The organism is Pseudomonas sp. A-RE-19 (assembly GCF_019956555.1).
Lineage (GTDB): Bacteria > Pseudomonadota > Gammaproteobacteria > Pseudomonadales > Pseudomonadaceae > Aquipseudomonas.
Window position 1 is genome coordinate 1 of sequence record NZ_JAHBDQ010000016.1, and the last position, 56237, is coordinate 56237.

Below are 56237 nucleotides of genomic sequence, written 5' to 3' on the forward strand. Positions count from 1 at the left end.
CACGCGGGATGATCACTTCGTGGCTGAAACCCTGAACCATGACCTGGTCTTCGTGACCTTCCTGGTAGGTGTTGCCAACGGAGTCGGCGGTGAAGGCGCCGGCAGTGATCAGGCCTTGTTTCTCGCCAGTAACGGACATGTACGCTGGTGTAGCCATGGAGGTGCTCCTTGCTAAAAGTTAGGGTGCCCGGGAGGCGGTATCGCCCGGTGGGTGCCTGACTGTTATCAAGGTTCGTGCCAGAAATGATTAAAGCTATATAAATCAGGTGTTTGAATGAATTTCTCCAACGTCGAAAGGACTTTCGGCAAGGATCACCTGAAAATGTGCGCAAGAAGTTGCGCACCACTGCGCAACTTCTTGCGCACTTGGCTGGAGGGCTTGATAAACCTGGCGTCCAGCATTGCTGGAGGGCTTTTCACCGACGCGGTTGCGCAACTTCTTGCGCATCAAGGCCATGAGCCATCACGCCGATAATAAGCGCAACGAACATCGTTGCCCGATGGTCAAATCCAAGCGCTGAGATCACTGAATAACCCCTAAATCGACTGGAGAACGACATGAAAATCCTGATGGTTCTGACGTCCCACGATCAATTGGGTAACACCGGTAAGAAAACCGGCTTCTGGCTCGAAGAATTCGCCGCCCCGTATTACGTCTTCAAGGACGCTGGCGCGCAGTTGACCCTGGCCTCGCCCAAGGGTGGCCAGCCACCGCTGGACCCTAAAAGCGATGAGCCGGACGCGCAAACCGCAGCCACCGATCGCTTTCGCAAGGATTCCGCTGCCCAGTCCGCCTTGGCATCTACCGTAGAGCTGAGCACCGTGAAGGCCGAGGATTACGACGCGGTTTTCTACCCGGGCGGGCATGGCCCGATGTGGGATCTGGCTGAAGACACCTTTTCAATTGCGCTGATCGGGGCGTTTTACAAGGCGGGCAAACCGGTTGCAGCGGTCTGTCATGCGCCGGGTGTGTTGCGCCACGTCAAGGGTGCGGACGGCCAGCCGTTGGTCAAAGGCAAGCGGGTGACGGGTTTCACCAATTCCGAAGAAGCCGCTGTGCAGTTGACGGACGTGGTGCCGTTTTTGGTGGAGGAGATGCTCAAGGCCAACGGTGGGATCTACTCCAAGGCCGATGACTGGGCGAGTTACGTGGTCGCGGATGGCCTGTTGCTGACCGGTCAGAACCCGGCCTCGTCGGAAGCGACCGCCAAGGTTTTATTGGCGAAGCTGCAATAAGATCTAAAGATCGCAGCCTGCGGCAGCTCCTACCTCGACCGCGTGCAACCGCGATGCAGCGGGTGGAGCCTATCCCCGTAGGAGCTGGCGCAGCCTGTGATCTTTTTTGCAGCCATAACGCTTATTCGGAAACGCTCAAACCCAGTGCTGCAAAACACTCATCAATCGACCGCCGCTGCGTCTCGGCATACAACCCCAACTCATCTATCGTTGAACGCCCCAAGGCCTTTTCGAACGCCTGTTGATTCGAATGCACGCCATAGTGGGTTTGCGCCGCATCCCCCAGGTTCGACTGAAAAATCCCCGCCGCACTGACCGGTAAAAAGTCTTCGTACACTAGCGGTTCAACCCGCACATAGCCGTCACGGAGTAAATCCTCGAGCGACTCGCCTTTTAGCTCATCAGTGGCCAGGCCTTTTTCCGTCACGAAGTAGCAAAAGTACGCCAGTTCCTGTTGGCGCATGTCCTCGACGGTGTCAGGGAATTCGCCGAAGTGCTGCGTCATCAAGGCGTTGTAGCGTGCGGCGTTGGCTTCGTTGGGGAAGTCCTTGAGTTCATCCCGGGCAGCGTTGAGCAGGCGGTCGTAAAGCGCCCGGCCTTTGGGGGTGAGCGCTGCGCCGCGTTGCTCGATTTCACCGAAACGGGCGCTATGGCTGCCTCGGGTCTGGGCTTGATCGGTGAAGGTGATGGGCTCGTCCAGCGCCTTGAAGCTGGTTTGACGCAGCAGGATCGGGCATTGGCGGCGGGGCGGGCCTTCGATCACCGCTTTGGGGGTGATGCCATGGACGGGCATTTGCGCTTGCACGATGTCGATGTCCAGGGTGCGCGGCGTCAGATGGTTAATGTGTGGGCCTTTGAACGCCACCACGTCGGCGATCAATCGATGCTGGGCGCTCAGTTGTTGGTATTGCGCGGCGGTGACGGTAGCGCTGTGGTGCCAGCGGAAGGTTTCCAGGGCCTGTACGACGAAATCCTGCGCCTCGTATTCAGTCAGTCCGCCCTGGGTTTCAGCGCGTTCAATGAGGGCCAGCGCCGCCGGGGTGAAGATCGAGCGTTGGTCCAGCACCGACTGGGCAAAGGCCCGCAGTTCGGCGTCTTCGATCAGCTCCAGGCGCAGCAGCGAGGTGAACACCCGGAACGGGCTGACCTGCAACGCCGCCTCATGCACGGCGCGGAACGCGGTGGAATGCACCGGCACGCCGGCCGGGGTCAGGTCGTAATAGCCCACCGGTTGCATGCCCATCACCGCGAACAGGCGGGCGAGGGTCGCCAGTTCGGCGGCGGTGCCGACGCGGATTGCGCCGTGCCGCTCCAGGTCCAGACGCTGGATTTCACCGGTACTGCGCAGCTGTCGGGCGATTTGCGGATCGCTGTCCAGCACGTGGCGGTTGGTCTGTTCCACCAGCTCCATCAGCGCGCCGTACAGCGGCACTTCTTCACGGTACATGTCGGACATCGCTTTGGAGAAGCGTTGGCGGATCAGGTCAGGGCTGACGAAGTTCGGATGGCTCATGAAAGAAGTTCCTGGCGCAGTGACGTAACGGATGCCGGAAAAGATCGCAGCCTTCGGCGGCGCCGACAAACGAAGTTTCTGACGAACTTCATTCTGCCAAGGACTGTTCTTGTCATTCGGGCTGTTCGGTCAACGCAGCACTTGGTCCACCAGTTCGATCCAGTGCCTGACTGGCGTTCGTTCTGCGCTGTTGAGGTGGCTCTGGCAGCCGATGTTGGCGGTGGCGATGACCTCGGGGTGGCCGCTTTCCAGGGCGTTGAGTTTGTTGTCGCGCAGTTGCCGGGCCAGTTCCGGTTGAGTGATCGAATAGGTGCCGGCCGAGCCGCAACACAAATGACTGTCGGGCACCGTCGTGAGATTGAAGCCCAACCGCGTCAGCACGGCTTCTACTGCGCCGCCGAGTTTCTGCGCGTGCTGCAACGTGCAGGGGCAGTGGAAGGCGATCCGCCGGTCGGTGGCGGCGCAAACCCGTTCCAAAGGTTCATCGGCCAACACTTGCACCAGGTCCAGGGCCAGTTCGCTGACCCGCTGGGCTTTGGCCGCATAGACCGGATCACGCTCCAGCAGATGCCCGTAATCCTTGATGAATGCGCCGCAGCCGCTGGCGGTTTGCACAATGGCTTCGGCGCCGTTTTCCAGGTGCGGCCACCAGGCGTCGATGTTGCGTCGGGCGCGGTCCAGCCCCATGGTCTGGGCATCGAGGTGATAGTCCAGCGCGCCACAGCAGCCGGCTTCCGGCGCCGAAATCACGCTGATCCCCAACCGATCGAGCACCCGCGCGGTCGCGGCATTGGTGTTGGGTGAGAGGCCGGGCTGCACGCAGCCTTCGAGCATCAGCACCCGGCGAGCATGCCGAGGAGCAGGGCGCTCGCCCGTGGCGGGGAGGTCATGGGGCAACTTCGCCCCAATGCCCTGTGGCAGCAACGGCCGAAAGGTTGCGCCGATCTGCAACAGGGTCTTGAACAGGTTCGGGTTCGGCGCCAGTGCCCGCAGCCCCTGACGCAACAGCCGTTGACCGGCCGGGCGCGGCACCGCTTGATCGATCACGGCCCGGCCAATGTCCAGCAGGTTGTGATAATCCACCCCGGACGGGCAGGTGGTTTCGCAGTTGCGGCAGGTCAGGCAGCGATCCAGGTGCAACTGGGCTTTGGCCGTGGCGGGGGCGCCTTCGAGCACTTGCTTGATCAGGTAGATGCGCCCGCGCGGCCCGTCCAGTTCGTCGCCCAGCAATTGGTAAGTCGGGCACGTGGCGTTGCAGAACCCGCAATGCACGCAGGTGCGCAGAATCTTGTCCGCTTCTTCGGCGCGGGGCAGTCGTTTGGACTGTTCACTGAGGTTGGTTTGCATTGAGAACGCCCCCTAAAACTCCGCGTACATCCGCCCAGGATTGAACAGCGCTTGTGGGTCCAGTTGCGCCTTGAGTTGCCGGTGATAGCGCAGCAGTGCCGGGGCCAGGGGCTGGAATGGCGTTTCGCTGACGCCATGGCTGAAACAGGTGGCGTGGCCACCGAGTTCATGGGCCAGCGACTGAATGTTGTCGGCAGCGGATTTCAACCAGCGTTGCGCGCCGCCCCAGTCGATCAATTGCTCGCCGGGCAAGTCCAGAGGCCCGAGGTTGTTGGGCAATGACAAGCGCCACAACGCCAAGCCCTCATTGAAAAAGTCTAGTCGTTGTTCGTTCAGGTCGGCCCAATAACCGGAATCCATCGGTTCGCCGCCGAGCCGTTGATGGGCGGCCGCCACCGAACCTTCGCCGCCTTCGAGTCGCAGATACAGACGTTGGCCGTCGTGGCTGGCGGCGCTGATGGGCAGCGGTTGCTGGCCCCATTGCGCCAGATGTTCCAAGGCGCGGGCACAGTCGATGTCCAGGCTGATGCTCAAGCATTGCCGGGGTTTGGGCAGCACCTTGAGCGAGACTTCGGTCAGCACCCCGAGGCAGCCGTAACTGCCCACCATCAGGCGCGAGAGGTCGTAACCGGCGACGTTTTTCATCACTTCGCCGCCGAAGCGCAGGTGGGTGCCGAGGCCGCTGATCACCCGCGTACCGAGGACAAAATCGCGCACTGAGCCGGACCACGGCCGCCGTGGCCCGGACAGTCCCGCCGCGATCATCCCGCCGACGGTGGCGCCCTCGCCGAACGACGGTGGCTCGCAGGGCAGCATTTGTCCGGCTGCGTCCAGTGCGGCAAACAATTCGCTCAGCGGCGTGCCGGCGCGAACGCTGATCACCAGCTCCGTCGGGTCGTAGCTGACGATGCCGCGATGGGCGCGGGTGTCGAGTATTTCTCCAGCCACTTCACGGCCGAGAAACACCTTGGTATTTCCCCCCTGAATGCGCAGCGGCGTGGCGTTCTCCCGCGCCTGCCTGACCTGTTCGAGCAGGGCTTCACTGGCATCGAAGTCGGGCATCAGAAACGCTCCAGCTCAGGGAACGGCAGTTGCCCGGCGTGGATGTGCATCGCCCCGAATTCCGCGCAGCGGTGCAGGGTCGGGATGTTTTTGCCGGGGTTGAGCAGGCCCTTCGGGTCGAACGCGGCTTTGACGGCGTGAAACAGGGTCAATTCGTCACTGTTGAACTGCGCGCACATCTGATTGATTTTCTCCCGGCCAACGCCGTGCTCGCCGGTGATGCTGCCGCCGACTTTCACGCACAGTTCGAGGATCTTGCCGCCGAGGGCTTCGGCCCGTTCCAGTTCGCCGGGCTGGTTGGCGTCGAACAGGATCAGCGGGTGCATATTGCCGTCGCCGGCATGGAACACGTTGGCCACTCGCAAGCCGTATTCTTGCGCCAGACTGGCGATGCCCTTGAGCACGCCGGGCAGCTCGCGGCGGGGGATGGTGCCGTCCATGCAGTAGTAATCCGGCGAGAGGCGGCCGATGGCCGGGAAAGCGTTCTTGCGCCCTGCCCAGAACCGTATGCGTTCGGCTTCATCCCGCGCCTGGCGCACCTCGCTGGCACCGGCCTGTTGCAGCACCTCGCGGACCCGCTCGCAGTCGTCATGGACATCGGCTTCGACACCGTCCAGTTCGCACAGCAGGATCGCCTCGGCGTCCACCGGGTAGCCGGCGTGAATGAAATCTTCGGCGGCACGGATCGCCAGGTTGTCCATCATCTCCAGGCCTCCGGGAATGATTCCGGCGGCAATGATCTCGGCCACCGCGCGACCGGCCTTTTCCACTGAGTCGAAACTGGCCAGCAGGACTTTGGCGTCCTGGGGTTTGGGCAGCAGTTTGACGGTGACTTCGGTGATGATCCCCAGCAAGCCTTCGGAACCGGTGAACAGGGCCAGCAGGTCGAAGCCCGGCGCGTCCAGCGAATCGGCGCCGAGGGTCAGGTGTTCGCCTTCAAGGGTCAATATTTCGAGTTTCAGCAGGTTGTGCACGGTCAGGCCGTATTTGAGGCAATGCACGCCACCGGCATTTTCCGCGACATTGCCGCCGATGGAGCAGGCGATTTGCGAGGACGGGTCCGGCGCGTAATACAAACCGAAGGGCGCCGCGGCCTGGGATATCGCCAGGTTACGCACCCCCGGCTGGACCCGTGCGGTGCGGGCGGCAGGGTCGATGTGCAGAATGTTGTTGAACCGCACCATCACCAGTAGCACGCCTTTGTCCAATGGCAGCGCACCGCCGGACAACCCGGTGCCGGCCCCGCGCGCCACCACCGGCACGTTGCGGGCGTGACAGAGCCTGAGCAGCGCCTGCACCTGTTCCAGCTGCCGGGGCAGGGCCACCAGCATCGGCGTGGTGCGATAAGCCGAGAGACCGTCGCATTCGTAGGGTTTGAGCTCTTCCTCGCGCCACAGAACGTCCAGGTCCGGCACCTCCTGCTGCAAGGCCTTGAGTAACGCCGCCTTGTCGACATCGGGCAGAACACCGTCGATGCGTTCGTCGTAAAGAATGTTCATCATTCACCACCACACGCCAATCCCTGCGGCGAGGGGCTCGCTTGTGTAGGAGCTGCCGCAGGCTGCGATCTTTTGATCTTGCCTTTACAAGCGAAAGTCAAAAGATCGCAGCCTGCGGCAGCTCCTACAGAAGGGAACCCCTGTGCCACAGGGGATATCATCAGTTTTTTCTTCCCAGAAACTCCCGGTACAGCCGCGCCGTGTTGGTCGGTTGCTCAACCATCGGCATATGACCGACGCCGTCCCAGATCTCCACCCGCAGATCGACGATGCCCTTGCTCCAGATCGGCACGCTGCTGACATCGATCAAGCGGTCTTTACGTCCCCAGAGAAGCAGCGCCGGGCATTTGATGTCGGGCAGTTTTGGCTCCATCGGCGGGCTGGCGTGGAAGTCCCTGAAGATTTCTTCCAGTTCATCGCGCTGCTGTTCATAGCGCTGGGCGACAGCGTCCAGCACGATCCCGGGCACCCAGGGTGGAGAGGCCATGGTCATGGCGTAAAAATGCTCGAACTCTTCACGGGAATGAATCAAAAACGGGTTATGCCCGCGAGCCAGGTGCCGCTCCATGTCGCTGGGCTCCGGTGCGGTGACACCGGCCGGGTCGAGCAGCGCCAGCGAGACAATGCGCTCGGGGTAAGTGGCCGCCAGCCACGCCGCGATGTAACCGCCCATGGAGTTGCCGATCACATGCACCTTCTCGACCCCACAGACATCGAGCAACTGGATCAGCCGTTTGGCCTGAACCGGAATGTCATAGCCACCGCCGGCCTTGAAGCCCGTTTCACCATGGCCGGCGAGGTCGGGGATGATCACCCGGTAATCGTCGACAAAATGCCGGGCAAAGCGCAGCCAGATGTTCTTGTCGGCGCTGTAGCCGTGCAGCATCAGCACACTGCTGGAAGCTTCGTAAGGCCCGCCTTGCCAGGTGGAGACGGTCATTTCGGTGATCGGCACGACAATCTTGTGCAACCGATACAGCCGCGCTTCCAGCGCCATGCTCAAGTCATAGAGGCAGTAACCGATGGCCGGGTAGCTCAACCAGCTCCAGGCCACGAAGACAGCGATAGTGACGACCAACAGAAGCATCAGGCTATTCCTTTGCAGTGATCAGGACAGAATGTGGCCGGCGGATTTGAGCGCCCGGGTCAATCGCTGACAAGTGAAGCTGAAGCCCGCAAACATGGCGATTACATGACCGCTCTTGCTCTTGTACTCACTGTGGCGGTCGCCGGATTTCCACACGGTGCGTTCCCTCTCGTGGTGGATCATTTCAGTGTAGGTACGTTCTGCGTCGGGGCACGCTTCGATGCTGCTCAAGCCGTGTTTTTTCAAGGCGCGGATGCCGTCGAGGATGTCATTCATCCGGGATTCGATGATGAACAGCGCTGAGGTATGGCCGATACCTGGGTTGGGGCCTGTGATCAACACCTGAAAGGTCTGCATGGGCCTCCTTTTTTATCGTTGTTTTTCGATCCCTCCCTTCATGTATAGACAAACATTGGGCACTCGCCTCATGGCGATGCCATGCTATTCAGACTGCCAGCCGGTGATGGCTATTTGACGTTACCCTGATAGACTCCAAGCATACTTTCACCCCATGTGTTGTCAGGCTCCGTTGTAGTACAGAGGCCTCTATGGAAAAAAAGGGAGGAAAGGGACTTTCATTGGCCAGGAGGCTTTATGTGTCGCGAATCCTCGGTCTGGCCCTTGGATTATTGTGCGTCGGTGCAGGGATGTATCCACTCAATCCGGCGCCCTGGGTCTGGGGATTGATGCTGCTCAATGGCGTCATCTGGCCGCACGTGGCCTATCAATGGGCGCGCCGGGCCAAGGTTCCTTTCCACGCTGAACACCGCAACATCCTGACGGACGCGTTTCTCGGCGGTTTCTGGGTGGCCGCCATGCAATTCAATCCGCTGCCCAGCGCGGCAACCCTGTCCATGATGGCGATGAACAATGTGGCCATCGGCGGCTTGCGTTTTCTGTTAGTGGGCACCGTCGCGCAAATACTCGGGATGGGCGTTGGACTGCTGGTGTTCATGCCGGCTTTTGTCCCGCAAACCAGTCCGATGCAGCTGTATGCCTGTTTGCCTTTGCTGTCGATTTATCCGATGGCGCTGGGCTGGATCTGCTTCCGTCAGGCCTATACCCTCGGCCAACACAAACGCGAGTTGTTGGCCCTGAGTCGCACCGACAGCCTGACTGGCCTGCTGAACCATGGCGCGTGGAAAGATCAGCTGGAAATCGAGTTTCAACGTTGCCAACGCCAGCAGCAGGGCGGGGCAATTGCGCTGATCGACATCGACCATTTCAAAACCATCAATGACACTTATGGCCACGTCGCCGGGGATATCGTCCTGCGTCAGCTGAGCAAAATGCTCAAGCAGAACCTGCGTGCAGCCGATGTCGCCGGGCGCTACGGCGGCGACGAATTTTGCGTGCTGCTACCGGACCTGCCACTGGACCGCGCCGCCGTGGCGATGGATGCGCTGCGTGATCGGTTCGCCACGTTGGGTTACGAGCAGAACCCGGCGCTGAAAGTCAGTTTGAGCATTGGCCTGGCGGCCTTCAACCCGGCCCATAACGACGCGACCCTGTGGCTCAACGACGCCGACCAGGCGCTCTACGAAGCCAAGACCACCGGCCGCAACCGTGTCATCTGTCACAGCGACGGCAAACCGCATAAAGCGTTGCTCAATTCGGTCTGACCGATCACCCCCAAATCCCTTGTGGGAGCGGGCTTGCTCGCGAAGACGGAGTGTCAGGCGACATCATCGTTGCCTGATACACCGCTTTCGCGAGCAAGCCCGCTCCCACAGGGGATGCAGGGTCATTCAGGTTTGTGTGTGTCGCATCCGGTGTAGAGCCTTGCGTCGTAGTCAGGTAGGGTATTTTTGACCCTCGACACGAAACAAGGATCGATTCATGACGTTCAAACGCTCTCGCTCCCTCCTGGCCACCAGCCTCGGCCTGACCCTCGCCCTCGGCGCCTTCACTCCCGCAGCCTTCGCCGAACCCCATAAACAAGTCCTCGCCGATGCCGAACAGTACAAGGGGGAAGCCCTGGAACTGCTGAAGCGCCTGGTGAACATCGACTCCGGCTCCGGTTATGAACCGGGCCTGACTCAGGTGAGTGACATTGCCATCGATGAGTTGAAAAAACTCGGTGCCACCATCGAACTCGTGCCCAACACTCCGGACAAAAGCAACCATGTGCTGGCCACGCTCAAAGGCACCGGCAAGGCGAAAATCCTGCTGATGGCGCACATGGACACCGTGTTCAAGGAAGGTTCGGCCGCCGCGCGCCCGTTCCAGATCAAGGACGGCCGCGCTTACGGGCCGGGCGTGATGGACGACAAGGGCGGTATCGTCGCCGGGATCTACGCGCTGAAGGTATTGAAGAACCTCGACTTCAAGGACTACGCGCAGATCACCTTCCTGCTCGACGCCAGCGAAGAAACCGGTTCGGACGTCGCCACCGACTTGATCAAGAAAACCGCCAAGGCCCACGACGTGACCCTCAACCTCGAACCCGGCCGCCCGGCCGATGGCCTGGTGGTATGGCGCAAAGGCAGCGCCACCGCCGTGGTCGAGGTCAAAGGCAAGGCCTCTCACGCTGGCGTCGCGCCGGAGCTGGGGCGTAACGCCGCCATGGAAGCTGCGCACCAGATTCTGCAACTCGGCAAACTGGGGGATGCGCAGAAGAAAACCACCATCAACTTCACCGTGCTCAATGCTGGCGATCGCACTAACGTGATCCCGGATCAGGCCACCGCCAAGGCTGACGTGCGGGCAGCGGTGCCGGAAGAGTTCGACCGGATCGAGAAGGATCTGGCGCGGGTGTCCAAGGACAAGTTGATTCCTGATACGGAAGTCACGACCACCCTTAAGCGCGGCTTGCCGCCGATGCCGCAAACGGCGGAGTCGGATCGCTTGATGGCCATGGCCCAGGGGATTTACGGCGAAATTGGCCGCAAGTTGACGGAAGAAGGCAGCGGCGGGGCGGCAGATGCCAGCCTCTCGGCCGGGGTTGGAACGCCGACGCTGGATGGGTTCGGGATTGTCGGGGGAAATATCCATACGCCCGAGGAATATGCCGAGGTCGAGAGCGTGGCGCCACGGATTTATCTGCTGTCGCGGATGATCATGGAGTTAGCCAAGAAATAAGCCACACAGCTCGAGCGCAGCTCTCTGTGGCGAGGGGGCTTGCCCCCGTTGGGGCGCGTAGCGGTCCCCTGCATACTTTCAGACCCCGTTTAGCGGTGTTGCAGCAGACGCTATCGCGAGCAGGCTCGCTCCCACATGTGATTGCTGGGTGCACAAATAATGTGTTCACAGAAAATCCAGTGTGGGAGCGAGCCTGCTCGCGATGGCGTCATGTCGGTTCACACCCTCATTTCAGCTGAACCCTCACTCCTTGACGCTCATGAACTCTTCCGCCCAACGAATGTATTCCTCAGGCTGCGTATAGGTGTGAGTCAGTTCAGTGGCGCTCAAGTCCGATGCCTGGGTGAAGATTTGGCGTTGTTCCCGCAGGCTGTCGTAAGTCGCCTTGATCGCTGCGAAGTAAGCGCCATGACCATCGATAGTGACGCGTACGCCCAGCTCGGCCAGGCGTTTATCGTCGCGCAGCAGCGGGTTGCCGTAGGTGACCAGCATCAGCGGCACGCTCAGGTGCTCGGCGATTTGTTCGAGGTGGTCGAAGTCCCGCACACCCACCATGCAAATCCCGTCCGCCCCGGCCTGTTGGTATTGCTTGGTGCGGCTGATGATTTCCTGAACCGGCAGGATCCCGGCATTGGTCCGCGCAATGATCGCCATTTCCGAGTCGACCCGGGCTTCCAGAGCCGCGCGGATCTTGCCGACGCCCTCGGCGACCGTGATCAGGTCGGTGGACTTGCGGCCGAATTGCGCGGGTAACAGGGTGTCTTCGATGGTCAGGGCGGCCACGCCAGCGCGTTCGAGCTCGACGATGGTGCGCATGACGTTGAGCGCATTGCCGTACCCATGGTCGGCGTCGGCGATGACCGGCAATTGGGCCACGCGGCCGATGCGGGTGGCCTGCTCGGCGAACTCGCTCAAGGTGATCAAGGCAAAGTCGGGGGCGCCCAGCACCTGCAGCGATGCAACCGAACCACCGAGAATCCCCACTTCAAAACCCAGGTCCGCGGCGATGCGTGCCGACATAGGGTCGAAGACCGATGCCGTGTGATAGCAGGTGTCGGAAGCGAACAGCTCGCGAAAGTTACGGCGCAAATCTTGATGAGATAGCCTGGACATAGGAGTTCCACCAATGGAATGGAAGGGCTTGAGCAAAAGTGTCAACGCCGAAAGAACAAAAGGCTATCACGGAGGCGGGTGAAGAATGATGACGAATTTGCCGGACAGGCGGACGCCAGATCAAAAGATCGCAGCCTGTGGCAGCGCCCGCTGAGTATTCAACGATCGATGCGGACAGATAAAGAAAGATGCAGGCGCTGCCGAAGGCTGCGATCTTTTCCGATCACGCCGCCATCGCCTGCTGCTGTTGGTTTGTCAGCGGCACGGCGCGCACCGAGTTACCGGGTTGCAGTTGAAGGCGTTTGGCGGTGAGGCGGTCGACGACCAGGCTGTTGCCGACCAGCCGCGCCTGGGCGGTGGTGATGCGGCAGCTTCCCAGGCGACGATTGTGGATCAGCCACACCGGGGCCTGATCGTCGGGCGTGCCGATGACCAGCACCAACGATTGGCTGTCGCGCACCGTACGTATTTTCGACACCGGGGCCTCGATCACCGGGCCTGCGTCAAAGATGTCGATATAACCTTTATGGGCAAAGCCCTCGGCGGTGAGGATTTTCAGCGCCGGTTCCGTGTTCGGATGAGGCTTGCCGATCACCGCTTGGGCCTGTTCGGTGAGCAGACAGGTATAGAGCGGCTGGCGTGGCATCAGTTCGGCGATAAACGCTTTGCTGCCCAACCCCGACAAGTGATCGGCGTGGCTGAAGTCCATCTTGAAAAAGTGCCGGCCCAGGCTGTCCCAAAATGGTGAGCAGCCCTGTTCATCGGCGCTGCCGCGCAGTTCGGCAATGAGTTTGTCACCGAACAAATGGGGAAATTCGGCGACGAACAACAGTCGCGCCAGCGAGAGCAATCGACCATTACTGCCGTGACGTTGATCGTGTCGCAGAAATAGCGAACAGATTTCCGATTGGCCGGTCATTTCGTTGTTCAGGAACAGCGTGGGGATCTGGCGCTGAATACCCAGGTCCGGTGAAGAGCTGACCGTGAGTCCGACCCGATAGTTGTACCAGGGCTCCCGCAGGCCGACAGCCCCCACAAGGGCACTGACGCCGATCACTTGTTGATCGTCGTCTTCGAGCACGAACAGGTAATCGGCGTCCGCGCGCTCGACCTGTTCGGCGAAAGTGCGCTGGGACCAGCGCACGCGGTGGGCCAGGCGTTCTTCGTTGGCCGGCAGGGTGGTGACCCTGGGGTCCGCCTGCTGCACAAGATCCAGCAAGGCGGGCAGGTCGGTAACTTGAACCGGGCGGACAATCATCAGGCAGCTCCTTCTTCGCGCCTGCTCGGGCGCTGTCGTTGGGCACGGGGCCGGTGGCGGCTCACAGGGCGATCAACCGGATCGCACTGGCGTCGGTCACGTCCAGGGCCGCGCACATCTCGGCGCTCAAGGCCACGGGTTGTCCGGCGCGATAGTCGAGTTCGGCGACGATGGCGCGGTAACCCTTCAACGAATCATTGCTCACCAGGTAACTGCCGCGGGCATCGATAGACGAGCCTGTTTGCGCCGTACCGGGCTGGCTCCGGGCGATGGAGCGAATGTTCGAGGTGCGTGCGTACAGCGTCGGGCCGCCGTCGAACAGGTCGATGTAGCTGTTGGTCTCGAAACCTTCGCGTTCAAGAATGTCGAAGGCCTCCTGGCCGTCAGGATGAATCCGGCCGATACATGCCTGTGCCGCCGGGGGCAGCATCGGCACGTAGATCGGGTATTGCGGCATCAGTTCGGCGAGAAACGTACGGCTCTGCAGACCGCAAAGCCGCTCGGCCTCGACGTAGGGCAGGTCGAAGAAATGCTTGCCCAGCGCATCCCAGAACGGTGACTGCCCCTGTTCGTCGCTGTAGCCGACGATCTCGGTGATCACCGCTTCGGCAAAGCGCGCCGTGTGTGCGGCGATGAACAGCAGCCGCGCCCGGGACAGCAACTCGGAAAGCGGTGAGCGTTCCAGCGCCGCATCGATATGGAAACCACGCAGCAACGTATGACCGCTGAGGTCATGGCACAACGACAATGCCGGCACCCCATGCTCGATGTTCAGCTCCCGCGATGCGCTGGTGAAATGGCGGTTGCGCAAGCTGTAGAACGGTTCGCTGAACCCGGCAGTGGCGAGAATTTCCGAGCAGCCTGCCAAGCGGCGCGTCGTCAGATCTTCCAGCACGAAGAAATAGTTCTCCGGGCCAGGGCCCTGGACGTCTTTTTCGAACGAGGCGCAGGAAGCGAGAATTTTCTCGCGCAGGCGTTCGGTGTCGTCCGGCAAGGAGGTGACCCCCACCAGGCTGTCGCGCGCCAGTTGCTGCAACTGGGGCAGGTCGGTTAACTCCACTGGGCGTAAGACCAGCATGGACATACTCCTGTATCAAAGGGTTCGGTGGTTTGCACCGAACCTGACTATCACCGTCGGTTCCCACGCGTTAAATCGGCAGTCGCCTGAATTCGTGTCAGACGCTGCTCTTTTTCTTGTCAGCCATTGCTCGGGTCGGGCAGAACCGTGCTGGCACCCAGTTTGTTGAGGAAGAACAGATAGACCAGGCCCAGGGCAATCCAGATCAGGCCGAGCTTCTGTGCATCGACGCCCATGTTGTACATGATGGCCGCGACGATGATGAAGCCGACCACCGGGCAGATCAGATGACGGATCACCTGGCCGGACTTCTGCCGACGCCAGTAGTAATTGATCACGGTCAGGTGCAGCAGCATGAAGCCGCTCAGGGCGCCGAAGTTCACCAGGGAGGTGAGGGTGTCCACCGAGTTGATGAACAGGTAGCAGATCACCAGCGACAGCGCCGCCACCAGATAGATGCTCACATACGGCGTGTTGTGTTTGGGGTGCACCCTGGACAGCACTTTCGGCAGTTTGCCGTCCCGGGCCATGCCGAACAGCAGGCGGGAAACCGCGGCTTGCGAGGTGATCGCGACGGCTACGCCCCAGGCCAGGGCGGTGGCCACGGCGGTCAGGGTTGCCAGCCAGCTGCCGGCGGCGATTTCGGCGATTTCATAGAACGCAGTGTCGGCGGACTTGAAGCCCAGGCCGGCGGCCAGGTCGGTGGCAATCCAGGTCTGCACGACGAAGATCACGCCCATCACCAGCAATGTGATCAGCGCAGCCTTGCCGACGCTACGGCCCGGGTCGCCCTTGATCTCTTCGGCGAGGGTGGAAATGGCATCGAAACCCAGGAACGACAAAACGGCTATCGACACCGCTTGCATCAGCAGGGCGAAGTTGAACGTCTCGGGGTTATACAGCGGCGCCAGCGTCAGCTCGCCGTTACCGCCGCCGCTGTGCAGGGCATTCCAGGCGTAGAACAGGAAGATCCCCAGCACCACCAGTTGCGCCAGTAGAAAGACGATGTTCATCCGCGCGGTGAAGGTGATGCCCCGCAGGTTAACGAAGGTGGCGCTGACCAGAAAGGCCAGGATGAAGCCGACTTTCGGGATGTCCGGGTACAAGTGATTCAGCGCCATCGCGGCATACACGTAAAGCAGCGGCGGAATCAGCAAATAATCGAGCAGCATCAGCCAACCGGCGATAAACCCGACATGCGGGTTGAGGCCGCGTTGCGCGTAGGAATACACCGAGCCCGCAATCGGAAAGGCCCGGGCCATGCTGCCGTAACTGAGGGCAGTGAACAGCATCGCCACCATGCCGATGATGTAGGCCAGCGGCACCATCCCCGGGGCTTCGGCATTGACATAACCATAAACGCCGAAGGGGGCGATGGGGATCATGAAGATCATCCCGTACACCACCAGATCCGTCAGCGACAGGCTACGTTTCAACTCTTGCTTGTAGCCGAATTCTTCAATTTCCATGAAGCCCTTCTCCTTGATATGAAAGCAGCTGCATGCTGCGAGTTTGAAGCTGTTCCTCTACAGCAGTGGCGCCAGACAGTCGGTCCAGCGACCGACGTCCTCGGGCGTGCGCAGCAGATCGTTGCGCACTTCGATCAACACCGATTCAAGCCCTCGGGCATCGCCGTGAACCGGCACGGTCATGTCCCCCAGCGGATCGACCTTGTACGGTTGATTACCGGCGACTTTCAACGGCTGCCGGCTCAGCCCGTCAATCACTCGCTGGGCGTACTCCCCGGCCTGCCCATACAACACGCCGACTTCCAGCGTTCGTGGCTGGCCGTAATATATCGGCGTGAAACTGTGAATCCCCACCACGCGAACCGGCCGACCTTGCGCCACGCGGGCGTCGATCAAGGTTTGCAGGCGTGCATGAAACGGTTTGAACAGGCAGTGCCGGCGATATTCGCGGGTGGCCTCGTCCAGATCCCGATTGCCCGGCACCTGATAAATCTCGCTCTGCAATGGAATGCTGTCCGGCGCATGGCGCGGGCGGTTGAGGTCGATCAACAGCCGTGAATAGTTGGCCGCCAACAGGGTCGCGCCCAGTGCCTCGGACAATCCCTCGGCCAGCGCCAGGGCGCCGATATCCCAGGCGATATGTTCGCGGGCGGCCTCGTGGCTCAAGCCCAGGTCATTCAACTCGGCCGGGATAAAACGACTGGCGTGTTCACACACCAGAATCAGCGGGTGCTCGGAGGCTTCCCGGCTCAGGGTGTATGCAGGCTGGGTGTAGAGGCCCAGTTCGGCGGATTCAGTACAGGCGCGCATAGTGCTCACAGAGTTCGGCGGGCGAGAGCTGTTCCGTCAGCGTCAGTTCCTCGGTTTTCAGGGCGAAGTAAGTGTCCAGCAAGGCGCTCGGCAGGGCTTCGATCAGCGCCTCGCTGTTGCGCAGGCATTCCAGGGCCTGGGACAGGGACGCCGGCAGGGCGACGATACCGCGGGCCTGGCGTTGCTCTTCGTTCAGGGAATCAGGGACTTCATCGGTGATCGCGTTGAGGGCCAGACGCTGCTCGATGCCCAGGCGCCCGGCGATCAGCAATGCGGCCATGGCCAGGTGCGGCGAGGCCGTGGCGTCCATGGCGCGAAATTCCAGGTTGTACTGCGTCGCCACGGCTTTGCCGCCCAGGCTCACGGTCGGGCAGATTCGCAGCGCCGCTTCGCGGTTGCGTTGGCCGAGGCAGGCGTAGGAAGCGCTCCAGTGATGGGGCTGCAAGCGCTGATAGGAAACTGGCGTCGGTGCGGTAAAGGCGCAGAGTGCAGGCAAATAGTGCAGAACGCCGGCGGCCCAATGCTGACCGAGGGTCGACAGGCCATTGCTGGTGCCGGCGTCGTACATCACCGGGTGGCCGGCCAGATCCTGCAGGCTCACGTGCAAGTGCACGCCATTGCACACGGCGTGCTCGGACGTTTTGGGCGCGAAACTCAGGTCCAGGCCCATTTGCCGGGCGATCTCACGGGTGATCTCGCGCACGTTCACTGCACGGTCGGCGGCGGCGACGCCGAGGGCCGGACGACAAGTGATTTCGTATTGGTGCTTGCCGTATTCCGGCAGGAACATCTCCGGTTCGACACCGCCGGCACGCAACGCGCTGAGCAGCCAGCCGCCGAACCCGGCGCCCTGGCGCTGAGCTTCCAGGGAAAACGCCAGATGGTCAGCCGCGCCGCTGTCGAGGTTGAATTCATGTTCGAACGCGGCGTTGATCTGCAGGCCCAATTCGCCGTGATAACGCTCCACCTCGTTGCGCAACAGCGTGCGCGGGCAGGCACCCCACGGGCGGCCATCGGTTTCGCGAATGTCACCGTGAATGAAGTCCAGCGCCGGGGCATTGGCATCCGGGCCGTTGTTGACGGTCACACGGCTGCTCAAGTCAGGGATCAGCCGTAAATCCCCATAAGCGCCCCAAGGGTTGGTGGAGGCGATGATGTCTTGCGGGGTCAGGGCGCTGTTGGCCGGCACCCAGCCGCAGCCCGCCACGTGATAGGCATCGAGTTCGTCCGTGGGAAAGGAACGGCCGCGGGTCACGCCAATCAGGTCGGTGGTGACGATCGTGGTCATCGGCAGTGGCAACAGGCGTGCACTCATGGCTGCATCTCCTGCAACCGGTTGAGCACGGTCTGGGTGTCGGTGATCCAGCAGTAGCCCTTGATGGCGTTCAGGCAGGCGTGATGCCGTTGTTCGGTGTAGGTGGCGCAGGCATCTTCGACCAGTGTCACCAGGTAACCGCGGTCGGCGGCATCGCGCACGGCCATGTCGACGCACTGGTCGGTGACAATGCCGGCGATGATCAGGTGCCGGGTTTCAAGGTTGCGCAACACGTAGTCGATGTTGGTGGAATTGAAGACCCCGGAAGAGGTCTTCGGCAGAACGATTTCGTTTTCGGCTGGCGTCAGATCTTCAATGATCCGCGCTTGCGGGCTGCCCTTGGGCAGGTGCATGTCCGAGAGTTTGTGGTCCAGCGAACGGTCGCGGCCATCGGCGGTGAGGCTTTCGATGAGCGTGTGCAGCACGTTTTGTCGTGCATGACGAAAGGCGCTGAGCAACCGACGTTGATTGGGCACCACTTGCGTGCGGGCACGGGTCAGAAAATAGTCGGCATCCGGCTCGTTCAGGTGCGGGTCGAACTGCGGCTCGAGCCAGGCACGCTGCATGTCCACCAGCAACAACGCGGTGTGGTCGGTGGTGAACGGCAAGTCCCGTGGCGAGTGATGGGGGAGCGTGAACATCCTTATTTTTCCTCCAGCAAGTGGGTGTCGAAGTCGGCCCGTAGGGCGTCGATGCCTTCCAGGCGATCGGCCAGATCGGGGCTGCGCAAGGACAGGCAGGCAACCAGTGCTTCAACCTGGGCCAGCGCCGGGACTATCGTGTCGAAGGCCGACACCGATTCCACCGGCGCGCTGATAATCAGGTCGGCCATTTCCCGCAGCGGTGAGGCGTAGATGTCGGTGAACAGCACGACCCGCGCATGTCGGCTCTTCGCGGCATTGGCGACTCGCAGGGCCTGGGACTGGTAGCGGCGATAGTCGAACATCAGCACCACGTCCTGACGCTGCACGTCGAACAACCGGTCCGGTAATTGCGCATTGTCTTCCAGGGCAAAACAGCCGGGCCGCAGCAGGCGCAGATGGTTGAGCAAATAGTTGGCGAGGAAACTGCTGAAGCGCCCGCCAAAGCAATGGATCTGATGACGGGTGTCGAGCAGCCATTCGATCAGAATGCGTACATCTTCGGGCTGGGTCAGGGCCTGGGTGTCTAGCAATGCCCGATGGCTGTTCGCCAGATAGTGGCTCCAGGGGTCATCTTTCTTGAGATGAGCGCGGGGTTGCAACAGGGTACTGGGGGAACGCAGGCGGTCGTCCATGTCGCGGAGCAAGGCTTCCTGAAACTCGGCATAACCGCTGAAACCAAGCTTCTTTACCAGCCGCACGATGGTCGGATCGCTGACACCGGCATGTTCGGCCAGACGTGACATGGGGCCCAGTCCATTGCGTGGGTACTGGTCCAGCAAGGCGCGTATGACTTTGCGTTCCGACGGCGTGAAGTCCAGGCCGGGATCGGTGATCAGGTCTCTGAGAGAGGGCATCCGGGCTCCTGCTGGATGGTTGTGTCGGTTTCATTTCATTAATTGTTAAAATAGTATTTATGTAACGTGTGCTACATGTCTAGTGAATTTTATCGCGGATTTGAAAAGCCCCAAAGTGGGGCGAAAACCCCGTGCGCTGGGGGCTACGCGGATGTCGATAGACCTTGTAGGACATCGTCCATAGTGGTGTCAGAGATCGCTACTTCTGGGGGATAAAATGGAACCGCAAACCCGATCGACTGCTTGAAACCAAGCGCCCCGGGTCGCGCGTCTTGCGGCACAATGACGCGATTGTTCGCGGCATCGTGCCGTTTTCCATCTTATTGACAGAGTGATCTTCCGTGCAGGCGACCCGCTTGACCCTGATGTGCCACGCTCGAACCATCGCACAGAAATTGGCGCGTTTTCCTACGAACGAGCCGTTGGAAATGGATTGGCAATCGGCGAAAGGTTCACGTTGCCGCCAGTTCAAGGGAACACCCCGCTTGCTCTGTGGCCCGGAACTGCGAACCCGCCAAACCGCCGAGCTGTTTGGCCAGGACGCGGAGATTGTCGCGGCACTGGGGGATTGCGATTTCGGACGCTGGAAAGGCTCGTCGATCGACGACCTGCAAGCATCCGAACCCGAGACGCTCCAGGCCTGGCTCAATGACCCGACCTCGGCGCCCCACGGTGGAGAATCGGTGGCGCAACTCGGTGAGCGGGTGGCTGCGTGGCTGAATAGCCTTGAGACGACGCCGGGGCATATCGTGGCCATCACCCATCCCTTTGTCATTCGCGCCGCACTGATGCAGGTGTTGCAGGGCGAGTCGTTCAATCAGATCGACGTCGAGCCGTTGTCGGCCATCGAGTTGCGGTTCAACGGTCGCTGGCGGCTACGCTTGATGAGTGTTGATCTTGAGGGGATGCATTAATGAAAAAACTTCTGGTCATCGGTGTCGGCGCGGGCAACCCCGACTACATCACCTTGCAAGCAGTGAAAGCATTGAACCGGGTCGATGTGTTTTTCCTCATGGACAAGGGCCAGAACAAAGACAAGCTGATCGACCTGCGCCGTGAGCTCTGTGAGCGCTACATCACTGATCACGACTACCGCTTCGTCGAAGCCCAGAGCCCGGAGCGGGAGCGCGGGAATGTGGATTACAAGGCCAGCGTCGAAGACCTGAACCATGCCAAGCAGCAGACCTTCGAGCGCTTGATCAACGAGGAAATGACTGACGACCAGTGCGGCGGTTTTCTGGTGTGGGGCGATCCGGCGTTGTACGACAGCACCATTCGGATCCTCCAAGCGATTCTGGCGTCAGGCCGGTGTGTATTCGAGTTCGAGGTGATCCCCGGGATCACCAGCGTGCAAGCGTTGGCGGCGCAACACAAGGTGCCGCTGAATCGCATCGGTCGCTCGATCGAAATCACCACCGGCCGGCGGTTGGCGGCGGGGCAGGTGAGTGACGCCGACAGCCTGGTGGTGATGCTGGATGCGCAAGACGCCTACCATCACGTGGCCGATCAGGAGACAGAGATTTACTGGGGGGCTTATCTGGGGACGCCGGATGAAATCCTGATCAGTGGCAAGCTCAAGGATGTCGCGGATGAAATCGAGCGAGTGCGCAAGGCGGCGCGGCTGGCGCATGGGTGGATCATGGATACCTATCTGTTGCGCAAGTCTTGAGATATTGGGGGCTGGAGTGGCGCTATCGCGAGCAGGCTCGCTCCCACAGGGCATCTCTATTGATCACAACATTTGTGTACGACGCCTTCGCGGGCAAGCCTCGCTCCTACAATGGTCTTGTGGTCACCACAGATCAAATGTGGGAGCGAGCCTGCTCGCGATGAGGCCTCAATAACACCTCAAGAAATCACTTTTATCTCGCGCCCAAACCGCTCCCGATACACCGACGGCGGCACGCCGACTACACTGCGAAACGCCACCCGGAAACTCTCCACCGAACGATAACCACAGCGCTGGGCAATTTGCTCGGTGTTCTCGTTTGTGCTCTCCAGCAACTCGCGCGCACGGGCCAGACGCTCATGCTGCAGCCACGCTTTGGGCGGCAGGCCAGTGGCTTGCGTAAACCGGCGCAGAAACGTCCGTTCACTCATGGCCGCTTCACTCGCCAGCTCGCGAACCTCAAGCGGTTCGTGCAAGCGCTCGCGTGCCCATTGCATGACCCGCGACAGATCGCTGCGCGGCGTCGGGCTGACGGGTGTAGGAATAAATTGCGCCTGGCCGCCGGTGCGTTGCGGCGACATCACCAACCGTCGTGCCACTGAGTTGGCCACCTGAGTACCGAAATCCCGCGCGACCAGGTGCAGGCAGGCATCGATGCCGGCGGCGCTGCCAGCCGAAGTGATCAGCTGGCCCGAGTCGACATAGAGCACGTCGGGGTCCACCCGAATGTTCGGAAAACGCTCGGCCAGTTCAGTGGTGTAGCGCCAGTGCGTCGTGGCGCCATGCCCGTCGAGCAAACCGGTGGCCGCCAGCACGAATACCCCGGAACAGATCGACAATAACCGCGCCCCCCGGGCATGGGCCTGGCGCAGGGCGGCGAGCAAGGGTTCAGGCACGGTCGCGCTGCGGTCGCGCCAGCCGGGGATGATGATGGTCCGGGCCTCTTCAAGCAGTTCCATCCCGCCGTCGGCCAGCACCTGAATGCCGCCCATGGCGCGCATCGGCCCTTGGTCGACGGCAACGATGCGATGCGCATACCAAGGGAAATCGAACTCCGGTCGCGCCAGGCCAAAGATCTCCACGGCGATGCCGAATTCGAAAGTGCAGAGGCCGTCGTAGGCCAGAATCGCGACCAATCCAGGGGTGGGCTGCATTTGGCGGAAAGTTCCCGGTGAGTGTCTTGTGCGCCACTGTAGCGACATGCGCGAGGCAGATAAAGTCTTCTCACACCCACCGAGACTTTGGAGTACAACCCATGCCCAGCCTGGTTCGCGAAATTCCCGCCGCCCCGTGCGCCATTGCCCTGATGCATTTCAGCAACCGTCTGACCTTTGAGACTGACTGTTCCGACGTCCACGGCAGCCAACAGGCCGGCGAGGTGGATTTTGTCCTGGTGGACGTGCGCGGACCGTTGGCGTTCGAACGCGGACATGTGCCGGGTGCGATCAACATTCCGGGCCGACTGATCACGGCCGACGGCTTGGCGGCTTATTCGAAATCCACGTTGTTCGTGGTCTATTGCGCAGGGCCCCACTGCAACGGCGCCAACAAGGCCGCGGTGAAACTGGCGGCGCTGGGTTACCCGGTCAAGGAGATGATCGGCGGGGTGACGGGGTGGCTGGATGAAGGGTTTGAATTGAGTGTTGCGATGCACCAGCCGGTCAGTACCGTGATCGGCTGCGAATGTTGATGTAGCTGAAAAGATCGCAGGCTTCGCCAGCGCCTGCATTGACCGTGTACACCAGTGAAATTACGGCTGTACATCCCCTGTAGGAGCTGCCGAAGGCTGCGATCTTTTGATCTTGATTCAAACCGCTGCCCGCGCCACCCACCACTGATCGAGTGTCGTCTGCAACCAACCAAACACAGCCGCATAAGCAGCATTGTCCTGTGGCCCCCGAGGCAACGGCGATTCCTCGGCAAAGTGCTCGTTGAGAATCGCCACCGATTCAGCATTCCACTCCGGATGGAACTGCAACCCCACCCGCGTCGCCCCGACGCGATACATCTGCTGCTCGCAAACGTCACTGCTGGCCAGCAACTGGGCAGAGGGCGGCAGATCGATCGCATCTTCATGCCACTCCAGCATCCTCAGCGCCTGGCCATCGGTAAAACTCACAGTGGTCCAGCCAGTTTCGGGGTGACCCATCCGCCGCACACTGCCACCCAGGCTCAGCGCCAGCAATTGCGCACCCAGACAAATCGCAAACACTGCCGCGCCCTGATCCAGACTGCCCGCCAGCCACTGACGCTCCACTTCCAGCCACGCCGGCCCGGCGTTGGATTCATAAGGCCCGCCCAACAGGATCACCGGTGCCGCGCTCATGGTCGGTAACTGGCCGAGGTCGGCACGAAACACGTTCAGCGTAATGCCACGGGACCGGGCCCACTCGGCAATGGCACCGGGCCCTTCGGCAGGATGGTGCTGGATCAGGTTCAACGAAGGCATCACGCTGCTCTTTTGGGAGAGGGTTGGAGGGGTGAATGTGCCGCAAAAAAGGGTTCATCGCCAGTGCGACTTTTCAGTGGGACAAGTACCCGAAATCATGCAGGTTTTGTCTGAAGAAATGGATTGTCCTACAGCCCTTGCACCACCGTGGCGCACGCTTCAAGTGCCTTGAATCCCTTGGCGGATTTTCTATAAATATTTGTCGCTTAAACACAATTTGCCCTCCTGTAGCCGCTCTAGACTGCCGGCCACTTCGGTCTTCACCCACCGAAAGTTGCCAATCGAAGCTGCCAATAAAAGCCTCCGCACACAGGAGTTATAAATGAAGAAGCGAGTGATGTTCGGTGCCCTGGCACTGTCGATGTTGTCCCTGACCGCCATGGCCGAAGACACCAAGCCGATTCGCCTCGGTATCGAAGCCGGTTACCCGCCATTTTCGATGAAAACCCCTGACGGCAAACTCACCGGTTTCGACGTGGATATCGGCGATGCGCTGTGTGAACAAATGAAAGTGAAGTGCACCTGGGTCGAGCAAGAGTTCGACGGCCTGATCCCGGCGCTGAAGGTCAAGAAGATCGACGCAATCCTGTCGTCCATGACCATCACGGATGACCGCAAGAAGAACGTTGATTTCACCATCAAGTACTACCACACCCCGGCGCGCTTCGTGATGAAGGAAGGCACCGACGTCAAGGACCCACTGACCGAACTCAAAGGCAAGAAAGTCGGTGTGCTGCGCGCCAGTACCCACGACCGCTTCGCCACTGAAGTGCTGGTGCCGGCCGGCATCAACCTGGTGCGTTACGGTTCCCAGCAGGAAGCCAACCTGGACATGGTCGCCGGCCGCCTCGACGCAATGCTGGCCGACTCGGTCAACCTGGACGACGGCTTCCTGAAAACCGACGCCGGTAAAGGCTTCGCGTTTGTTGGCCCGACCTACGAAGACGCCAAGTACTTCGGCGGCGGTGCCGGCATCGCCGTGCGCAAGGGTGATAAAGCGTTGGCGGACAAATTCAACACCGCCATCACTGAAATCCGCGCCAACGGCAAGTACAAGCAAGTGCAGGACAAGTACTTCGACTTCGACGTTTACGGCCATTAATCACGCCGTTCAAAAAAGTGGCTACCGTTGACGCGGTGGCTGCTTTTTTATGACTTGAGAAACACATTCCCGTAGGAGCTGCCGCAGGCTGCGATCTTTTGATCTTGTATCTAAAAGCAAAATCAAAAGATCGCAGCCTTCGGCAGCTCCTACGGGGGACGGTGTATCGGCGGGAGACAGTGCATCGGCGGGAAGAGATGTTAGGCTCTGCCCCGAATCCTGTGCGCTGTGAAGGAAGGTTTATGTTGAAGTTACTCGCTCTGCTCACGCTCCTGGCGTCCACCGCCGTCCACGCTCAAACCCCGCTGCACACTGATCTGCCGCTCAAATACCTGGAGCAGGCCAACGCGGAGTCCCGCAACCAACCCCTGGTGATTTTCCTGCACGGTTACGGCAGTAACGAGCAGGACCTGTTCGACATCAAGGATGAATTGCCGCCGCAGTACAACTACCTGTCGGTGCGGGCGCCGATGACGATGGAAGAGGGCAGTTACCAGTGGTTTCGCCAGAAAGGCGAGGGCGCCTATAACGGCGAGACGGACGACCTGAAGGCCAGCGGCCAGGTGCTGCGGGATTTTGTCGCACAAGCGGCGAAGAAATATCACACCGAAGCGGACAAGGTATTCCTGGTGGGGTTCAGCCAGGGCGCGATCATGTCCTACGAGGTCGCGTTGCGTCATCCCCAGGCAGTGGGCGGGATTGCGGCGTTGAGCGGGCGAATCCTGCCGGTGCTCGAGTCCGAGCTCAAACCGGATGAAAAACGCCAGCAGCTGGCGATTTTCATCGGTCATGGCACCGCCGACAAACGCTTGCCCTACAACGACGGCACCGACGCCGACAGCCTGTTGCAGCGCCTGTCACTCAAGCCCGAGTTTCACGCCTATCCGGGTGTCGGCCATAGCATCAGCGCCACCGAGATGCAGGATTTGAGCGCCTGGTTGCAGCGCCTCAATCCCTGATTCGGCGGGGTTTATTTGCCGCTGACGATTTGTTTGACCAGCGCTTCGTGGCCGGTTTTGTCGTTGGGGCGGGAAATGATCTGAACGATGGCCATGCGTGTGCCGGAAGCGGCCATCAACGTGCTGTCCAGCGTCATGCCACCGCCCTGGGTGGCGGTGCTGTCGATCTGCCGAAGACCCAGGCCGGTGCCTTTCTGGGTCAGGCTTTTTTCGCTGGTTTTGTTGAAGTCCGGCAAAGCGTTGCGTTGCTCGGTGGCGAACGCGGACACGGTGGCGTCGAGAAACTCACCGTCGTTGTCCTTGACGTTGGCGCCGCCGGGGATGGTGTTTTCAGCGGCGATCACCACGGTTTTGCTGGTCTGGTTGGTGTACATCGTACCCGTCGCCCCGGCGGTACCGGTGGCCGCATCGCCAGCCGGCAGCGGATTGGCGATGAAGCCCTTGGGCAGGGTGAAGGTGAACTTGCCGCCGAGCATCGAGACCTTCTGGGTCGGCGTTTTATCGCTGGCAGTCGTCTTGGCGGCCTGCGCATTCATGGCGCCCAGGCTGGCAGCCGCCGCCAGCAGCAGAACAACGGCTTTTTTACTCAACAATGACATTCAAGCTCTCCGTGGAATGATCGCGCTTTGACGGCGATCATCCCACGGATCGCGATCTGTAGCAGCTGCCGTGGCAGTTCTAGGTTCTCGAACGCAATGCCAGCCGTTTAGTGATCACCAGCATCCCCAACGACACACCGACCCCCAAGACAAACCCCAGCCATCCCAACGTTGGTAACGCCAACGCCAGTACCAGACAAAACGCCGCAAACGAATACATCCCGGTCGCCGTCGCCCTGAGCAACGCCGCCGTAAAAGCCGGACCACGGGTCTGATGGGAGAAAACCGCCATCACACTGCCCAGCACCGGGAATACTGCGAGCAGGCCACTCCAGCGTTCGCCCACCGTGCTGGCCAGCAACGTGACGGCCAACGTGAGCAGGGCGCCGGCCAGCATGCGCAGCAGCAGTTTGTCGGACTTCGGCGCCGGGCCTGAGACGATGGGCTGCACCGGGGGAAACAGGTACGGCGCGGCCAGCAATGCGGTGGCGGCCGCGATGACCGAGAACACCAGCGACGGCGGGATCAGCGATAACACAGCCGCCGCCGAGGCCCAGACCAGCAGCGAAATCGTCAGCGTCCACGGCCAGCTCAAACGTTGTGCAACCTGGGCGTAGGTCACGCAGAAAGCAATCATCGCGAACATCGCCGACAGCGCCGCCGTTGCCGCCTGAGCGGCGAACATCACGCCTTGCTCGATGGCGAGAAAATACAGAATCGGCCCGACCACCACCGGCAACCCCGACAGCCAACCGGCCACGCCAGGGCCCCAGCGTTTACCGGCCAGGGAAATCAACAAGAGAAATCCCGGAATCACCAGCAGTTTGAGTAGCAGCACGCACGCGTCTCCATTCGGTGTGAGCCGGCCACGTTAGCATTGCGGACGATGGATTGCTCAAGCGGTCTCTGCGCAAGCACTGAGCGTCTACACCGGAATGCGCGAAACGTCTAAGCTGCGCGCTTCCACCTGTTGACGGATGCTTGCGTGAAATTCAGTTTGCCCAAAGTCGGCACCGCGCCGTTTTGCCCTACGGAAGTGGCCGGCACTGTTGCCGTTGACCCTAATGCATCCTTCTTCAAACGCGTCCTGCGCTTTGCCGGCCCCGGTTTGCTGGTGTCCATCGGCTACATGGACCCGGGCAACTGGGCCACGGCCATCGAAGCCGGTTCGCGGTTTGGCTACAGCCTGTTGTTCGTGGTGTTGCTGGCGAGCCTGGCAGGGATGGTGGTGCAGTGTTTGTGTTCGCGTCTGGGTATCGCCACCGGGCGTGATCTGGCGCAACTGTGCCGGCAGCGCTACAGCACGCGGACCGCACGGACCCAGTGGCTGCTGGCGGAAATTTCGATCATCGCCACCGACCTCGCCGAAGTGCTCGGCTGTGCGCTGGCGTTCCACCTGCTCTTGGGCTGTTCGCTGACGTTTGGCATCGCGCTTACGGCATTCGACACGCTGTTGGTGTTGGCGCTGCAAAACCGCGGCTTTCGCCGGCTGGAGGCGATCATGCTGGTGCTGGTGGGCACCATCGGTGCGTGTTTCTTTGTTGAACTGTGGTTGATCAAACCCTATTGGCCGGACGTCGCTCGCGGTTTCACACCGTCACTTTCAGCCATCGGCGATGCTGCGCCGTTGTACCTGGCCATTGGCATACTCGGGGCCACGGTGATGCCCCATAACTTGTACCTGCACACCTCGATCGTGCAGACCCGGATGATCGGCAAGGACCTGGCCAGCAAGCAGGACGCGGTGAAACTGGCACGCATCGACACCATCGGCTCTCTGGCCCTGGCGCTGCTGGTCAACGCGGCGATCCTGATTCTCGCGGCGGCGGCCTTTCACAAGACCGGACACACCGACGTGGTGGACATTCAGGATGCCTATCACTTGCTCGATCCGTTGGTGGGCGGCGCGTTGGCCAGTGTGCTGTTCGGCGTGGCGTTGCTGGCGTCAGGGCAGAGCTCGACCTTCACCGGCACCATTGCGGGCCAGGTGATCATGGAGGGCTATCTGAACCTGCGGCTGCCCTGCTGGCAACGGCGATTGATCACTCGGGGGCTGGCGCTGATCCCGGCGTTCATCGGTGTCTGGCTGATGGGCGACGGGGCGATCGGCAAACTGCTGGTGTTGAGCCAGGTGGTGCTCAGCCTGCAATTGCCGTTCGCGTTGTATCCGTTGATTCGCATGACCAACGATCAGACGCTCATGGGGCCGTTTGTGAATCGACGGCCGACGCGGGTGTTGGCGTGGGGGTTGTTTGTGGTGATCAGTGCGGCCAACAGCTGGTTGATCCTGCAGTTTGTGGCCTGACTCCGGAGGGATGTTGCCTGAGCGGACCTTATCGCGAGCAGGCTCGCTCCCACAGTTGATCTGCGGTGAACACCAGTGCCCCCGATCCAATGTGGGAGCGAGCCTGCTCGCGAAGAACGATGACGCGGTTTATCTGTTGCACCGAGTTATCGTTCTTCGCGGGCAGCCTCGCTCCTACAAGGATGTGATTAGCGTTCGATCGCCAGTGCTACGCCTTGGCCTCCGCCGATGCATAACGTCGCCAGACCTTTTTTGGCATCACGCTTGATCATCTCGTGCAGCAGGGTCACCAGCACCCGGCAACCCGAGGCACCGATCGGGTGGCCCAGGGCAATGGCGCCGCCGTTGACGTTGACCTTGTTCAGGTCCCATTCCAGATCCTTGGCCACCGCCAAGGATTGCGCGGCGAAGGCTTCGTTGGCTTCGATCAGGTCCAGTTGATCGATGGACCAACCGGCCTTGTCCAGGCAACGACGAGTGGCTGACACCGGGCCGATGCCCATGATCGCCGGGTCGACGCCCGCGTTGGCATACGCGGCGATTTTCGCCAATACCGGCAGGCCGAGGGCCTTGGCTTTTGCGGCACTCATCAGAATGACCGCAGCAGCGCCGTCGTTCAGTGAAGAAGCGTTGCCGGCAGTCACCGAACCGTCCTTCTTGAAGGCCGGTTTCAGTTTGCCCAGGGAGTCGGCGGTGGTACCGGCCCGAGGCTGTTCATCGGTGGCAAAGGACAACGGATCGCCCTTGCGCTGCGGGATCAGGATCGGCGTGATTTCATCGGCAAACCGCCCGGCTTCGATGGCGGCCACGGCTTTCTGCTGGGAAGCGGCCGCGAAGGCGTCCTGCTGCTCACGAGTGAGGTTGTACTTTTCGGCCAGATTCTCGGCGGTGATGCCCATGTGGTAATCGTTGAACGCATCCCACAAGCCGTCGCTGATCATTGTGTCGACGATCTGTGCGTGACCCATGCGCAATCCCGTGCGGGCACCGGGCATGACGTAATTGGCCAGGCTCATGTTTTCCTGGCCGCCAGCGATAATCACCTCGGCATCGCCGCAGCGAATCGCCTGAGCCGCCAGATGCAGCGCTTTGAGGCCGGAGCCGCAGACCTTGTTCAGGGTCATGGCCGGCACGGCGAAGGGCAGGCCGGCCTTGATCGCGGCCTGGCGCGCGGGGTTCTGCCCGGCACCGGCGGTCAGCACCTGGCCCATGATCACTTCGTCGACGTGCGCCGGGTCCAGCCCGGTCTGCGCCAGCAGTTGACGGATCACCGCAGCACCGAGGTCAACCGCGGATACATTCGCCAGCGCCCCCTGGAAGCTGCCGATGGCAGTGCGAGTGGCGGCAACAATCACGACTTCTTGCATGGAAGGATTCCTCACTGGGCAGCGAACTGCATTTCCGGGACGTGGTCAGGCACGATCAGTTTACCCGCGGTCTTGGCGACGATTTCTTCGACGCTGACGCCCGGCGCGCGTTCCTTGAGAATGAACGCGCCGTCCTGGATTTCCATGTAGGCCAAGTCGGTCAGCACACGTTTGATGCATCCGGCACCGGTCAACGGCAGGCTGCAACGCGACAGCAGTTTTGACTCGCCGTCCTTGGAGGCGTGGGTCATGGTGACGATGATGTTGTCCGCACCGGCCACCAGGTCCATCGCGCCGCCCATGCCCTTGACCAGTTTGCAGGGGATCATCCAGGAGGCGATATTGCCTTCGACGTCCACTTCAAACGCGCCCAGCACGGTCAGGTCGATGTGGCCGCCGCGAATCATCGCGAACGATTCGGCGGACGAGAAAATCGACGCACCGATACGCGCGGTCACGGTTTGCTTGCCGGCGTTGATCATGTCGGCGTCGACTTCGGCGTCGGTTGGAAAGGCGCCCATGCCGAGCAGGCCGTTTTCCGATTGCAGCATGACTTCCATGCCTTCAGGGATGTAGTTGGCGACCAGGGTCGGAATGCCGATGCCGAGGTTCACGTAGTAGCCGTCCTGCATTTCGCGGGCGACGCGCTGAGCCATTTGTTCGCGGGAAAGTGCCATGTTGTTGTTCTCCGTCTGGGCTGGGGTCAGGGTTATTTGCGCACGGTGCGCTGTTCGATGCGCTTCTCGAACGTGCCGCAAATGACCCGGTCGACGTAGATGCCAGGGGTGTGGATCTGCGACGGGTCCAGCTCGCCGGGTTCGACGATTTCTTCGACTTCGACCACGGTGATCTTGCCGGCGGTGGCGGCCAGCGGGTTGAAGTTCTGGGCGGTGTGGCGATAGACCACGTTACCGAAATGGTCGGCTTTCCAGCCTTTGACGATGGCGAAGTCACCGGTGATGGACTCCTCCATCAGGTACTTGCGGCCCTTGAATTCGCGCACTTCCTTGCCTTCGGCCACCGGCGTGCCGACGCCAGTCGCCGTGAAGAACGCTGGAATGCCGGCACCGCCAGCACGCATTTTCTCGGCGAGGGTGCCTTGAGGGGTCAGGTCGACTTCGATTTCGCCGCTCAGCAGCTGTTTCTCGAACAACGCGTTTTCGCCGACGTAGGAGGCCACCACCTTGCGGATCTGCCGGTCTACCAGCAGCACACCGAGGCCGAAACCGTCGACGCCGCAGTTGTTGGACACCACGGTGAGGTCACGTGTGCCGCGGTGCTGGATCTCGGCGATGAGGTTTTCCGGAATCCCGCACAGGCCGAAGCCGCCGGAAATCACGGTCATGCCGTCTTCAAGACCTGCCATCGCTTCCTCGTAGGAATACACGCGCTTGTCGAACCCTGCCATATGCACCTCTTTTATTCTTTGTGGGCGGCTGGCTAGCCGGATGAGGAGGGAGTGTCGCGCTGGGGAATTTATTTGTTAAGTTGATTTTTAAGGTTGATTGATAGATAAAACTCACTAATTGGTAGGAGCTGCCGCAGGCTGCGATCTTTTGATCTTCAGCACCCTCAAGGGCGCCGAAGATCAAGATCAAAAGATCGCAGCCTGCGGCAGCTCCTACATTGAGCGCAGCGGTAGTTAGCCGAAAACGCGCAGACATTGATTACGCTGGAGACACCGGCCATGACCGTCAAACAGATCCGTGCATTCCTGGCCGTGGCCCAGAGTTTGAGTTTTGCCGTGGCTTGCGAGCGGCTGCACCTGTCCCAGTCGGCGTTGAGTCTGACTATCAAGGCGCTGGAGGACGGCTTGGGCGGGCGCCTGTTCACGCGTAATACCCGTAACGTCGCACTGACCGCCGAAGGAGAATCGCTGCTGCCCTTGGCCCGCCGGTTGATCGCGGACTGGGACAATGCCGAGGATGAGCTGCGGCAACGCTTCACCCTCCAGCGCGGCCGCGTGACGTTGGCGGCGATGCCGTCGTTTGCCGGTAACTTGCTGCCGCCGATCCTCAAGACCTTTCGCGCCCGCTACCCCAAGGTCAACGTCACGGTGAACGACGTGATCAACGAGCAGGTGCTGGAAATGGTCCGCGACCGGCAGGTGGAATTGGGCGTGGCGTTTGAACCGACCCAGAGCTCGTCGCTGGTGTTCACGCCGTTGTACATCGACCGGTTTGTGGCGGTGGTGCCGTTCGATTCACCGCTGGCGGACCTGGGCGATATCGATTGGCAGACCTTGCTCGAGGAACCGTTCATTACTTTGCAACGACCATCGACGGTGCGGGTGATGCTCGAAGAGCATTTGCAGGCGCGGGGCATGAAACTGCCGGTGGAGTTTGAAAGTCATCAGTTGGCGACGGTCGGGCGGATGGTGGCCAGCGGGTTGGGCGTGAGCGCGGTGCCGGCGTTGTGCGCCGGGCAGATGCAGGAGCTGGGCGCGCGTTGCATTACCCTGCGTGACCCGGTGGTGGAACGGGCGATCGGAGTGCTGACGACGGGGCATGAACTGTCGGCGGCGGCACAGGCACTGTTCGATATTCTCAAGGCCGAAAACCTTGGCGAGCGCCTTTCCATGCGCTGATAACCGTCCCCTGTGGGAGCGAGCCTGCTCGCGAAGGGGGCGGCACATTCAACATGGATACCGCCTGACACACCGCCATCGCGAGCAGGCTCGCTCCCACAGTAATTGGGTTTCGCCAGTTGCTGACGGATCACCCGGGCAGGTGGCCTGCCCGGGTGATGAGCCTGCCCTTATTTACGCGCCTCCAGAATCAAGTTGAACGGCGTTTCCGTCGCCCGTCGGAACTGGGTGAACCCCGCTTCGGTAAAGACCTTGCGCAACCGTGTCTCGCCGGCCTGGGCACCGAGCCCGAGCCCGACTTCCTGGGACAGCGAGTTGGGCGTGCAGATGAAGGTCGAGGCGGCATAAAACAGTCGACCTACCGGGGTGGTGTTGGCGTCGAGCGTGTCGTTGGCGAAGGGCTCCACCAGTAGCACCGAACCGTCGGGCTTGAGTGATTCATAGGCATGCCGTGCGGCACCGACCGGGTCACCCATGTCGTGCAGGCAGTCGAAGTAGCAGATCAGGTCATAGTCGTCGCCCGGATAGCTCTTGGCGGTGCCCTGGAAGAACCGCGCCCGGCCGGACACGCCACCTTCTTCGGCGCGCTGGGTGGCCACGGTGATGGAGGGCGCATGGTAGTCGAAACCGACGAACCGCGAATTCGGAAACGCCTGGGCCATGATCACGGTCGAGGCGCCGTGGCCGCAGCCGATGTCCGCCACTTTCGCGCCGGCCTCCAGTTTGGCGACTACCCCGTCGAGGGCCGGCAGCCATTCGCTGACCAAGTGCGCCTTGTACCCCGGGCGGAAGAACCGTTCCGTGCCGCTGAACATGCACGGATGGTGATCGCCCCAGGGCAGGGCGCCGTTGCCGCGCATGGCGTTGACCAGTTTGTCCTTGTCATGGAAAAACGATGCGACCACCCCGATACCGCCAGCCACATAGACCGGTGAGTCTTCGATCGCCAGCGCCAGGGCTTGCTCTTCGGGCAGGCGGAACTGGCCGTCGCGGTGTTCCATGTAACCGGAGGCCGCATGGGCGCTGAGCCATTCGCGCAGCAGACGGGTATTGCAACCGGTCTTCTCGGCGAGTGCTTCGGGGGTGACGGGCTGACTGTCGGCCATGGCCCGGTACAAGCCGAGTTCTTCGCCGAGAATGACGTTGGCGAGCATCGCCGCGCCACCCATGTCGTTCACCAGTTTGCCCATGAAATCATTGAGTCTGGCCTCGTCCATCATGTGTGCTCCTTGAGCAGGATCACGGTCCGGAGGCATTGTTTGTCGAGGCATGCACCTCTGGACGGTGGTCGTGGGAGTGAACAGGACGATAAGCGCGTCCTGGTCCCCCGGATGGGGGTAATCATTGAGTTTAGTTCGTGTATCCCACTGTATCTGACTGCCTGTCCGATACAGTGCCCCGAGAATAGGGGCGTTGGCGCACACAGACCCGATACACCGTGTCGATTAACTGTACTTGCCGGCCGGCACTGATCGCTCAGGTGCTGGAGACCGGATCACAGGATGAGATCGACACCATGCAGACCCCCCTCACATCAACGAAGGCGACCGTCGGGCTAGGCTTGCGTCGCGGTTTGATGAAAGACCTTCAAGCGGCCCCGATGGGCGCTTTCGACTTTCTGGAAGTCGCCCCGGAAAACTGGATCGGCATCGGCGGCGCTCACGGCGCGGCGTTTCGCGCCCTGGCCGAGCGCTATCCGTTGTCCTGTCACGGCTTGTCCTTGTCATTGGGCGGGCCGGCGCCGCTGGACGTCGGGTTCCTGCAGGAAGTGCGGGTTTTCCTCGATCACTTCAAGGTGCCGCTGTACAGCGAACACCTGAGCTACTGCAGCGATGACGGGCATCTTTACGATCTGCTGCCGTTGCCGTTTACCGAAGAAGCGGTGCATCACGTCGCCGCCCGAATTCGCCAGGTCCAGGACATTCTCGGTCGCCGGCTGGCGGTGGAAAACGTCTCCTATTACGCCGCGCCGCAGCAGGACATGGACGAACTGACCTTCACCAACGCGGTGTTGCGTGAAGCCGATTGCGACCTGTTGCTGGACGTCAACAATGTCTACGTCAACTCGATCAATCACGGCTTCGATCCGCAGACGTTTCTGGCCGGCATCGACGCTGGGAGGGTGGTCGCCATGCATGTGGCGGGGCATTTCGATGAGTCCGACACCCTGAAGATCGATACCCACGGCGCCTCGGTCAAACCGGTGGTCTGGTCACTCCTGGCCCACGCGTATGCGCGGTTCGGTGTGCAACCGACGCTGCTGGAGCGGGATTTCAACTTTCCGGCGTTTTCTGAACTGGTGACTGAATTGCAGACCATTCGCCGGTTGCAAGGTGAGGAGATGAACCGTGGATAAACCAACGCTGCATCAGCAGCAAGACACATTGACTCGTTACCTGCGCGACCCAGACCACTGCGCACCGCCCGCCGGGATGGGGGTGGCACGGGCGCAGGTTTATCGCGACCTGGTGTTTTCGAATCTGTCGTCGTTACTCAGCGGGACTTTTCCGGTGCTGGTAAAGATACTTGGCGATGATCACTGGCGTGCATTGGTGCGGATCTTCCTGCGGGACTACCGCGCTCACACGCCCAAATTCGGCGAGATCGCCCAGGAGTTTGTCGAGTTTCTCGCCTCTGAGCCGCTGGCATTGAACGATGGACCGTGGCCGCCGTTCATGGTCGAGCTGGCGCATTACGAGTGGGTCGAAATGGCCCTGCAACAGTCCGAAGCCGAGCCGTTGCCGGCCAGTGATGCCGGGTTGCTGCTGGACCGACCGTTGCAGGTTTCACCACTGGCCTGGCCGTTGGCGTATGGCTGGCCGGTGCAATGGGTGGGGCCGGATTACCGGCCGCAAGCGCTGCCGGCTCAGCCGACGTTGCTGTTGGTTCGTCGGGCCGAGGACTGGAGTGTGCGTTTCTCCGAATTGAGCCCGTTGGCGTGGCGGCTGTTGCAGCGGATCGGAGAGTTTCCTCAGCTCGATGGCCGAGCGCAGCTGGAAGGGCTGGCGGTGGAGGCGGGGATGGTTGGGTCGCCGGAGTTTATCGACAGCGGGTTGGCGTTGTTGCGGCAGATGCATGGAGAAGGGGTAATCGGCATAGCGGCCTGACCGCATGCAATCTCCCATTCACCCAATATCCCTGTGGGAGCGAGCCTGCTCGCGATGAGGCCAGCACATCCAACATCGATGTTGGCTGACACTACGCCATCGCGAGCAGGCTCGCTCCCACATTGGATTCGTGGTGTTGTCGCTTACTGTGCTCGCTACGCCGGTAACGTCAGCTCCGCACACAACCCACCGCCCTCGCGATTGCGCAAGGTCAGCGCCCCGCCAATTGCCAACGCCAATTGCTGCGCAATCGCCAACCCCAATCCGGTCCCGCCGGTGCTGCGATTACGCGAGTTCTCGACGCGGTAGAACGGCTCCATCACGTGAGCCAATTGCTCTTCGGCAATCCCCGGCCCACGGTCCATCACCTTCACCGACAAACTGCCGTCAGCCTTCGTTTCCACCCACAACTCCGCTGCGCCGGCGAATTTCAGGGCGTTGTCTATCAGGTTCACCAGTACCCGTCGCAACGCATGGGGGCGGGTGTCGATCACTGCCGCGCTTTTGCCACCGAGTTGCACGTCCTTGCCCATGTCCTGATAGTCGAACACCAGGCTGTCGAGAAATGAATCCAGAGCGGTGCGGCGACTTTCCTCGGTGGCGCCATGAATGCTGCGGGCATAGGCCACGCCTTCGCGCACCAGGTGTTCCATCTCGCCGAGGTCGTTCCACAGTTTGTCTTTTTCGCTGGAGTCGTCCATGAATTCGGCACGCAGTTTCATGCGCGTGATCGGGGTTTGCAGGTCGTGGGAAATCGCCGCCAGCAGTTGCATGCGCTCCTTGAGATAAGCCGCAATGCGCGCCTGCATCGCATTGAATGCCCTGGCGGCGTAGGCGACTTCGGTCGGGCCTTTTTCGTCCAGGTGCACGGCGTGGGTATTGGGGTCGAGGGTTTCCACCGCTTGGGCGAGTCGGGTGAGGGGGCGGACGGCGATTCTCACGGCCAGCCAGGTGCAGGCAATCATCAGCGCCAGTTGCCCCAGCAACACCGCCGGTAACCACGGCGACAAGGGCACCATTGAGGGGCGCACGTCGAGGGTGACGGGGCTGCCGTCCTTCAGTTTCAGGTGGGCCTGGAAGTGCTTTTTCGGGCCAGGGATGTCGGTAAAGGTCAGCGGGTATTCATGGCCGATGGCGTCCTGAATCGAGGTCACTGCAATCGGCACATCGCGGGGTGTCATGGGCGTGCCCGGCGTACCTTCATTCAACAGATAGCCATAGTTGGCGCGTTCCAGGCGCTGCAGCCAGTTCGGGCGCTCGCTGGCCGGCAAGCGATCGAGGATGGCCAGGGAAGTCGAGACGTCGGTTTCCAGGTTGCCCAGCATCGTATTTTTCGCGCTTTCGTAACGCTCGTAGTACTGAGCGCCAAAGGACAGCGCCTGGGCGAGGATCAGGCCAATCAGGAAAATCAGCGACAGCCGCGAGGCGAGTGTTCGGGGCCAGTGCAGCGCAAGGTTCATGACGGCGCACCGAGTACTTCCACCGGCAGGGAAAACACATAACCCTCACTGCGCACAGTCTTGATGTAGGCCGGTTCCCGGGCATCGTCCAGCAGACGCTGACGCAAGCGGCTCACCAGCAAATCGATGGAGCGGTCGAACAGGTCGGCGTCGCGGCCCTGGGTCAGGTTGAGCAGCTGGTCGCGATTGAGCACCCGCTGAGGATGATCGAGGAATACCCGCAGCAAGCGATATTCCGCGCCGCTGAGGGCGACCATGGTGCCGTCCTCATCCAGCAGATGCCGGGCCGAGGTGTCCAGGCGCCAGCGACCGAACGCCAGCAGGCGACCGCTCTCGGTGACCACCAGGTTCGGCGGCAGCATCCGCGTGCGCCGCAGCACGGCGTTGATGCGGGCGAGCAGCTCACGGGCGGCGAATGGCTTGACCAGGTAGTCGTCGGCGCCCATTTCCAGGCCGATGATGCGATCGGTTTCATCGTTGCGGGCGGTGAGCATCAGCACCGGCGTGGCCTTGTGTTTGCCGGCGCGCAGCTCGCGGCAGAGCACCAGGCCATCGTCCCCCGGCATCATGATGTCGAGCACGATCAGGTCCACCGGCGTGGTCTCGAGAAACGAGCGCATCTGCCGTCCATCCGCCACGACAGTGGTGCGCAGGCCGTTTTTCTTGAGGTAGTTGCCTACCAGTTCCCGGATCTCGCGGTCATCGTCCACGATGAGAATGTGATCGACGTGTTCCATGGTGACCAAGCCTCTTGAATGGGGGGTTGTCGCGCAGTCTATCGAGCCTTGGCCAGCTCGCCTGCCGCCGTTTGTATTGCAGTGTATCTGGTGTGTCGGCGGATACACGCAGACGCAAAAACAGCCGATTTCAGGGGGTTGTATCGCTGTGTATCGCGAGCGGGCGCTGATACGCAGTGATTTACCCGCGCCTGTTCCCGACACAGCCGGGATACCTCGCAGGCTTCTAATAGGTTCCATCGAGGCAAACCCAACCGCCTCGGCCCAATCAACGATTGACCTGTCGAAGCCTTGAGGAAACCGCCATGAACACCAAAGCCATCTACGCCGCCTGCCTGTTTGCCGCCCTGAATATTTGCACCTTGTCAGCCCGGGCCGAAGCCGATGTCACCCCGCAAACCTACACCTATGGCACGAACCTGGACATCCAGAAAGTGCTGTCGATGAAACAGGACGCCAGCCCTTCCTGCGGGATTGTGAATGCCCGGATGACCTACCTGGATTCCCAGGGCAAAACCCGCGTCCTGGATTACAGCAAATTCGCTGACGGCTGCAACGAAAGCAATTGAGTTACCTCATTCCCGCAGTTCCAGTGTGGGAGCGAGCCTGCTCGCGATGACGGCAGCACATTCAACTTCCATGTGACTGCCAGACCGCTATCGCGAGCAGGCTCGCTCCCACATGAGACTCATATTTTCAAGGTGATCCCCATGTTCCTCATCGCATTCCTGGGCGGCATTTTGACCGTCCTCAGCCCCTGTATCCTCCCGGTCGTGCCATTTCTGTTTGCCGGTGTTAAACGTGCACGTTCCTCGATCCTGCTCACCCTTGGCGGCATGGCTCTGACGTTCGCCCTGATCTCCAGCCTGGCCGTGGTCAGCAGCGATTGGGTGGTACAAGCCAACAACACCGGCCGCCATGTGGCGCTGATCGTGATGGTGCTGTTCGCCCTGTCGCTGATGTCTGCCCGTATCGGCGACTGGCTGGCGCGCCCGTTCGTACTGGTGGGCAATCGCCTCGACCCCGATACCCGAAAAATGTCCGGCCCTCTGGGTTCGATCATGGTCGGCGTCGCCACCGGTCTGCTCTGGGCGCCGTGTGCCGGGCCGATTCTCGGCGTGATTCTCACCGGCGCCATGCTTCAAGGCGCCAACGCCCAGACCAGTCTGTTGCTGGTGGCGTACGGCCTGGGCAGCGCGTTGTCCCTGGGCGCCTTGATCTTCGCCGGTCGCGGCCTGGTCAATCGCTTGAAACCGTCGATACCGGTCACCGGTTGGCTGCGTCGCGGCACGGGGGCCGCGGTGTTGGTCGCCGCGGCGGTTATCTCCACCGGCGCCGACAACACATTGCTCGCCGGCACCTCGTCAGAAGGCGTCTCCACGATTGAACAGCGGCTGCTGGAAACCGTGCCGAAAGTGGTCGACTACTTCGTCAGCAAGGTCAAGGCCGACTCGACCATGGACGCGGCCAAAGGCCCGATGCCGTCACTCTCCGGCGCGATCGAATGGCTCAACTCGCCAGCGCTGAGCAACGATTCCCTACGCGGCAAAGTGGTGCTGGTGGACTTCTGGACCTACGACTGCATCAACTGTCAGCACACCTTGCCCTACGTGAAGGACTGGGCGAAAAAATATGCGAAGGATGGCCTGGTGGTGATCGGCGTACACACCCCTGAATACGGTTACGAACGCATCATCGACAACGTCCGCGATCAGGTGAGAACACTCGGTATCACCTACCCGGTGGCGATCGATAACAACTACGCGATCTGGCGCGCCTTCGACAATCAGTACTGGCCCGCCCACTACCTGATCGATGCCAAGGGGCAGGTGCGCTACACCCACTTTGGCGAGGGCCGGTACGAGACTCAGGAGCAGATGATTCAGCAACTGCTGGAAGAGGCCAAAGCGCCTGCCGCCTGATCCGTTCAGGCGAAGCAGGCCAACTTGTTAATACGGCGTTACAGATCGGTGACCATGCATCGGAGAACGCCGTATTTCATGAATTCACCGGACGATCGGACAGGACGACAACGTATCCGGGAGCGATAGTTTGTGGACGACGGGATCACTGCCGACCCTGTCATCACCAACAAGAAAAGGAAGTTGCCATGCCAAAGTTCATCATTGAACGCAAGATTCCGGGTGCCGGTGCGCTGCCGCAACAGGAGCTCAAAGCGATTTCGCAAAAGTCCTGCGATGTGTTGCGGGGGATGGGGCCAGAAGTGCAATGGCTGCAGAGTTACGTCACCGGTGACAAGATTTACTGCGTGTACATCGCGCCGAACGAAGAACTCATCAGGGAGCACGCCAGGCAGGGCGGTTTTCCGGCTGACAGCGTTTCGCGAGTCATGAACATCATCGATCCCACCACGGCGGAGTGAGCCGGGACGCTGCAACGGAGCGGACTTCATGAGTACACCCATTGACCTCACTGCCCTGAAAAACCGTCAAATGACCTCGTGGGCCAGCGGTGACTACGCCGTGATCGGCACCACCTTACAGATTGTCGGTGAACAGCTGGCCGAAGCCTGTGACTTGCTCTGTGATGAGCAGGTGCTGGACGTCGCCGCCGGCAACGGTAATGCAACACTCGCGGCCGCGCGCCGGGGCTGCAAGGTCACCTCCACCGACTATGTGGCCAAGCTGCTTGAGCGCGGTGAAGATCGCGCACGGGCGGAACACCTGAACGTGACCTTTCAGGTGGCCGATGCCGAGAACCTGCCGTTCGAGGATGCCAGTTTCGATGCCGTGCTTTCGACCTTCGGCGTGATGTTTACACCGGACCAGCCCAAGGCTGCGGCGGAACTGGCGCGGGTGTGTCGCCCTGGTGGCAGGATCGGCCTCGCCAACTGGACGCCTGAAGGCTTCGTCGGCCAGATGTTCAAGACCCTGGGCCGCCATATGCCGCCACCCATGGGCGCCCAACCACCGTCGAACTGGGGCTCCGAAGCCTGGTTGCATTCACAGTTCGATCAGCGCGACTTTGTACTCCAGGTGACACGGCGGTTGTTCAACTTCCGCTATCGCTCGGCCGCCCATTTCATCGACATCTTTCGCACCTGGTATGGCCCGGTTCACAAGGTCTTTGCGACCTTGCCACCGGAAGGAGCCGCAGCCCTTGAAAATGACCTGACTGAACTGCTCAATCGCCTGAACCGAGCGGGGGAGCGGTCACTGGTGGTGCCGAGTGAATACCTGGAGGTGGTGATTACCCGGCGTTGAGTCAACAACGCCGCAAAACCCTTGTGGGAGCGAGCCTGCTCGCGATAGCGGACCTTCAGTCAACATGAATGTTGAATGTAAGTCCCTCATCGCGAGCAGGCTCGCTCCCACAAAGGTAAGTGTAAAATTTACCCTGCCCCTTCACTCATCCAGCCGCTCGGTGTACACCACCCACACACTGCACGGCATTTTGTACAGCAGGTGTTCCACTGTGCTGCCGATCAACCGGCCCATACCGCGATGGCCGATCCGGCCCATGACAATCACGTCGGTGTCATAGGTGTCGGCATAGCGGGTCAGCACCCTGGTCGGGCTGCCCATGATCATGTGCCGTTGTTCCGGGGCGATGCCGTTGCGCTCGGCCAGTTCGTTGAACGCCGCTTCCTGAGCATCGAACAGGGTCTTGTTCTTGCCCGAAGAGAAAAAGGTCGAGCCATTATCGAAGCCGAATTCGTCTGCGCTGATGGATGAAAGGTCATAGGCGTAGACCAGATCAAGCTCGGCATTACAGGCGCTCGCCAGTTTCGACGCTTCGTGCAGAATCCGGTCGTTGAAGCTTTTGTAGTGATCATCACGATGGAACGGATCGACCGCCGCGACGATCTTGCGCGGCAAGGCGTGGGTGGCGTGGCTGACGAAATGCAGCGGCACCGGGCATTCACGCAGCAAATGCACATCGAGAGGGGTGAACAGCAGCCGCGACAGCCGCGATGGGTGTTCCAGCGCCTTGATCAGCACATCCATCGGCTGCTCTTTGAGGTGAATCAGGATTTCTTCCAGCGGATTTTCGACCCAAACCACCTCGGTGGTGACGTGCACACCGATCTTGCGCAAGGGACGGGCCTGTTCCTCAAGCCACTGGCGGTGGCGCTCGACATATCCGATACGCATCTGTTCCAGGGCCTTTTCGTTGACCATGCCGGCAGTCGCCAGGCCTTCCAGGTAGTCGAAGGCCACGATATGCAGGGCCGCGTCCTCGGCCTTGGCCAGCAGCGCGGCCCGGTCGAAGGCGGGGCTGTGTTCCATCAGGGGTGAGACGACCAGCATGAAACGTGCTTGACCAGACATGACAAACCTCCCATGGGTACGAGCAGGCAGCGATCTCGATGACTGCGGGAGAGCGACTGTGCACTCGACGTGTGGTCATTCGATAGCCATTCAATCCCCTAAGTATTGACCATGATCAACCTCTCGTCCGCAAGGCCGGTGCGGGTTGAAGGTCGTGCTGAACTCAAGGGCTGAGGTGTCACGCCGCAGTTCTAATGTGGGAGCGGGCTTGCTCGCGAAATCGGAGTGTCAGGTAACATTTCTATCGACTGGCGGACCGCCTTCGCGAGCAAGCCCGCTCCCACAGGGGATTAGTGGTGTTGGTTTTATCTAAACAACCTTCGCACCCCGCGTCTCCAGCAATTCCCGTAAGACGGAACGGTGGCAATGCGCCTCGTTTTCGCAATAGCACCCCACGGCCAGCGACGTTTGATGGGAGAGGGCGGCCAGCAGATCCAGCAATTGGCTGGGCGCGGGATGGTTCATCTCGGCCTTGAACTTGCGTTTGAAGCTCTCCCAGGCTTTGGCATTCTCAGCCGCTTTGGCTTCGGCCACCAATTCAGGGCTGGGAGACAGCAGCGGTTGCCACACATCGTAAAAATCCCGGCTGGCAAATTCAGCCTTCGGTACACCGCGGGGCGGGCGGCGTACCGTGCCCAGGCGCAGGCCTTCATTCTCCGAGCGGGGTGTGCCGAGTTGCACGATATGGATGGGCATGATCGCAGTGCCTATTTGAGCCGGGAGCCGTCGAACCATTCCAGCGCGGTGCGCCAGATGCAAATCCCCAGGAAGTAAGCCGACATCAACAGCCAAAGCCCCATCACCAGCGGGTTGATGGCCGGATGGTTGACCACCAGCGACAAGCTGCACAACAACCAGATGGCTGTCACGGCAATGTTGATCGGCATGAAACGGCGCACACGGAACGGGTGCAGAAATTTCATCCGGGTCACGGTCAGCAGTGCCAGGCCGATGACGGCGAGTAAGGTGATCCACGGCGACGGGTCGATGATGTACAGGCATAGTGCGACCACGTTCCACGCGGCGGGGAAGCCCTGGAAGTAGTTGTCTTTGCTCTTCATGTTGACATTGCAGAAGCAGAACAGCGACGACACCAGAATCAGCGACACGGTCAGTAGCAGGGTGTAGTCCGGCAACGGAATGTAGCGGTAGATGAACAGGGCGGGAATAAATACGTAGGTCAGGTAGTCGATCACCAGATCGAGGATCGATCCATCAAAACTCGGCAGCACCGACTGTACATTGACCTTGCGCGCCAGCGCGCCGTCCAGTCCGTCGACGATCAGCGCCACGCCCAGCCACAGCAGGCAGTTGGTGGGCTGGTTCTCCAGCAAGGCGAGGGTCGCGAGGAAGGCTGTGACCACGCCCGTGGCGGTAAAACCATGGGCGCCCCATGCTTTTAGCCTGGCAATGTGTACGGTGGATATCACGGGGGCGTTCTCCAAAAAGTGAAGCATGCCGGTTACCACCCGTCGTTTTGAGGGTGTCGGCAAACCGGGTCGGGTTGAGGTATCGACCGGATTTTCGGGAATAAGGTTCACCACCTTTGAATCTTAGCCGCCGCGCAAAAAAATACCCCGGAAATATCCGGGGCAAGAATTGAAGCGTTGCACGCCTGTGCCCGACCGATGTCGGGACGGCCTTCAGTTCAGCGAGGGGTGGAACACGCGCAGCCGATGGTTATCCGGGTCAAGCGCCACGAAGGTACGACCGAAGTCGAGTTCTGTCGGTGCGTGCACCATGGTCAGCCCAAGGGCGCTCCAATCGGCAAACAGCGCATCGACCTGTTCGGCGGACTCCACCGGGAACGCCAGCTCGGTCCCGCCGCCGGTCGTTTCCACTGCTGGTTCGGCGGTGTGCCGTGACCAGAGCCCCAGTTTGTAGCCGCCCTCCAGGACAAACAGCGCGAAGGTCGGCGACTCCTCCACAGGCTTGCGCTCCAGCAAAAACTCATAGAACCGTGCACTGACGGCGGGGTTTTCCACGAAAAGCAAAATATAACGGGGAGTGATCATAGGGCTGCTCCATTCAAGGTGGGTGCAGCATAAAAGGAGGCGGTGTCAGTTTCCGTCAGGAGTGTGAACGGGCAGGGCAACAGCCAGACGGCGCTGGCGTAATGTCTGGCGAGAGCTATCGTTGCCTGACTGAATTTATGCCCCATTATTGAGGATATCGTCATGAACACCTGCGATCTGCTCGAACAATAGTGGCTTCCGTAAATGCTGTATGCATGAGTGACCGGGCATTCATAAGGTTTGTTGATTTGCTCGCCCTTTCATGAATATTTTTCCATACAGACGAAATGCAGTACTTTCGCATTGACATTTTGGATCCAATGCCTAGAATCGATCGCACGTGTCCCCTCTGAGGGGCAAAAAAAAGAATAAAAGTAAAAGGACGATACAATGCATGGATGCTCTCCGTATCACCGTATTGCAGTCTGCAATACCTTCATATTGCACCTCGCAACAGTCCCAGCTGAAATTCCCCCCTCGTCGCATCGCGATGTGTATTTTATCGCTCGCATACGGTTTTAAATAATTTCGATCTCATGCCTCTAACAGTTTGGGTTGGTAATGGCCAAAACTTATGATGCGTGCTTTGCCATGGGTCGTTATTGGTGTTCGCATTTTCGATATTAAAACATTCGAAATGAATGATGCCGTTCGCCCCGAAAAAGTTTGGCTGATCAAATGGAATTCTGAATCTCGCTAAAGGAGAGGCTTGGCCATGTTTAAAAGACGCAAGCGCATCGCATTGGATGATCCCAATCTGGAGCGTGTGAAGTTGACACCTCAGATGCTCACCTACGATCAATTTGCCAGTCGCAGTCGTTCCCAGTACCTGCCTTATGTGATGGGTTTCAATGCCGCCGACTACCGTTCGGAATCGATCAATACCGATCGGCTCGGATTTCGCCTGGCCCATGATGCACAAGGTCGGCCGATCAGTGTCGGCACTCTGGAGGCCAGCGCGCTGTCAGAGGTGAATTTGCTGGTCGGGGCCTCGTCAGCCTTGGGTTACGGGGCTTCCAGCGATGCCGCCTCGGTAGCGAGCCGCCTGTCCGCGCATGACCCAGACGGTACGCCGTGGCTGAATTTTGCGGGCCATACCTTTAATGCGACCCAGGAATTGATGCTGTTCATGTTGCATGCCCATCGGCTGCCCAAAGTGCGCCGGATCGTGATCATGGGCGGCTTCAATACGCTGGTCATGGCGCGTCTTCCCGAGTTCATTCGAGGTGATCTGCCGCCGTTCTATTTCTGCGGAGACTATTACGAAAAGTTTGATGAAATCGCTGAGGAGAATGGCGCAGAACTGCCGCCGGGCAAACTTCCAAAGTGGCCGGCCGAAACGACCGACGTTCCGCCGATTTCGCAAACTCTGGCACGCGCCACACAAGATACCCTGAATTGTCTGACTAACTGGAAACGACTCGCGGACTCTTTGGGTGCGGAACTTACGTTTGTTCTCCAGCCCCTGGCGACTTGGGTAAGAACACCGTGCGCCGAAGAGCAGAAACTGTTCGATGAACTTGATCGAATTTCCCGATTTGGCACTTGGCAGCACTTATATGGCGACATATCCGTTCCCGCCGTCGCGGAATATTACGCTGACAGTCTGGATAATGCTTGTCATGACTTGGGTATTCGATTTGCCTGCCTGGTCGATGATTTTAGAGAACGTCCGGGCGATGAATGGCTATACGTTGATCGCGCGCACTTTACCGACCTTGGCAGTGATGTTGTAGCACACGCCATTCATCGATACCTGCAGTGAAAGTTTAGGAGGCTTTATGTTCAAGCGGATTCGTAATGCACTTGGCTCTTTGTTCAAGAAAAAGAAAAAAGCCAAGAAGAAAAACAATTCCTCCATCTATCCAATGCACTGATGAAGACTAATAGACAAATCTTTTCCAGTTTCCTCGGGGCAGAGACCGGGGGAGAGGCCAGGCGCATGTTCACGCCGGTCAGCCTGCGCACTTGCCTGGATGCGGTGCATGGGACGGACTTGGCAGACGTCGACTTCACCAGCGCGACGGCTTTGGCGGGGCTGGCGAGCGTTGCGTGCGAACGGCTTGGGCCATTGCGCGATGGATTCCGAAGGTTGGCACAGGCAATCGAGACGAACGAAGCCGATGCCCAGGCGCTGCGTGCCAAGGCGGCGCTGGAGTCGGCACCCTTTCTGATCGGCAGCCAGCACCTGATTCATGGGGTGTGTGGTAGCTGGAATAATGAAGCGCGCCATGCCATGGCAGCGCTGCGTATTCATGCGGCGGATGTGGGGGCCGGTCAGCCGGGGGCCAGTCGTATCCAGCGCTACCAGGAATTGCTGCGTCAGCATGCGCTGGCAGATGCTGGCGAAGATCTCCTGCGAGCGGTGGCCGACCCGAGGATTTCGGATGGAGCCTTCAACTTTGCCTCGACCCTGGTCGTATTGGGGCATTTCCCGGAGTCGCTGACGGCGCAGATCCTGGGGATCAACCTTTACCTGCGCCATTGCGGGCTGCTGCCCTCGTTCGAGTTCATCACCCGCAATGAGCCATCCGCCCGCCAATTTCTCGATCTGCGTCGTGATCCCGCCGGTAGTACCGACGATCTAGCGGTGCTCGCCGAAATGGCTGTCCGGGAATTTCTCTTGCCAATGGGAGCGGCCGGAAACGATGGGGTACGCCAGGGCTACCTGTGGGCGCGCTGGCAGGCCGAGGAGATGAGCGAAGCGCTGCTCGATGTGCTTGAGCGCTGGCTCGATCCGAGAGAGGCGGCACGCCACCTGATCAGCCGACGTCGACTGGATGCTTGCCAGTACCATGACAAGACACAGCTCAATAAGGTGCCGATGAAGCCCTTGCTCGCGGTCGACGACTCCTTGAAGTTCCTCGACCATCTTGCCGCCAGCGCCTACGTGCGAACGGGCAAGCCGGAATCGAGCCCACTGCTCAACAGCCTGATTTCGCCGCGGGGCAAGATGTTCCGAATCTTCAGTCGCGACGACATTGCCATTCTTCACCGCTGGATCTCCAGCTTGCCTTACTCCGATGCGCCCAGGCAGCCCGCGGCTTTCCAGGTATGGAAAGACGACGGCACACTCGCCGGGGCGCTTCGCGAGGACGCTGAAACCCAAGCGTTGGTCGCCAGATTCAGTCCACGAGAAGCCTACCCGCGCCTGTTGCGCATGGAGCTCACGCCGTCAGAGGAATCCTATGCCGGTCACTACGTGAAGAGCTGGCTGGCCAGGGCCGCCCATGGCGTCGCCAAGGGGCATTGCTCGTTGCCAGAGCAGTGGGCGCCCGGTGTCCTGCAGCAGTGGTTGCAGGGCCAGCATGAAGCGTCCAACCAAGCGCTGGAGGAGGGCGAAGAGCTGCCGTCTCGCGACGAGGTAGTTGCCGATATCCTGTCCTTGGCGCCACTGACGATGATCGACGGGGCTTGGCTGGCCGGGTTCGCCCACCCGGCGGTAGCCTCCACGGCGTACGGCAGCCGACTGTTCGAAACGCTTTTCGATGAGTTGGGCAACGGAATCGAGGCGCAGAACCATCCCGTCATCTACCGCCATCTGCTCAAGGCAGTACATGGCGAGTTGCCGGCCACTGCCGACCCCGGATACGCCAACGCAGCTTGCTTCAACGACGAGAACTTCGAACTGCCCGTGTTCTGGTTGTCAATCGGGCGATATCCCCAAACCTACTGCCCGGAGATTCTCGGGCTGAACCTGGCGATGGAGTTATCCGGTGTCGGTGGCGGTTATCGGCGTACCCACAAGGCGTTGGTTGCCTACGGCTATCCGACGATGTTCGTCGATTTGCACAACTCCATCGACAACATTTCCACCGGGCATACGGCATGGGCTGCCGCGAGTCTGGATACCTACCTTTGCGCATTTTCTCGAAGTGACCGTGATGAACTTTGGGCGCGCGTCCGTAACGGATTCGTCGCGCTGAATCCACCCAGGGAGCAAACAATGCTGGATAAGTTTCGCGAAAAAGTGAGGTCGCTACTATGACGATTACGCTTGGCATTTCTGCCTTTTATCATGACAGCGCGGCCACTCTGGTGGTGGACGGCAAGATCGTCGCCGCTGCCCAGGAAGAGCGTTTCAGCCGGATTCGACATGACCCGGGTTTTCCGTGCAGGGCCATTGAGTACGTCCTGAAATACGCAGGTATACACCTGGCCGATGTCGACCATGTCGCCTATTACGAAGACCCGGCGCTCAAGTTCCGGCGGGTGCTCTCGACGGCAGCCGTGGCCGGGTTTTCGGCAGCGCGCACCTATGCACCGGTGCTTGGCGAATGGCTATCAACCAAGCGCCGAATGGACCGTGAAGTCGTGCGTCATCTCCAAGCGATGGGAGACCGGGACGGTCGCCGAATCGAAGTGCATGGCCACCATGAGTCCCACGCGGCATCGGCGTTCTTCCCCAGTCCGTTCAAGAGCGCCGCGATCCTGTGTATCGACAGTGTCGGCGAATGGGCGACGACCACTCTCTGGCACGGCAAGCCAGAAGGCATCAAGCTGGTCGCAGAGTTGTCCTTCCCCCATTCGCTGGGCCTGGTCTACTCGGCCTTCACCTATTTCTGCGGCTTCAAGGTGGACTCTGGCGAATACAAACTCATGGGGCTTGCGCCTTATGGCAAGCCTCTCTACGTCGACACGATCCTCTCGCATCTGATCGATGTGAAGCCCGATGGCAGCTTCAGACTCGACTGGACCAAGTTCGAGTTCATCAAGGGCCAAGTCATGACGGGCGATGCCTTCGAGCAGCTATTCGGTGGCCCCCGGCGCTTGCCCGAGGCACCCCTGACCGAGCGCGAGTTCGATTTGGCGGCATCGGTGCAGAAAGTCACGGAGATAGTCGTTTCGCGCCTGGCCAAGACTGCCCATGAGCTCACGGGCGAGACATCGCTATGCATGGCCGGGGGCGTTGCCCTCAACTGCGTAGCCAACGGTGTGATCTCGCGTGAGCGAACGTTCGACCGACTGTGGGTGCAACCGGCGGCTGGGGATGCGGGTGGCTCGCTGGGCGCCGCGCTGCTGACTGACCGCAAACATCGCAGGGTAGCAAGCCGCGAACTGCCTGCTGACGTCCGTGATGGCATGAGCGGCGCATTGCTTGGGCCGGAGTACAGTGAGGAGCAGATCAGGGACGAACTGGAAGCCTGCGGCGCTGTTTTTCACAGGCTGTCGCAGGACGAGCTCGACCAGCGGGTGATCACCAGCATAGAGAACGGCGGGGTCATCGGCTGGTTCCAGGGGCGAATGGAGTTCGGTCCACGATCACTTGGCAGCCGTTCGATCCTGGGTGATCCGCGCCGCTCGGACACCCAGTCAAACATGAACCTGCGCATCAAGTTTCGCGAGTCCTTCCGCCCCTTCGCGCCCGTGGTGCTTGAGGAAAAAGCGGCTGACTACTTCGACATCGTGGAAGAAAGCCCCTACATGCTGGTGGTCTCGCCGATTGCAAAGCTCATTCGCAAGACGATCCCACAGGAGAGTGCGCGGCTTACCGGCATCGACTTGCTCAAGTTGGTGCGTAGCGATCTGCCCGCCATTACCCACGTGGACTTCTCGGCAAGGGTGCAGACCGTGGACCGGGAGCGCAACCCGCGGTTCCGGGCGCTGCTTGAACACTTCTACCAGCGTTCAGGGTGTCCGGTACTGGTCAATACCTCGTTCAACGTGCGTGGTGAGCCCATTGTGAACACGCCGTTCGAAGCTTATCGCTGCTTCATGCGCACCCACATGGATGTGCTGGCGATTGGCGACTTCTACCTCGATAAATCAGAGCAGCCTCAGTTTGAGGAAGCGGTCGACTGGCGCGAGACAGTACCGCTGGATTAACGATTTCATACACTAGGGAAGGTGCACTATGGATTATGTTTTGCTCTACCTGATCCTGCCGCTGGGGATGTTCATCCGGCGAACCAAAGCGTTCGCCCATCGGCCGGACCCCAAGGTCACCTCATACCTGAACCGCAAATCATGAGCCTCATGGCCATAGATGTTCAGGAGGCTTCGTTGGTACAGGTGATGGTCGTCAATGATCCCGACCTGACCGGGCTGAAGGACTGTCGCGTGAGGTTGGCCGAAACGCCGCACTGCGCTGACAGTGTGGGAGCCGTCGGCGGGGATTGGCTCGGCAGAGTGTTGGGCCGGGATATCGTCGAGGCGATTCGCGCATTTCCTGCCAGCCCGCACAAAGCGCTGCTCATCAGAGGCATTTCGCTCTCTACGGACGTCGCGACGCCGCGCAATGGTTTTCTGCCCAATGCCGAGTGCGTTCTTGATTTTGATCTGCTGCACTTTGGCATGCTGCGGCTGCTGGATGTCAGACCGCATGCCGTCGAGTATGAAAACTTCGGCAAGCTGGTCAGAAACGTCGTTCCGGTTCCGGAGGCCGCGGGCACCACGAGTTCCTGGGGCGCGGATGTGGAGTTTTTCTGGCACACCGACAACCCCAACTGGCCCTTCGCCGATCAAAGCCGAAATGTCGCGACCTCCGTGCCGAACTTCCTGGCCTTTACCGCCGTGCGCAACTTTGAAGGCGCCTCCACCGACATTGTTTGTGTGGATCATGTCCTTTCACAGCTGCCCACCTGGGCGATCGCCCAGTTGCAGAAGGCTGCCTACACCTTTGGTGCCCCCGCCTCCAACGAGGGCTTCGATGGCGAGGCGAGGGTGCTGCCGGTGCTGGAGCAGGACGCTGGCGGTTATCGCTTGCGCTTTGACGATGGCATCGTGGCCGCGCTCGACCTGGACAGCGAAAAGGCTCTTGCGCTCCTGCGCCAGTGCCTGCGTGATGCCCAGGGTATAGAGGTGGTGCTGCAGCCAGGCGACTTCTTCATTTTCAAAAATGCCCGCGTGCTGCACCGACGCAAGGCGTTCCAGCCTTTGCTCAACGGCAAGGCGCGCTGGCTGCGTAGGGTGTACGGCAGTTGATCCTTTGCTTCAAAAAACCATCCCAATAGACATGGAGTTTATGCATGAACAAGCGTATCGCAGTAGTCGGTGGCCGCCCCGCGCCAATCCACGGTGCCAAAGAACTGGGCATCGACGTCGTACTGGTGCATCAAGAGGGTGACTACGAGCAGGCTATCCTCGCCCATTGCGAACAGGTGGTGCATGCCAGGCTTGACGACGCCGAGGCCATTATCAAGGTTCTCGAGCCCCTGCACCGCGAACGTCCGTTCGATCGCATCATTACCACCACCGAAGTGGCGGGCGAGTCGACGGGCAAGGTGGTCGATCACTTCGGCCTGACCGGGGTTTCCTATAAGACTGCGCGCCTGCTCAAGGACAAAGTGGCCATGCGCGAGTTGCTGGTCGAGCACAACCTGAGCCCGGTAGCTTATCGCCATGTCACCAGTGCGCAGGATGCAATCACGTTCGTCAAAGCGCATGGCAAGTCGGTTCTCAAACCCGCCGAAGGCGTAGCCAGCCTGCATATCCATCCCTGCGATGACGAAGCCTCCGCTGCCAAGGCCTGGCAGGCGCTTCAGGATGCCGACGTCAAGCACATTATCATCGAGGAGTACCTGGAAGGGCCGGTCGTCAGCGTCGACTCCTTCTCGTTCAAGGGACGCCACCTGCCGATTGGTTACTCCCAATACCGCATGAACGACAAATACGTTGAGTGGGAGGTCAGCACGCCGAGCACCGAGGCCAGGAAATGGCTGAGCGAGCTGAAGGATATGACCTGCCGCCTGCTCGACGCCGTAGAGCTGGAGGAAGGTCCTTCCCACAGCGAGTTCGTGCTGACCCCGAAAGGTCCTCGTGTACTCGAATCCCACGCTCGCCTGGCGGGCTCGGGCGCCCCCGAACTGGTGCGGCGTGCGTTCGGCCTGGACCTGAACCGCATGTTCCTTACTGTGCCACTGGGTATCGACACCCTGCCGGATGTGTCGCCCGAGCCGAAGGCCGGTGCCGCGATCCAGTTCTTCGTACCGACGCCTGGCAAGGTCAGAAAGGTCGAGCTCGATCTCAAGCCTGACGTCGATGTGCGCCATACCAGGCCCGGCGAGACGCCACTGGTGTTCCTGCCGTTCCTGTTCGAACTGGGTGATGCCGAGCGTGCCGTCGTCATCCAGAAGCATGAGGGCGACAAGATTCCGCCGCTCGACACCGTTGCCGACTGCGTTTCAGGGTATGTCCTGGCAACAGGCGTCTCGCGCGAGGACGCTGTTCGGATCGGCGACGAACTGGTGGAAGCGGTTCACTTCATCGTGGACCCCACGGCATGAGATATGTCCTCTGCTTGCACCGTTGGGTCGGCTGCCAAGCGCTCTACGACCGATACGAACTGCCTGCAGGAATGCAAATTCGGGCGATCTGCACGCCCGAATCCCGCGCGTCCCTGCCGAGCGAGCGTCTGGCGTCAAGCTCGACGCTCGCCTCGCTGGACGATGCCGAGGCGGTCATGGTTGAGGCTGAGCGCTTGGTCGAGCTGCATGGCGTTCCAGCGCTGGTGGTTGCCCTTAACGAGGGCGACCTGCTCAATGCGGCTTCTATCCGCGAGCGATGGCAGGTACCGGGAGATCTTGTCGCTTGGACCGAGCGGTTCCGCGACAAGCTCACGATGCTGGAGGTCGCTGGTCGGCAAACGTCAATCGGCGTGCTGCCTGCCTCGGCCGCCGATGCTCGCGATGCTGTCGAGCGACTGGCGGCCGAACACGGCTATCCGCTGGTGCTCAAGCCGCGCTATGGCACGGCGAGTCGCGGCGTGAAATTTCTTCGCGGCCCGGAGGATCTTGAGCAGATCCGGCAGGCAACGGAGCCGATGATGGTCCAGGCTTACTGCGCGGCCCCCATCCTGCACGTAGACGGTTGGTGGGATGGGCAACGGATTGTGGTGGTCACGGCGTCGCGTTATGTGAATAGCTGTGCCGATTTCGGTCCGGACAGCCCGCTGGGTAGCATCGAGCTCGAGGAGGGCGACGACGAACAGCGGATTGCGGGGCGCGTCGAGCAACTGCTGGCAGCCTTCGCGCCTGAGCGGGAAATCGTCTTCCACCTCGAACTGTTCGACCTGGATGACCAATTGCTCTTTCTGGAAATCGGTGCCCGGGTCGGTGGCGCCGAAATCCCATTCCTCTGGCGAGAGGTGAGGGATATCGACCTGCTGGGGATCGCGTGGGAACTCCAGACCGGGGCGTCTACCCGCTACAGGGACCTTGCGCGCAGCCTTAGCAAGGAGGGCAGGCCACTGCATCGCGAGCGGGGGGCATGGGTGATCGCCCGCCGCAACAGCTCGCCGCGCGATGGTTTGGGTACCTTGTACTGGGCTCAGCCGCAGAACCTGGATCGCTTCGCCAGCGGTGTTTATGAGGGCGCTGGCACCCGACTTCGCCTGCGCAGCTTCGATCGTCCCGCGTTGGTACGAGACGTGGGAACGATCTTCGAACATTTATCCGAGTCATGGGGCGCTCAATCTTGAAAACAGCAGTTGTTACGGGTGCCAGCAGTGGCATTGGCGAGGCATGCAGCCGTACCTTGGCCAGTCGTGGCTGGCGGGTATTTCTCGTGGCGCGCAGGGGGGATCGGCTTGAGCGGATTGCCGGCGAAACCGGCGGCCACGCCATTGTGCTGGATGTGACGCAAGCGCGAGAGGAGGACTTGGTGCAGATTTGCGAGTGCGATCTGCTAGTGAACTGTGCGGGCGGTGCGATCGGCCTGGATGCGGTAGACAGGGCCAGTGCCGAGGATTGGACTAACATGTTCAACAGCAACGTACTTGGGACTTTGCGGATGACCCAGCTGATGTTGCCTCGGCTCATTGCATCCCAAGGGGTGATCGTCAATATTACCTCTACGGCTGCGCTGGCCAGTTATGAGGGGGGAGGCGGCTATTGCGCGGCCAAGGGTGCTCAGCGCGCGCTGACCCAGTCCTTGCGACTGGAGATGAAGGGTGTACCGGTGCGCATCACCGAGGTGCTCCCCGGCATGGTGCATACGCCAGAGTTTTCCTTGAATCGTTTTCGCGGCGACGCCGAACGGGTCAGCGCCATCTACGAGGATGTCGACCGGCCTTTGAGCGCGGACGATGTCGCCCAGGTAGTGGCCTGGGTTGCCGATCAGCCCGCCCATGTCAATGTCGACGAAATCGTGGTTCGGCCAGTGGCACAGCGCGCTCAGCATGCGCTGTTCCGCGGCAGTCTCGGCTGGCTCGAACAGCGGGCCGAAAAATCCTCATTGAACGAAGGAGCACGCTAATGATGGCGCTGGAAAACCTGGCCGGTGTGGCCATCATCTCCTTGGGCATGGTGCTGACGCCGGGTCCCAACATGATTTACCTGACCTCGCGGGCGATTTCCCAGGGGCGGTTGGCCGGGATGATTTCGCTGGCGGGTGTGGCACTCGGCTTCGTGTGCTACCTGCTGGCTGCGGGACTGGGGCTGGCGGCCTTGTTCAAGGCGGTGCCGGTTGCCTACGATGTCGTCAGGATCGCCGGTGCATTCTATCTGGGCTATCTGGCCTGGAACATGTTAAAGCCCAAGGGGGCCTCGCCCTTCGAGGCGCGCGAACTGGCACCTCACTCGCCGAGACGGCTGTTCACCATGGGGCTGGTGACGAACCTGCTGAATCCGAAGATTGCGTTGATGTATTCCGCGCTCATTCCCCAGTTCATCGACCCTTCCGCAGGGTCTACCTTCCAGCAATTCGTCCAGATGGGGCTGGTACAGATCGGCATCGCCGTCACAGTGAACGGCATGATCGTCCTCGCCGCCTCCAGGGTCAGTGGATTCCTGGCCAAGCGACCCACGGCCATGCGCACTCAACGCTGGGTGTCCGGGACTGTCCTGGGCGTTTTCGCGGTCGATATCCTGCTGCGCAAACCGCTCACCTGATAAACGAACGAGTGTTACGCAAGCCCTGCAACGACAAGGCCCGACCAATGGTCGGGCCTTGTCTTTTTGCAAGACGACTGAACCTTCGCATACTCATCCGGGGTCTCACGACAATAACGGTTTGATTCAGTCATAAACCCGTGGAGGGCGCCATGGACAAGCCGCTCGAAAAGTACAACAGCATGAGGGACTTCGAAAAAAGTCCCGAGCCCGCCAGTGTTTCCAAATCCGCTAAAGGCAGACGACAAGGCAAAGCACATGCGTTGCAGTACTGCATTCAGAAACATGACGCCTCGCACCTGCACTATGACTTTCGCCTGGAACTCGATGGTGCGCTGAAAAGCTGGGCCGTCCCCAAAGGGCCGTCGCTGGACCCCAAAGTCAAACGCCTGGCCATCCACGTCGAAGACCATCCACTGGATTACGCCACGTTCGAGGGCACCATTCCTGAAGGGCACTACGGTGCCGGCGACGTAATCGTCTGGGACCGTGGGGTGTGGATTCCCCAGGACGATCCGGCCAAGGCGTACGCCAAGGGCCGGCTGAAATTCGAGCTGAAAGGCGAAAAGCTCGGCGGCCTGTGGAACCTCGTGCGCACGCACATGCCGGGTAAACAGGAACAGTGGTTTCTGATCAAACATCAGGACAGCGCCGCCAGACCCGACAGCGAATACGACGTGGTCGCCGCCGAACCTGACAGCGTGCTCAGCGACCGCACCATCGTGGAAAAAAAGCACGGCGCTGAAAAGCCCAAACCGATCAGAAAAGCCCCGGCCAAGACGCACAGGGAAAAGTCGCCACAACTGACGGGCGCACGTAAAGCGAAGCTGCCGGAGCTGCTCAAGCCTGAACTGGCGACGCTGGTCGAATCCGCGCCGAGCGGCGAATGGAGCTATGAGATCAAGTTCGATGGCTACCGGGTCATGACGCGCATTGACCACGACGAGGTCAAACTTTTCACCCGCAACGGCCACGACTGGACCCATAAATTGCCCGGTCAAGCCGAGGCACTGGCAGCGCTGGGCCTGGAATCGGCCTGGCTCGATGGCGAAATGGTGGTGGCCAACGAGCAGGGCGTTCCGGATTTTCAGGCGCTGCAAAACGCGTTCGATGCCGGCCGCAGTGGCAGCATCGTTTACTACCTGTTCGATTTGCCTTACCTCAACGGCGTGGACCTGCGCGAAGTGCCTGTCGAGGAGCGCAGGGCTGCGTTGGCGACCGTGCTCAAACCCAATAAAAATCCACTGTTGCGATTCTCCGACGCGTTCGACGAGTCCCCGGATGCCCTGCTCAACAGCGCCTGCGAAATGCAGATGGAAGGGTTGATCGGCAAGCGTCTGGGTTCGCTTTACGTGTCTCGACGTACCCGTGACTGGATCAAACTCAAGTGTAAG

Annotated in this window: 54 protein-coding genes and 1 pseudogene (1 of these 55 running past the window's edge); 25 read left to right on the forward strand and 30 right to left on the reverse strand. The window is 60.6% G+C overall.

Annotated features, from left to right (window positions below; genetic code table 11):
* The coding region (gene tssD / locus KGB14_RS12085) for a type VI secretion system tube protein TssD (protein WP_223484440.1) at positions 1–157 on the reverse strand (157 nt) is incomplete at its 3' end.
* Positions 158–262: 105 nt separating this feature from the next.
* Positions 263–448: a hypothetical protein gene (locus KGB14_RS12090; protein ID WP_223486858.1), complete on the reverse strand. Its 186-nt coding sequence runs from the start codon at positions 446–448 to the stop codon at positions 263–265.
* Between the two features lie 110 nt (positions 449–558).
* On the opposite strand from KGB14_RS12090, the gene KGB14_RS12095 reads away from it, so the two are divergent.
* Positions 559–1236: a type 1 glutamine amidotransferase domain-containing protein gene (locus KGB14_RS12095; RefSeq protein WP_223486859.1), complete on the forward strand. Its 678-nt coding sequence runs from the start codon at positions 559–561 to the stop codon at positions 1234–1236.
* Between the two features lie 121 nt (positions 1237–1357).
* Here KGB14_RS12095 and KGB14_RS12100 read toward each other — a convergent pair whose 3' ends face one another.
* The 6 genes and pseudogenes from KGB14_RS12100 to KGB14_RS12125 form a co-directional block, all read right to left on the reverse strand.
* The gene (locus KGB14_RS12100; RefSeq protein WP_223486860.1) at positions 1358–2749 is read right to left on the reverse strand and encodes a VOC family protein; all 1392 of its coding nucleotides are present in this window, start codon (positions 2747–2749) and stop codon (positions 1358–1360) included.
* Between the two features lie 129 nt (positions 2750–2878).
* The gene (gene glcF / locus KGB14_RS12105; RefSeq protein ID WP_223486861.1) at positions 2879–4096 is read right to left on the reverse strand and encodes a glycolate oxidase subunit GlcF; all 1218 of its coding nucleotides are present in this window, start codon (positions 4094–4096) and stop codon (positions 2879–2881) included.
* A gap of 12 nt (positions 4097–4108) precedes the next feature.
* A complete protein-coding gene (glcE, locus tag KGB14_RS12110) occupies positions 4109–5158 on the reverse strand; it encodes a glycolate oxidase subunit GlcE (RefSeq protein ID WP_223486862.1) in 1050 nt (349 codons plus the stop codon).
* Positions 5158–6657 (reverse strand): glycolate oxidase subunit GlcD, encoded by a 1500-nt coding sequence (glcD, locus tag KGB14_RS12115; RefSeq protein ID WP_223486863.1) that lies wholly within the window; start codon positions 6655–6657, stop codon positions 5158–5160. Before glcD ends, glcE begins: the two co-directional genes overlap by 1 nt.
* Positions 6658–6817: 160 nt before the next feature.
* Entirely contained in the window at positions 6818–7744 is a 927-nt protein-coding gene (locus tag KGB14_RS12120) for an alpha/beta fold hydrolase (protein ID WP_223486864.1), read from the reverse strand.
* A 21-nt stretch (positions 7745–7765) separates the two neighbouring features.
* A pseudogene (locus KGB14_RS12125) lies at positions 7766–8083 on the reverse strand (NAD(P)/FAD-dependent oxidoreductase); the annotation flags it as partial.
* Positions 8084–8292: 209 nt separating this feature from the next.
* On the opposite strand from KGB14_RS12125, the gene KGB14_RS12130 reads away from it, so the two are divergent.
* Positions 8293–9366, forward strand: a complete 1074-nt coding sequence (locus KGB14_RS12130; RefSeq protein WP_223486866.1) for a diguanylate cyclase — start codon at positions 8293–8295, stop codon at positions 9364–9366.
* A 217-nt stretch (positions 9367–9583) separates the two neighbouring features.
* On the forward strand, positions 9584–10825 hold the full coding sequence (locus tag KGB14_RS12135) for a M20/M25/M40 family metallo-hydrolase (RefSeq protein WP_223486869.1): 1242 nt from the start codon (positions 9584–9586) through the stop codon (positions 10823–10825).
* A gap of 243 nt (positions 10826–11068) precedes the next feature.
* On the opposite strand, the gene KGB14_RS12140 is transcribed toward KGB14_RS12135, so the two are convergent.
* The 8 genes from KGB14_RS12140 to KGB14_RS12175 all read right to left on the reverse strand — a co-directional run bounded on the left by KGB14_RS12140 (position 11069) and on the right by KGB14_RS12175 (position 19366).
* Positions 11069–11938 (reverse strand): oxaloacetate decarboxylase, encoded by an 870-nt coding sequence (locus KGB14_RS12140; RefSeq protein WP_223486871.1) that lies wholly within the window; start codon positions 11936–11938, stop codon positions 11069–11071.
* A gap of 223 nt (positions 11939–12161) precedes the next feature.
* Positions 12162–13196, reverse strand: coding sequence for an arginine N-succinyltransferase (gene astA / locus KGB14_RS12145; RefSeq protein ID WP_223486873.1), 1035 nt, complete (start codon positions 13194–13196; stop codon positions 12162–12164).
* Between the two features lie 61 nt (positions 13197–13257).
* Positions 13258–14274, reverse strand: a complete 1017-nt coding sequence (locus KGB14_RS12150) for an arginine N-succinyltransferase (RefSeq protein WP_223486875.1) — start codon at positions 14272–14274, stop codon at positions 13258–13260.
* A 119-nt stretch (positions 14275–14393) separates the two neighbouring features.
* Positions 14394–15743: an APC family permease gene (locus KGB14_RS12155; RefSeq protein WP_223486877.1), complete on the reverse strand. Its 1350-nt coding sequence runs from the start codon at positions 15741–15743 to the stop codon at positions 14394–14396.
* Positions 15744–15800: 57 nt separating this feature from the next.
* Entirely contained in the window at positions 15801–16553 is a 753-nt protein-coding gene (locus KGB14_RS12160) for an N-formylglutamate amidohydrolase (protein WP_223486879.1), read from the reverse strand.
* Positions 16537–17868 (reverse strand): glutamine synthetase family protein, encoded by a 1332-nt coding sequence (locus KGB14_RS12165; protein ID WP_223486881.1) that lies wholly within the window; start codon positions 17866–17868, stop codon positions 16537–16539. Before KGB14_RS12165 ends, KGB14_RS12160 begins: the two co-directional genes overlap by 17 nt.
* Positions 17865–18509 (reverse strand): isochorismatase family cysteine hydrolase, encoded by a 645-nt coding sequence (locus KGB14_RS12170; RefSeq protein WP_223486883.1) that lies wholly within the window; start codon positions 18507–18509, stop codon positions 17865–17867. The genes KGB14_RS12165 and KGB14_RS12170 overlap by 4 nt, the downstream gene beginning before the upstream one ends.
* Before the next feature lie 2 nt (positions 18510–18511).
* Positions 18512–19366, reverse strand: coding sequence for a MurR/RpiR family transcriptional regulator (locus KGB14_RS12175; protein ID WP_223486885.1), 855 nt, complete (start codon positions 19364–19366; stop codon positions 18512–18514).
* Between the two features lie 341 nt (positions 19367–19707).
* Here KGB14_RS12175 and KGB14_RS12180 point away from each other — a divergent pair, with 341 nt between their 5' ends.
* Together KGB14_RS12180 and cobF are read left to right on the forward strand one after the other, a co-directional pair.
* Positions 19708–20280 carry a histidine phosphatase family protein gene (locus KGB14_RS12180; RefSeq protein WP_223486887.1) on the forward strand — a complete coding sequence of 191 codons (573 nt, stop codon included), beginning with the start codon at positions 19708–19710 and terminating at the stop codon, positions 20278–20280.
* Complete coding sequence (gene cobF / locus KGB14_RS12185) at positions 20280–21035, forward strand: precorrin-6A synthase (deacetylating) (RefSeq protein WP_223486889.1); 756 nt, start codon at positions 20280–20282, stop codon at positions 21033–21035. The genes KGB14_RS12180 and cobF overlap by 1 nt, the downstream gene beginning before the upstream one ends.
* A gap of 179 nt (positions 21036–21214) precedes the next feature.
* Here the strand turns inward: cobF and ftrA are convergent, their stop codons facing one another.
* A complete protein-coding gene (gene ftrA / locus KGB14_RS12190; protein ID WP_223486891.1) occupies positions 21215–22189 on the reverse strand; it encodes a transcriptional regulator FtrA in 975 nt (324 codons plus the stop codon).
* Between the two features lie 101 nt (positions 22190–22290).
* On the opposite strand from ftrA, the gene KGB14_RS12195 reads away from it, so the two are divergent.
* Positions 22291–22725, forward strand: coding sequence for a rhodanese-like domain-containing protein (locus tag KGB14_RS12195; protein ID WP_223486893.1), 435 nt, complete (start codon positions 22291–22293; stop codon positions 22723–22725).
* Between the two features lie 117 nt (positions 22726–22842).
* Here KGB14_RS12195 and KGB14_RS12200 read toward each other — a convergent pair whose 3' ends face one another.
* Complete coding sequence (locus tag KGB14_RS12200; RefSeq protein WP_223486895.1) at positions 22843–23484, reverse strand: type 1 glutamine amidotransferase; 642 nt, start codon at positions 23482–23484, stop codon at positions 22843–22845.
* Positions 23485–23806: 322 nt separating this feature from the next.
* Between KGB14_RS12200 and KGB14_RS12205 the strand changes: the two genes are divergently transcribed.
* Together KGB14_RS12205 and KGB14_RS12210 are read left to right on the forward strand one after the other, a co-directional pair.
* Positions 23807–24586, forward strand: coding sequence for an ABC transporter substrate-binding protein (locus KGB14_RS12205; RefSeq protein ID WP_223486897.1), 780 nt, complete (start codon positions 23807–23809; stop codon positions 24584–24586).
* Positions 24587–24828: 242 nt separating this feature from the next.
* Entirely contained in the window at positions 24829–25545 is a 717-nt protein-coding gene (locus KGB14_RS12210; protein WP_223486900.1) for an alpha/beta hydrolase, read from the forward strand.
* An 11-nt stretch (positions 25546–25556) separates the two neighbouring features.
* On the opposite strand, the gene KGB14_RS12215 is transcribed toward KGB14_RS12210, so the two are convergent.
* On the reverse strand, positions 25557–26144 hold the full coding sequence (locus KGB14_RS12215; RefSeq protein WP_223486902.1) for a hypothetical protein: 588 nt from the start codon (positions 26142–26144) through the stop codon (positions 25557–25559).
* 79 nt (positions 26145–26223) lie between these two features.
* On the reverse strand, positions 26224–26982 hold the full coding sequence (locus tag KGB14_RS12220; RefSeq protein ID WP_223486904.1) for a hypothetical protein: 759 nt from the start codon (positions 26980–26982) through the stop codon (positions 26224–26226).
* 147 nt (positions 26983–27129) lie between these two features.
* On the opposite strand from KGB14_RS12220, the gene KGB14_RS12225 reads away from it, so the two are divergent.
* Positions 27130–28449 (forward strand): Nramp family divalent metal transporter, encoded by a 1320-nt coding sequence (locus tag KGB14_RS12225; RefSeq protein ID WP_223486907.1) that lies wholly within the window; start codon positions 27130–27132, stop codon positions 28447–28449.
* A 188-nt stretch (positions 28450–28637) separates the two neighbouring features.
* Here KGB14_RS12225 and KGB14_RS12230 read toward each other — a convergent pair whose 3' ends face one another.
* From KGB14_RS12230 to KGB14_RS12240, 3 genes are read right to left on the reverse strand one after another with little or no spacing between them, the layout of a single operon-like run.
* The gene (locus KGB14_RS12230) at positions 28638–29816 is read right to left on the reverse strand and encodes an acetyl-CoA C-acetyltransferase (protein WP_223486909.1); all 1179 of its coding nucleotides are present in this window, start codon (positions 29814–29816) and stop codon (positions 28638–28640) included.
* An 11-nt stretch (positions 29817–29827) separates the two neighbouring features.
* Complete coding sequence (locus tag KGB14_RS12235; RefSeq protein WP_223486911.1) at positions 29828–30493, reverse strand: CoA transferase subunit B; 666 nt, start codon at positions 30491–30493, stop codon at positions 29828–29830.
* Positions 30494–30525: 32 nt separating this feature from the next.
* Positions 30526–31224 (reverse strand): CoA transferase subunit A, encoded by a 699-nt coding sequence (locus tag KGB14_RS12240; RefSeq protein ID WP_123721136.1) that lies wholly within the window; start codon positions 31222–31224, stop codon positions 30526–30528.
* A gap of 279 nt (positions 31225–31503) precedes the next feature.
* Here KGB14_RS12240 and KGB14_RS12245 point away from each other — a divergent pair, with 279 nt between their 5' ends.
* Entirely contained in the window at positions 31504–32403 is a 900-nt protein-coding gene (locus KGB14_RS12245) for a LysR family transcriptional regulator (protein ID WP_223486913.1), read from the forward strand.
* Positions 32404–32573: 170 nt separating this feature from the next.
* Here KGB14_RS12245 and KGB14_RS12250 read toward each other — a convergent pair whose 3' ends face one another.
* Positions 32574–33620, reverse strand: a complete 1047-nt coding sequence (locus KGB14_RS12250) for a class I SAM-dependent methyltransferase (protein WP_223486916.1) — start codon at positions 33618–33620, stop codon at positions 32574–32576.
* Between the two features lie 299 nt (positions 33621–33919).
* Between KGB14_RS12250 and KGB14_RS12255 the strand changes: the two genes are divergently transcribed.
* Positions 33920–34759 (forward strand): DUF692 domain-containing protein, encoded by an 840-nt coding sequence (locus KGB14_RS12255; protein ID WP_223486918.1) that lies wholly within the window; start codon positions 33920–33922, stop codon positions 34757–34759.
* The gene (locus KGB14_RS12260; protein ID WP_223486920.1) at positions 34752–35510 is read left to right on the forward strand and encodes a DUF2063 domain-containing protein; all 759 of its coding nucleotides are present in this window, start codon (positions 34752–34754) and stop codon (positions 35508–35510) included. Before KGB14_RS12255 ends, KGB14_RS12260 begins: the two co-directional genes overlap by 8 nt.
* A gap of 155 nt (positions 35511–35665) precedes the next feature.
* Here KGB14_RS12260 and KGB14_RS12265 read toward each other — a convergent pair whose 3' ends face one another.
* Together KGB14_RS12265 and KGB14_RS12270 are read right to left on the reverse strand one after the other, a co-directional pair.
* Positions 35666–36970 (reverse strand): ATP-binding protein, encoded by a 1305-nt coding sequence (locus KGB14_RS12265; RefSeq protein ID WP_223486922.1) that lies wholly within the window; start codon positions 36968–36970, stop codon positions 35666–35668.
* A complete protein-coding gene (locus tag KGB14_RS12270; protein ID WP_223486924.1) occupies positions 36967–37707 on the reverse strand; it encodes a response regulator in 741 nt (246 codons plus the stop codon). Before KGB14_RS12270 ends, KGB14_RS12265 begins: the two co-directional genes overlap by 4 nt.
* A 305-nt stretch (positions 37708–38012) precedes the next feature.
* Between KGB14_RS12270 and KGB14_RS12275 the strand changes: the two genes are divergently transcribed.
* From KGB14_RS12275 to KGB14_RS12290, 4 genes are all read left to right on the forward strand, one after another.
* Positions 38013–38276 (forward strand): DUF2790 domain-containing protein, encoded by a 264-nt coding sequence (locus tag KGB14_RS12275; RefSeq protein WP_223486926.1) that lies wholly within the window; start codon positions 38013–38015, stop codon positions 38274–38276.
* Positions 38277–38417: 141 nt separating this feature from the next.
* A complete protein-coding gene (locus KGB14_RS12280) occupies positions 38418–39629 on the forward strand; it encodes a cytochrome c biogenesis protein DipZ (protein WP_223486928.1) in 1212 nt (403 codons plus the stop codon).
* A gap of 188 nt (positions 39630–39817) precedes the next feature.
* Positions 39818–40090 (forward strand): DUF4242 domain-containing protein, encoded by a 273-nt coding sequence (locus KGB14_RS12285; protein ID WP_223486930.1) that lies wholly within the window; start codon positions 39818–39820, stop codon positions 40088–40090.
* A gap of 28 nt (positions 40091–40118) precedes the next feature.
* On the forward strand, positions 40119–40931 hold the full coding sequence (locus KGB14_RS12290) for a class I SAM-dependent methyltransferase (protein ID WP_223486932.1): 813 nt from the start codon (positions 40119–40121) through the stop codon (positions 40929–40931).
* A gap of 141 nt (positions 40932–41072) precedes the next feature.
* Here KGB14_RS12290 and KGB14_RS12295 read toward each other — a convergent pair whose 3' ends face one another.
* The 4 genes from KGB14_RS12295 to KGB14_RS12310 all read right to left on the reverse strand — a co-directional run bounded on the left by KGB14_RS12295 (position 41073) and on the right by KGB14_RS12310 (position 44014).
* Positions 41073–41999, reverse strand: coding sequence for a universal stress protein (locus KGB14_RS12295; protein WP_223486934.1), 927 nt, complete (start codon positions 41997–41999; stop codon positions 41073–41075).
* Between the two features lie 309 nt (positions 42000–42308).
* Positions 42309–42695: a DUF488 domain-containing protein gene (locus KGB14_RS12300; protein WP_223486936.1), complete on the reverse strand. Its 387-nt coding sequence runs from the start codon at positions 42693–42695 to the stop codon at positions 42309–42311.
* An 11-nt stretch (positions 42696–42706) separates the two neighbouring features.
* Positions 42707–43429 (reverse strand): phosphatidylcholine synthase, encoded by a 723-nt coding sequence (pcsA, locus tag KGB14_RS12305; RefSeq protein WP_223487042.1) that lies wholly within the window; start codon positions 43427–43429, stop codon positions 42707–42709.
* Between the two features lie 213 nt (positions 43430–43642).
* A complete protein-coding gene (locus KGB14_RS12310; RefSeq protein WP_223486938.1) occupies positions 43643–44014 on the reverse strand; it encodes a VOC family protein in 372 nt (123 codons plus the stop codon).
* Positions 44015–44729: 715 nt separating this feature from the next.
* Between KGB14_RS12310 and KGB14_RS12315 the strand changes: the two genes are divergently transcribed.
* The 9 genes from KGB14_RS12315 to ligD form a co-directional block, all read left to right on the forward strand.
* A complete protein-coding gene (locus tag KGB14_RS12315; RefSeq protein WP_223486940.1) occupies positions 44730–45779 on the forward strand; it encodes a hypothetical protein in 1050 nt (349 codons plus the stop codon).
* 177 nt (positions 45780–45956) lie between these two features.
* Positions 45957–48002 (forward strand): iron-containing redox enzyme family protein, encoded by a 2046-nt coding sequence (locus KGB14_RS12320; RefSeq protein WP_223486942.1) that lies wholly within the window; start codon positions 45957–45959, stop codon positions 48000–48002.
* Entirely contained in the window at positions 47999–49840 is a 1842-nt protein-coding gene (locus KGB14_RS12325; protein WP_223486944.1) for a carbamoyltransferase, read from the forward strand. The genes KGB14_RS12320 and KGB14_RS12325 overlap by 4 nt, the downstream gene beginning before the upstream one ends.
* A gap of 141 nt (positions 49841–49981) precedes the next feature.
* A complete protein-coding gene (locus tag KGB14_RS12330) occupies positions 49982–50938 on the forward strand; it encodes a TauD/TfdA family dioxygenase (protein ID WP_223486946.1) in 957 nt (318 codons plus the stop codon).
* Positions 50939–50982: 44 nt separating this feature from the next.
* On the forward strand, positions 50983–52239 hold the full coding sequence (locus KGB14_RS12335) for an ATP-grasp domain-containing protein (protein WP_223486948.1): 1257 nt from the start codon (positions 50983–50985) through the stop codon (positions 52237–52239).
* On the forward strand, positions 52236–53432 hold the full coding sequence (locus tag KGB14_RS12340; RefSeq protein WP_223486950.1) for an acetyl-CoA carboxylase biotin carboxylase subunit family protein: 1197 nt from the start codon (positions 52236–52238) through the stop codon (positions 53430–53432). Before KGB14_RS12335 ends, KGB14_RS12340 begins: the two co-directional genes overlap by 4 nt.
* Positions 53429–54208 carry an SDR family oxidoreductase gene (locus KGB14_RS12345; RefSeq protein ID WP_223486952.1) on the forward strand — a complete coding sequence of 260 codons (780 nt, stop codon included), beginning with the start codon at positions 53429–53431 and terminating at the stop codon, positions 54206–54208. The genes KGB14_RS12340 and KGB14_RS12345 overlap by 4 nt, the downstream gene beginning before the upstream one ends.
* The gene (locus tag KGB14_RS12350; RefSeq protein WP_223486954.1) at positions 54208–54843 is read left to right on the forward strand and encodes a LysE family translocator; all 636 of its coding nucleotides are present in this window, start codon (positions 54208–54210) and stop codon (positions 54841–54843) included. The genes KGB14_RS12345 and KGB14_RS12350 overlap by 1 nt, the downstream gene beginning before the upstream one ends.
* A gap of 152 nt (positions 54844–54995) precedes the next feature.
* A protein-coding gene (ligD, locus tag KGB14_RS12355; protein WP_223486956.1) for a DNA ligase D crosses the window boundary here: on the forward strand, positions 54996–56237 show its start. 1356 nt of this gene lie beyond the right edge of the window; 1242 of the gene's 2598 nt are visible here — the first part of the coding sequence; the start codon lies at positions 54996–54998; its stop codon lies beyond the right edge, outside the window.

What these genes read in the sequence shown, in the direction of transcription:
- KGB14_RS12090 (WP_223486858.1), bottom strand. Translation starts at nt 448, where the DNA reads ATGCGCAAGAAGTTGCGCAACCGCGTCGGTGAAAAGCCCTCCAGCAAT.
- KGB14_RS12095 (WP_223486859.1), top strand. Translation starts at nt 559, where the DNA reads ATGAAAATCCTGATGGTTCTGACGTCCCACGATCAATTGGGTAACACC.
- KGB14_RS12100 (WP_223486860.1), bottom strand. Translation starts at nt 2,749, where the DNA reads ATGAGCCATCCGAACTTCGTCAGCCCTGACCTGATCCGCCAACGCTTC.
- glcF (WP_223486861.1), bottom strand. Translation starts at nt 4,096, where the DNA reads ATGCAAACCAACCTCAGTGAACAGTCCAAACGACTGCCCCGCGCCGAA.
- glcE (WP_223486862.1), bottom strand. Translation starts at nt 5,158, where the DNA reads ATGCCCGACTTCGATGCCAGTGAAGCCCTGCTCGAACAGGTCAGGCAG.
- glcD (WP_223486863.1), bottom strand. Translation starts at nt 6,657, where the DNA reads ATGAACATTCTTTACGACGAACGCATCGACGGTGTTCTGCCCGATGTC.
- KGB14_RS12120 (WP_223486864.1), bottom strand. Translation starts at nt 7,744, where the DNA reads ATGCTTCTGTTGGTCGTCACTATCGCTGTCTTCGTGGCCTGGAGCTGG.
- KGB14_RS12130 (WP_223486866.1), top strand. Translation starts at nt 8,293, where the DNA reads ATGGAAAAAAAGGGAGGAAAGGGACTTTCATTGGCCAGGAGGCTTTAT.
- KGB14_RS12135 (WP_223486869.1), top strand. Translation starts at nt 9,584, where the DNA reads ATGACGTTCAAACGCTCTCGCTCCCTCCTGGCCACCAGCCTCGGCCTG.
- KGB14_RS12140 (WP_223486871.1), bottom strand. Translation starts at nt 11,938, where the DNA reads ATGTCCAGGCTATCTCATCAAGATTTGCGCCGTAACTTTCGCGAGCTG.
- astA (WP_223486873.1), bottom strand. Translation starts at nt 13,196, where the DNA reads ATGATTGTCCGCCCGGTTCAAGTTACCGACCTGCCCGCCTTGCTGGAT.
- KGB14_RS12150 (WP_223486875.1), bottom strand. Translation starts at nt 14,274, where the DNA reads ATGCTGGTCTTACGCCCAGTGGAGTTAACCGACCTGCCCCAGTTGCAG.
- KGB14_RS12155 (WP_223486877.1), bottom strand. Translation starts at nt 15,743, where the DNA reads ATGGAAATTGAAGAATTCGGCTACAAGCAAGAGTTGAAACGTAGCCTG.
- KGB14_RS12160 (WP_223486879.1), bottom strand. Translation starts at nt 16,553, where the DNA reads ATGCGCGCCTGTACTGAATCCGCCGAACTGGGCCTCTACACCCAGCCT.
- KGB14_RS12165 (WP_223486881.1), bottom strand. Translation starts at nt 17,868, where the DNA reads ATGAGTGCACGCCTGTTGCCACTGCCGATGACCACGATCGTCACCACC.
- KGB14_RS12170 (WP_223486883.1), bottom strand. Translation starts at nt 18,509, where the DNA reads ATGTTCACGCTCCCCCATCACTCGCCACGGGACTTGCCGTTCACCACC.
- KGB14_RS12175 (WP_223486885.1), bottom strand. Translation starts at nt 19,366, where the DNA reads ATGCCCTCTCTCAGAGACCTGATCACCGATCCCGGCCTGGACTTCACG.
- cobF (WP_223486889.1), top strand. Translation starts at nt 20,280, where the DNA reads ATGAAAAAACTTCTGGTCATCGGTGTCGGCGCGGGCAACCCCGACTAC.
- ftrA (WP_223486891.1), bottom strand. Translation starts at nt 22,189, where the DNA reads ATGCAGCCCACCCCTGGATTGGTCGCGATTCTGGCCTACGACGGCCTC.
- KGB14_RS12195 (WP_223486893.1), top strand. Translation starts at nt 22,291, where the DNA reads ATGCCCAGCCTGGTTCGCGAAATTCCCGCCGCCCCGTGCGCCATTGCC.
- KGB14_RS12200 (WP_223486895.1), bottom strand. Translation starts at nt 23,484, where the DNA reads ATGCCTTCGTTGAACCTGATCCAGCACCATCCTGCCGAAGGGCCCGGT.
- KGB14_RS12205 (WP_223486897.1), top strand. Translation starts at nt 23,807, where the DNA reads ATGAAGAAGCGAGTGATGTTCGGTGCCCTGGCACTGTCGATGTTGTCC.
- KGB14_RS12210 (WP_223486900.1), top strand. Translation starts at nt 24,829, where the DNA reads ATGTTGAAGTTACTCGCTCTGCTCACGCTCCTGGCGTCCACCGCCGTC.
- KGB14_RS12215 (WP_223486902.1), bottom strand. Translation starts at nt 26,144, where the DNA reads ATGTCATTGTTGAGTAAAAAAGCCGTTGTTCTGCTGCTGGCGGCGGCT.
- KGB14_RS12230 (WP_223486909.1), bottom strand. Translation starts at nt 29,816, where the DNA reads ATGCAAGAAGTCGTGATTGTTGCCGCCACTCGCACTGCCATCGGCAGC.
- KGB14_RS12235 (WP_223486911.1), bottom strand. Translation starts at nt 30,493, where the DNA reads ATGGCACTTTCCCGCGAACAAATGGCTCAGCGCGTCGCCCGCGAAATG.
- KGB14_RS12240 (WP_123721136.1), bottom strand. Translation starts at nt 31,224, where the DNA reads ATGGCAGGGTTCGACAAGCGCGTGTATTCCTACGAGGAAGCGATGGCA.
- KGB14_RS12245 (WP_223486913.1), top strand. Translation starts at nt 31,504, where the DNA reads ATGACCGTCAAACAGATCCGTGCATTCCTGGCCGTGGCCCAGAGTTTG.
- KGB14_RS12250 (WP_223486916.1), bottom strand. Translation starts at nt 33,620, where the DNA reads ATGGACGAGGCCAGACTCAATGATTTCATGGGCAAACTGGTGAACGAC.
- KGB14_RS12255 (WP_223486918.1), top strand. Translation starts at nt 33,920, where the DNA reads ATGCAGACCCCCCTCACATCAACGAAGGCGACCGTCGGGCTAGGCTTG.
- KGB14_RS12265 (WP_223486922.1), bottom strand. Translation starts at nt 36,970, where the DNA reads ATGAACCTTGCGCTGCACTGGCCCCGAACACTCGCCTCGCGGCTGTCG.
- KGB14_RS12270 (WP_223486924.1), bottom strand. Translation starts at nt 37,707, where the DNA reads ATGGAACACGTCGATCACATTCTCATCGTGGACGATGACCGCGAGATC.
- KGB14_RS12275 (WP_223486926.1), top strand. Translation starts at nt 38,013, where the DNA reads ATGAACACCAAAGCCATCTACGCCGCCTGCCTGTTTGCCGCCCTGAAT.
- KGB14_RS12280 (WP_223486928.1), top strand. Translation starts at nt 38,418, where the DNA reads ATGTTCCTCATCGCATTCCTGGGCGGCATTTTGACCGTCCTCAGCCCC.
- KGB14_RS12285 (WP_223486930.1), top strand. Translation starts at nt 39,818, where the DNA reads ATGCCAAAGTTCATCATTGAACGCAAGATTCCGGGTGCCGGTGCGCTG.
- KGB14_RS12290 (WP_223486932.1), top strand. Translation starts at nt 40,119, where the DNA reads ATGAGTACACCCATTGACCTCACTGCCCTGAAAAACCGTCAAATGACC.
- KGB14_RS12295 (WP_223486934.1), bottom strand. Translation starts at nt 41,999, where the DNA reads ATGTCTGGTCAAGCACGTTTCATGCTGGTCGTCTCACCCCTGATGGAA.
- KGB14_RS12300 (WP_223486936.1), bottom strand. Translation starts at nt 42,695, where the DNA reads ATGCCCATCCATATCGTGCAACTCGGCACACCCCGCTCGGAGAATGAA.
- KGB14_RS12310 (WP_223486938.1), bottom strand. Translation starts at nt 44,014, where the DNA reads ATGATCACTCCCCGTTATATTTTGCTTTTCGTGGAAAACCCCGCCGTC.
- KGB14_RS12315 (WP_223486940.1), top strand. Translation starts at nt 44,730, where the DNA reads ATGTTTAAAAGACGCAAGCGCATCGCATTGGATGATCCCAATCTGGAG.
- KGB14_RS12320 (WP_223486942.1), top strand. Translation starts at nt 45,957, where the DNA reads ATGTTCACGCCGGTCAGCCTGCGCACTTGCCTGGATGCGGTGCATGGG.
- KGB14_RS12325 (WP_223486944.1), top strand. Translation starts at nt 47,999, where the DNA reads ATGACGATTACGCTTGGCATTTCTGCCTTTTATCATGACAGCGCGGCC.
- KGB14_RS12330 (WP_223486946.1), top strand. Translation starts at nt 49,982, where the DNA reads ATGAGCCTCATGGCCATAGATGTTCAGGAGGCTTCGTTGGTACAGGTG.
- KGB14_RS12335 (WP_223486948.1), top strand. Translation starts at nt 50,983, where the DNA reads ATGAACAAGCGTATCGCAGTAGTCGGTGGCCGCCCCGCGCCAATCCAC.
- KGB14_RS12340 (WP_223486950.1), top strand. Translation starts at nt 52,236, where the DNA reads ATGAGATATGTCCTCTGCTTGCACCGTTGGGTCGGCTGCCAAGCGCTC.
- KGB14_RS12350 (WP_223486954.1), top strand. Translation starts at nt 54,208, where the DNA reads ATGATGGCGCTGGAAAACCTGGCCGGTGTGGCCATCATCTCCTTGGGC.